Source organism: Streptococcus parasanguinis, assembly GCF_015556095.1.
In the GTDB taxonomy this organism is placed as follows: Bacteria; Bacillota; Bacilli; order Lactobacillales; family Streptococcaceae; genus Streptococcus; species Streptococcus parasanguinis_Q.
The window spans coordinates 1-49,778 of sequence record NZ_JADNLT010000009.1 but is presented as its reverse complement, the minus strand read 5'-3'; the positions used below and the strand labels follow the sequence as shown (position 1 = coordinate 49,778).

Sequence of the window (49,778 nt, the reverse complement as noted above, 5' to 3'; positions counted from 1 at the left end):
AGTAGGGCTGTAAAAGCTGATGAAATCAGCGTAGTAGAGCCCACTCAACCACTGCGTCTTGCTCGACAATCCAAAAATAATCGAGAGGCTAGGACTTTTGTTCCAGCCTCTTCTCTATTTTCTATTAGTTCTGAGGAGATGAAGCATCTGGCGTGCTTTCTTCTGTTACAGCTGCGCTTGCAGGCTCTGTTTCTGTCTCAGTTGTAGCAGGCTTGCTTCCTTCTAAAGCTGCTGCTTCTTTTTCCACCGGAGTTTCTGTAGGGACAGGCGTTTCAGCTGTGGTAGCTGCTTTGCCCGCTTCGCTTGCAGATGGCGTTGCTGCCAACTCTGCCTGGAATGCTTGGATAGCCTGTAGTAAGGCTGCTTTATCACTCTTTGGATTAGCCAATTGGTCAAAGAGAGCTTCTAAGCGATCAAATACCGCATCACTAGCTCCCTTGTCCTGCAATTGTTGGTGCAAGGCCATCAACTGGTTATAGAGCTGTTGATAAAGAGCGACATCCCCAATTTGAGGCTCTTCCGTTTGCTTTTGTTTTTGCTTTTCAATGGTATCGCTGATTTCACGTAGAAGTGCTTCCCCACTTGGAATAGCCTTGTCTGGATCAGATTCTTTTCCAAGTTGAGCCAAGCCTGTTTCAAAAGCCGTTCGTTTACCTTGGTCTTCGACTTGTGGCAAGAGCGACTGGATTTGCTCTAAGAGGGCTGTCAAAATCTTGTTCTGTTGACGGGCTTCTGTTGCCTTATCCAACTCTCCATACAAGCCTTTGAGGAAATCATAAACCGCTACGTTGTAGGATGGGTTTTGACTTCCTTTTTGATCCAAAACTGTTTTTTCAATAGGATAGGTTTGGCCTTTTTCTTGGGAGAAGAGCTGGTCAATAGCTTGCTTAGTTTGGTAGAGCTCCATAAAGTGAGACTTGGAATCCCAAGCTTCTTCAAAGGCTTGAGCTCGGTAGAGCTTCAAGGCTAGATCTGCCGCCTTAGTGCGGAGTTCTGGTGTCAAGCGCGCATCGCTCAAGCTTTGGTAGAAATACTTGAGGTAGTCGACAGATGTCACACCCGTCCGATCTTGCATCTCCTGAACAGCTTCTAATAGCTTCCCTTCCTGCTCTATACGCTTGCTGTCCTTGGCAGTATAGGCTTCCTGCAATTGAGAGACCAACTCTTCCTTCTTCAATTGGAAGGCTTCTGTGTCTAGCAAGCGCACTTGTTCCAACAATTCTTGGTAACGACGATCCAAGGCTGTCTCTTCTTTTGGTTTGACCGCTTGGGTCGCATGAATGTACTGCGCATCAACCTGTTTGAGACTAGCTAGATAGCCCTCTGTTGAATTACTTGGGAAACTCTTGACATTTTCCAAGAAGTGGCCCAAGATCAGCTCAATCCGTCTTTGTTGCAATGGATCAGAAGCATAGAGAGTCCGGCTTTCTGCTAAGAGCTGGTTGACCTTGTCCTCTACGACTTTCTTGTCCAAGTCTCCTTTTTTGTAAGGAGATTGGATGGTTGGAAGACGGTGGGCTAAGTAGTCTGCTAGTCCTGCTGAACGTACCTTGATGTAGTGGTTGTGATCGCCATGCGGGATAACAAACTGACCATTTTCAATCTGGAGGCTATAAGGAGAAATCCCTGAACGAAGCGCTGTTGCATAGAGTTCATTGATAAAGTCTAGTTCAGGATTGCCAGTTTCAAGTGGGATGCGGACATGTTCCTTCCGAACGGCATAAGGATGGATGTGGGTCGGATCATATTCTTGGTCTGGATTGTTAAAGACAAAGAAACCATTGGAAATCTTAATGGCCTCGCGAGGGACACCGTAGGTCTTACTGATGTACTGGATCTTTTCCTCATCTGAGGCATCACGAGAATAGGTCGCAACGTCATCTGTCAGGGGCTGACCCTTGTCTTCTTCTTTCTTACCAGCTAGAGTTGCCTCCGCTGCTGCAATCTCTTGAGGAGAGAGGTCCTTTTTATAGAAATAATGGGCATGGTTGCCATGAGCGACCATATAGCCTTCCTCGTCCTTGCTGATGACCTTGTCTGCGTGGAAGCCGTGATCGTGCTCCTCTTCGCGCTCGTGACTGTCGCCATGCTCATGATCATGCTCATGTTCAACTGGTCTTGTGCTTGGATTTGAAGGTAAGCTTGGACTTCCTTCTGTTGAACTACCAGTTCCTTGAGCACGAAGCAATTGGAATTGCCGCGCCAACTCACGCTCTAAAGGCGATAGGGAGCTGTAAGGGATAAAGTGGAAATGATCCCCATGAGGGTAGACAATCCCTTGATCGGTCCACTTGGTAATCTTGCTTGGATCAAAGACAGAACCATCAGACTCCACATGACGAGAAGACAACGGGGCTTTCTGCAATTCTTCGATCAAGTTGGTCAAGGTTGGACTCGGTTTAGATGCAGCTGGTTTAGAAGTCGTTGGGGTTGTCTGTGTATTGGTTGGACTGGCTGATGGCTGGTTACTTGCTTGCTTCCCAAGGCTTGGAGAGGCTTGATCTGAAGTTCCATGCCCTTGTTCTGTGCTTGCTCCAGCTAGGTGTGAGTTCCCAGCCTGATGACCGGCTTGACCACCTAAGACGGAGAGGGCTGCTGCTAACTCGCCAGCAGATAGGGCACTCTTTGGAATATAATGGAAATGACCACCATGGGGCACAATAAAGCCGTCCCCTGTATCTGAAATGACATCTCCAGGACTAAAGACATAACCATCGTCCGTACGGTAGCCACCACCTGTATGGTTCTTAGCCGTCAGCATCTCAAGGGTCTTACCTTCCTTCAACGCTTGACTAGGTTGACGGAAGTCACGGGTCTTGCCTGCCTTGTGCGAGGAGCTCGCCTGTACCGATCCTGTTTCCCCTTCTTCTTTAGCGCCACCTTTTTGTTGCTGAGCGATCTCTTCGATCGAGCGCACATTGACCGTATGTTGGGCATCCTTTAAGTAGAGATAGTATTTCCCAGCGCGTTTGATAATATAGCCATCCTTGACCTTGCTCACGATATCCGCTTCTTGCAACTGATAAGTTGGATCCCGCAAAATCAACTCTTCACTAAAGATGGCATCAAATGGGACCTTCCCGCTGTAGTAATGAAAATGATCCCCATGAGAAGTGACAAAGCCTTCATCTGTAATCTTGATGACAATCTGCTCTGCCTGGGTCTTTTCCTTGGCATTGACCGCTTCGATGCTGTCTTCCTTTTTGCTGGAGGCAGACGATGACGATTTCTTGTCCGCTTGCAAATACTGAATCTGATTCTTTTTCTCTTCCTTGACTTGTGGCTGCTGACTGAGCGCATAGGCACAGAGTCCTAGCCCCAAGGTCGCTACCAATCCAATCGTTCCCTTTTTCTTCATTCTTGATTTACTCCTCTAATTCCTTGGCTAAAGTCGCCATATTTTCTTCTAAATTTTCTAGTAGATCCTTATCGTTTTGTGGATCGGCTTCCAGTGGATCCAAGACCTTGACACGCGCCCCTGTTGCCTTAGCGATACTATCTGCCACCTTTGACGACGTGTGCTTTTCCACAAAGATCGTTTTCACTTTGTAGTCTTTGACAAACTGCTGGATCTCGGCCAATTGCCGAGCGGTCGGTTCTTGCTCTGGGGAAATCCCTGCAATCCCTAACTGCTTGAGACCAAAGCGTTTGGCCAGATAAGAAAAGGCCGTATGCTGGGTCACAAAAGTCTTTTGCTTGGCCTTGTCAAAGAGAGGCTGGTAGTGAGCTACTAGTTCCTCACAGCGCTTTTCAAGCTTTTGAGCATTGACCTGATAGAGTTCCTTGTTCTTTGGATCGATCTCTCCCAAACGTTGGGCGATGATCTTTCCTTCCTCTGCGATTTTTACAGGATCCAACCAAGTATGCGGATCATACAAGTGCTTGGCTTCTTTTCCCTGACCAGCCTCGACATCCTCTAATCCAGCCACCTTATCAAGGGTCATTCCTTGGCTACCTTCGATCACTCGCAACTTGGAACCTTGAAGATTAGGATCTAAGCGACCGGCCCAAGATTCCAGGGTCTGAGAATGATAGACAAATACATCCGCATCATAGATCTGGGCTACTTCCTTGGTTGAGGGTTTATAATCATGGATCCCTGCACCTGACTGAACCATCCAGATGTCATTTTGATCGCCAGAGATTTCCTTGACCAGGGCATAGATAGGATAAAAACTCGTGACAATTTTAAGACCTTTTTTAGAAGGGGGCTTGCCTGCATTTCCTTGACTTCCACAAGCTGTCAGCAGAAAGAAACCGAGAAACAAGAGTCCCAGAACCTTCATTCTTCTCCTATTCATCCTTCACCTCTTTTTCATTTTCGTTAACTAGTTTATTAATCGGTTAATTAACTAGTTAATAATACTGCTAATCATTTGCTTTGTCAAGCCTTTTTTACATTTTTTTCCTTTTAATGTTAGAGACTAACCGTTTCCTAGACCACACGAGCCTTCCTTGCAGTAAAAAAAGAGAGTGGGACAGAAATCGGTAATTCGTTAGAATTCGATTTCATCGTCCCACCTCCGCACAATTGAGTAGGGCTGTAAAAGCTGATGAAATAAGCGTAGTAGAGCCCACTCAACCACTGCGTCTTGCTCGACAATCCAAAAATAATTGAGAGGCTAGGACTTTTGTCCCAGTCTCTTTTCCGACTCCTATTCTTCTTCTGGGTAAACCAAGCCCCAGTCTTTGCGGAGTTGAGTCATGAGGTCCATGACATCACGGCTGTAGTTTAGGTAGAGATGATTTTCCCTTCCTGCGACTGCTGCTTCCATATCAAGGACTTCATACTGGAGGGCTTTAGCGGTTTCTCCTGCTTCGATCACTTCTTGTGATCCATCTTCCGTATAGGTGATGACCGCTTTTTGCCCACGCGGGTATTCGTAGAGTTCGATATAGCCCTTGTCATAAGCGATCGTCCCACGTTTCGGTTGTTTGGCGTGAAGACTCAGCGTCACCGTTGCCATTTCCCCTTCACGATTCGTAAGAAGGATCCCCGCTTGCTCATCGACACCAGTCGGTGCCAGCTTGACCTGTGAAACCATCTCTGTCGGCTGTGACGTCATAAACCAACGTACGAAAGACAGGGCATAGACACCGATGTCCAGTAGAGCTCCACCTGCCAGATTGCGATTGAAAAAGCGGTTGGTCATGTCGTATTCCTTATAGGAACCGAAGTTCATCTGGATAACCTTAAGGGGTCCCAGCTTGCCACTTGCTACAATTTCAGAGAGTTTCCGATAAATAGGCATATGGAAAATGGTCATGGCTTCTGCTAGTTTGACATGGTTTTCTTCAGCAAGCTTTATCGCTTCTGCCAATTCCTCACTGTTGAGGGTGATGGACTTTTCGCAGAGCACGTGCTTGCCAGCTGCGAGGGCCTTACGAAGATACTGGATATGAGTATTGTGAGGCGTTGAGATATAGATGATATCCACTTCAGGGTCTTCAAAGACTTCATCAATCTCTTTATAAACCTTTTCGATCCCGTATTTCTCAGCGAAGGCTACCCCCTTGTCATAGGTACGATTGGCAACGGAATAGAGTTTCCCACCAAGCGCTTCAAGGGCTTGCGCCAATTCATTGGCAATAACGCCTGTTCCAAGACTCGCCCACTTATAGTTGATGTGATAGCCCATGGTTTAATCTCCTTTTTTATTGACGGTAGAAATATTGATCAGCTGGGTAGTTACCTGCAGATTGAGTGAGCACCAGACGTGGCTTGCTGGTGTCAGACTGGTCTCCATCTGGATTTTGGAAGCCAATTTTCAGCAGTCCAATCGCCGCACCGGTCTCACCCATCTTTATTTCAACATAAGGGATCTTGCTCTTCTTATCTGAGTCCGCAACGGCCTTGAGGCTACCTTGGCCCTTGACTTTCCCATCTGCTTGGATGACGATCTCAGCCCCCTTGCCATTGCGCCAGGTTCCAGCTAAGCTTGAGAAGTCTCCTCCGTTAATAGCCGCAATATCCAAGTCTTTCTCTTTTTTCGGTTGTGGGTAAGCTTTCCACCACTCTAGATGGTAATCACGGTAGGCCACGTCACCAAAGAGAATCCGACGTTCTTGGGAAGCTACTCCGTCAGGACCTGTCACACCCGCTGGGATCAAGTACAAGGTTTGCTCCTGCCCTTGGATCGCAGTCGCATTTGCCCCTGTGAAATAAACTTCATAATAGCCTTTTCGCTTCTTGGGCTCTTTTTCTTTATTGAACAAGTAACTTGCCCGAGTGCCTCCACTCCAGAAAGTCCAGCCAGTCTCCCCATTTACAATACTTGGAAAGGCATTGGTCTTGTTTTGGTAGTATTCTTCTGGAGTATAGCCATAAAGTTTAAAACCGGAATCTGCGATTTCCTTTTCATAGGTATCATTGGAATAAGCACCTTCAAACGGTGAGAGATTGCCATCAAGGACGACATCATTTGGATCTGTCGATTTGAAAAAATCCTCCCGATTGGCAAAGACCATCTCGTGGTCGGGATTTTTGTCAGACATGGTCACCGTGATCAAAGGCTTCTTATCTGTCTTGTATTTGAAGACACGAACAGTGACTGTAAAGTCTGTATTGCCATCGGATTTTTTCATCTTGCCTGTTGAAATTTTGTTAGATCCTTCGACCTTCCAATTCGTGCTAAATTCAGCAGATACCTTGCCGTCAGCCGTTTGGTAATCGATCTTCCAGGCCTTGCCTTTTTTCTCGATTTTGGCTTCATCCCGTTCATTAGAGACGTAGTCACCACTCAAGTCAATAGCTTTTTCCTTTGGCTTAGTGGCCTTCTTACTGGTCTGGTTAAATTCCTTTTGATGGTCTGGTTGGATGTTGGAGCTAGAGTAGAGATAGACTCCACCGATCAGAACAGCTGCTCCGACCAGCCCCAGAATCGGCCCCAGGTATTTTTTCTTCCACTTAAGATTCATTTTACTACCTCCATGGAATAAGATCTTTACACTAGTATACCCTAAATCGAAAGTATAGTAAAATTCCCCTCTATGTAGTGGTTTCTCCGGCTTAAACCGACTAGTTTTAGCAGAGAATACCTGTTTTTCAAAAATAATATTTTGTTTATCGTTATTTTTTTATCGTTTTTCGATACTTTTTTATTGACTAATTTTTTATAAGGAGTATACTATAAGTGAAAAATAAATAAACTTCAAGGAGGCTTGCGATGAAAAACTCAAAAACCTTAAAAAATGTCATTGAAGTCTTGACGACTTTCATTTACTTCTGTGGCTTTATGACTGTGGCTGCACTGGTCGTCCACCTGCTTTCACGGATGGGAGTGTTTAAAGATCTCATTCAAACTGGACGCTTGTCCTTTGATGTGAATGGCATCCAGCTCTTCCCCAAACATCTGCAACCTCTCTGGCAGTTGCTCTTCCCACTAGCCTCAAGCGCTATCTATATTTACCTTCTCATCACCATTCGCAGCTTCCTCCAAAATCTCTACCAAGAAAAGATCTTTTCTCACTCCAACATTGATCTTTGCAACCGAGCTTGGAAGATTCTCTTGGTATTGTCCTTTATGTCTGGCACACTTGAAACCAGTGGAAATGCTTATCTCCTTCCCTTCACTTTCAAATTCACCTTTAACACAGGGCTTCTCCTTGCCGTTCCAATCGTCTGGGTCTCTGGCAAGATTTTAGAGAGAGGTATTGAGATTGCTGAAGAAAATGAGCTAACCATTTAAGGAGGTTGCCATGATTATCGTCAATCTAGATGTCATGCTAGCCAAGCGAAAGATGAAATCCAACGAGCTAGCCGACAAAATCGGCATCACGACTGCTAACCTCTCCATCCTCAAAACCGGCAAGGCCAAAGCCATCCGCTTCACCACCCTTGAAGCCATCTGCAAAGAACTCGACTGCCAGCCCGGAGATATCCTGGAATATCGACCAGATGAATAGGAACTATATTCGGAGACTTTCCTTAGGTGAGGACGGACAGTAGCGAATCCCTTTGGGATTCCATACCTAAGATTTGAGCCCACTGTCTCAAATCTTCCGAGAGTCTGAAACGAAAATGTTTCAGACTCTTTTCTCACTGCGGAAGTCTCCGTTAACACCCATTACTAATAGGACTCATCTACCATCCTTGTAAAATTCAATGATGGGAACCTTATCGACACAAGAAAAGCACTCCTGCGGGAGTGCTTGAGAGTGTAGACAATCTGTTCTTTCTTACAAATCAAATTAATTCTATAAAAATCAAAAAATTTATTCGTTAGAATTATTCAATCATCTACTGAAACTTTCCGCCGTGAGAAAAGTGCTAGAAACAATTGTATTTCTAGCACTCGGGAGTTTTGGAACCTAGGGTCCAAAACTAAGTCATGGAACTTCTTCGAAGTTCGCTGACGTCCGTACTCACCTAAGGAAAGTTTTTTAGATGATTTTTTCTTTGTCTATCGTTTAGCCAATGATGCTTCCATTTGGTACAGATGGATCAACAGTTAAGACTGTTAATTGATCTCCGTGTTCTGCGGAAAGAATCATACCTTGGCTGACATATTTCTTCATCATCTTACGTGGTTTGAGGTTGGCCACGATTTGGAGTTTCTTACCGACTAATTCTTGTTCATTTGGATAGAATTTCGCAATACCAGAGAGGATTTGACGGTCTTCGCCATCTCCTGCATCTAGGCGGAAGCGAAGCAATTTGTCTGATCCTTCGACGCGTTCCACTTCTTTGACTTCTGCTACACGGATTTCAACCTTGTCAAAGTCTTCAAATTTGATCTCGTCTTTTTCAGACTTGAGCTCCACTTCTTCTGGAATCCATTCTTTTTCTTGTGGTTTTCCAGCAGTCATTTGAGATTGGATGTAGGCAATTTCTTCTTCCATGTCCAGACGTGGGAAGATTGGAGTTCCTTTGGCAACCACTGTGACATTTTCAGGGAAGCCTGCTAAGGTCAAGTTTTCAAGATCGAAGTCCAAGCCCAAGCCAAGTTGTTCCATGATGGCGTTTGAGGTGTTCATCATGAATGGTTGGATCAAGTGAGCCACGACACGAAGGCTAGCTGCCAAGTGAGCCATGACCGCTGCCAATTGTTCCTTGTCACCATCTTCTTTAGCGAGGACCCAAGGCGCTGTCTCATCGATGTACTTGTTGGTACGAGAGATGATGTTCCATACAGCTTCCAAAGCGCGTGGGTAATCCACCGCGTTCATTTGCTTGTGGTATTCAGCGATGTTTTCTTCAACCACCTTTGCCAAATCAGCATCAAATGCAGTAACATTTTCGATATAAGCTGGAACTTGGCCACCAAAGTATTTATTGATCATGGCTACCGTCCGGTTAAGGAGGTTTCCAAGGTCATTAGCCAATTCATAGTTGATGCGGGCTACGTAGTCTTCTGGGGTAAAGGTACCATCTGAACCAACTGGCAAACTGCGCATAAGGTAGTAACGAAGCGGATCCAAGCCGAAGCGTTCCACCAACATTTCTGGGTAGATGACATTCCCTTTAGACTTCGACATCTTGCCGTCTTTCATGACAAACCAACCATGGGCAATCAAACGTTCTGGCAATTTAACATCCAACATCATGAGAAGGATTGGCCAGTAGATGGAGTGGAAACGAAGGATGTCTTTTCCGACCATGTGGAAGACGGTTCCGTTCCAGAATTTGTCAAAGTTTTCATGATCTTCTTGACCGTAACCAAGAGCGGTCACATAGTTAAGAAGGGCATCGATCCATACATAGACCACGTGTTTTGGATTAGATGGGACTGGCACACCCCAGGTAAAGGTGGTCCGAGATACCGCCAAGTCTTCCAAACCTGGCTCGATGAAGTTTTTCAACATTTCATTGAGACGGCCATCTGGCGTGATGAAATCAGGTTGGGATTTGAAAAATTCAACCAAGCGGTCTTGGTATTTGCTGAGACGAAGGAAATAAGATTCTTCAGAAACCCATTCTACTTCGTGGCCTGATGGGGCTACCCCACCGATAACCTTGCCATTCTCATCACGGTAGACCTCAGCCAATTGGCTTTCTGTAAAGAACTCTTCATCAGAGACTGAATACCAGCCAGAGTATTCACCCAGGTAGATGTCGTCTTGCGCAAGCAAGCGTTCAAAGACTTGGGCCACCACTTTTTCATGGTAATCGTCTGTCGTACGGATGAATTTATCATATGAGATATCGAGTAATTGCCAGAGTTCTTTCACTCCAACGGCCATCCCATCTACATAAGCTTGCGGCGTGATCCCAGCTTCTTCTGCCTTCTGCTGGATCTTTTGACCGTGCTCATCAAGACCAGTCAGGTAGAAAACATCGTAGTTCATCATACGTTTGTAACGCGCCAAGACGTCACAGGCGATCGTTGTGTAAGCTGAACCAATATGCAATTTACCAGATGGGTAATAGATAGGGGTTGTGATGTAGAATGATTTTGTCATTTTCTTTTCCTTTCAGGGCTAATGGAACCCAATTTAGTAACACTCTATTATAACATTTTTAGGGGACCCTGAAAACCCAAAACCAGCTCGGATCTAAGGAAGACAAGCAAAAAAGCTGACCGAAGTCAGCTTTTTTTTATGGATAACAAATTATGTTATCTTACTTACCAAGATAATATTCTTTTACAACGTTCAATTTTTCGTCAAATTCGAATACCAATGGTGGGAAGTTAGGGATTTCCACATCCATGATTTCGTCGTCTGACAATTGTTTGATGTGTTTTACAAGGGCACGGATTGAGTTACCATGTGCTCCTACGAATACGTTTTTACCGTCTTTAAGAGCTGGAGCGATTTTATCTTCCCAGAATGGAAGGGCACGTTCCAAAGTAACTTTCAAGTTTTCAGCATCTGGAATCACTGAATCGTCAAGTGAAGCATAACGACGGTCAGTGTGTGCTGAGTGTTCATCATCACGGTCCATTGCAGGAGGCAATACATCGTAAGAACGACGCCAGATGTGAACTTGTTCATCACCAAATTGTTCAGCAGCTTCTGCTTTGTTTTTACCAGTCAAACCACCGTAGTGACGTTCGTTCAAGCGCCATGATTTTTCAACTGGAACCCACAATTGGTCAGAAGCTTCAAGAGCCAAGTTAGTAGTTTTGATCGCACGTTTCAATACTGAAGTATAAGCTTGGTCAAATTCGATACCAGCTTCTTTGATCAATTTACCAGCGTCGATCGCTTGTTGTGTACCTTTTTCAGACAAATCAACATCAGCCCAACCAGTGAAAAGGTTAGCTTTGTTCCATTCAGACTCACCGTGGCGAGCAAAAACCAATTTTACCATTAGATGGATCTCCTTTTTATTCTCCGAGGTTTCCCCCGTTTATCTATTTTATTCTACTAGATTTTCAGTAAAAAATCTAGTGGCGACCATAGAAAAGTGCAATTTCTCACAAAAAAGAGCCTGACGGCTCTGCTTTCTCTCACATTAATTTTTCTGACAGTCGGGACAAATGCCATAGACCGTCATCTGGGTCTTGGTGATCTGGTAGCCACTTTGACTGGCTGCTTCTTCGCGAAGATCTGGGACTTCAATGTCCACATCTGCGATACGGCCACATTTTTCACACACCACATTCAAATGGTCATGCCCCATGAAATCAAAATAGGTCGTGGTATCATTGCGAACCTTGATCTCAGAGACAACCCCCTCATCAATTAAAACCTTGATATTGTTGTAGACAGTTGCTAGACTCATGCTTGGAAACTGAGGCAATAAATCACGATAGATCTTCTCAGCGCTTGGATGTTCATGACTCGCCACTAAATAGGAAAGAACTGCTCTACGGGTATCAGTAATCCGAATACCCTTGGCACGCAAATTTTGCAAGACTTCTTCCACGCGCTCTTCTTCATGACGATGCAATGCGTTCACTATGATTCCCCCTTTCCAATATGATTTAATCGATTCGTTACCCTTATTATATCATGTTTCAAAATAAATCACTATTTAGAATGCTTTTAATTAAAAAAAATGTCCGGGGGACATTTTTTTCACGAGCCTGAAAATGGAAGAGCGAGTCTAATCTACTCTCAGCCGATCCAACTGGTCATCCAGCGCACGGTTCCTAGGATCATTTTGACCACGAGGATCATAAAGCAAAATTCCAGTACGAACCACAGCCCTTTCAGTAGATACAAAATAGGTCGGATAAACAACAGGGCAAAGAGTCCTAAAATGAATCGCATGTTCTTTTCTCTCTCTTTCTTTTTTCCTATTATACCCTTATCCTATAGAGCTGTCCAACAAAAAAACCACCCTAGAAATCTAGGATGGCTTTTCAAAATGCAATTATTTAACTGCTTCTTTAAGAGCTTTACCAGCTTTGAATGCTGGAACTTTAGAAGCTGCGATTTTGATTTCTTTACCAGTTTGTGGGTTGCGACCTTTACGAGCTGCACGTTCACGAACTTCGAAGTTACCGAAACCGATCAATTGAACTTTTTCACCTTTTGAAAGGTATTCTGAAACAGCTGCAAATACAGCGTCAACTGCTGCTGCTGAGTCTTTTTTAGTCAATTCTGTAGCTTCTGCCACTTTTGCGATCAAATCTTGTTTGTTAGCCATTTAACAAATCCTCCAAATTTTTTTAGGCTTTACGCCTTAACAGTACTATAATATCTAAAAAAAGCCTTTAGGTCAAGTACTAAACCTGTTTTTTCAAACATTTATTCAGCTTATTCGTAGCGCACCAAAACTGCAAATGCATTCTCACCTGTATGGGTTTGAATAATCGATCCAGTTTCGAGAACAGGGATCGCTTTTTCAACGAGCGATTGCAACTGAGCCTTCATTTCATTGGCCCACTCTGGTGTCCCTGCATAAGAAATCCCGATCTCAGCCACCTTACTATGGGAAAGTTTCTCTACCAATTCATCCAACCATTTCTTAAAGGTCTTGTTTCCACGTCCCTTGACGATTGGTTCCAACTGATGGTCCTTCATTTGCATCACCACACGGATGTTAAGAAGCGAGCTCAAAAGTCCGGTAACACGGCCAATCCGACCACCTTTAACTAGATTTTCCAAGGTAGATACGCCGATATACAACTCTGTCTTTTCTTTGACTTCTTCAATACGAGCTAAAACGGTGTCTAGATCTGCTCCTTCTTTAGCCAACTTAGCTGCCTCAACCACTTGAAACTTCATGGCTTGGTCTGTAAAGCCACTATCAATCACAGTTACTTCTGCCCCTGATAAGGTTGCCCCTTGGCGAGCTGCCTCTACGGTTCCTGACAAGGCATGAGACATATGAATCGAAACGATATGAGCTCCGTCTGCTGCTAACTTTTCATACACCTCCGCAAAGACTCCAACGGGTGGTTGGCTGGTCTTTGGAAGATTTTTGCTAGATTGCATTAAGCGCAAGAAGTCCCCTTCGCCCAACTCACTGTCGGAATAAAGGACTCCATCCACCATAACAGAAAGTGGCACAATGGTGATGCCATATTCTTCAACCACTTCAGGCTCAATTGTAATAGATGAGTCTGTAACTATTTTAATATTTGCCATATATTTCTATACTCTTCCTAAGAATGTTCTGCTTTCATTATATCAAAAAACACGGGGTTTTGCAGTGAAAGATATCTATTCCTGCTTCCTCAGTCGTCTGCAGCAGAAAAACCTGTATTATGAAGGACATGGTCATGGACAATGCCTTGATCATCCAAGAGCAATCCATGGAGGACTCCACCAAAGACAGCGCCCCCATCGACGCCCATTTTCTGATCTGAAATCCAAAGATTTTCGGTACCGACTGGCTCATTGAGCAGTCCATAGACCGGTGTATGGCCAAAGACGATCCATTTGCCTGTATGATTCTCCGCTTCATGGAATGGTTTTCGGATCCAGACCTTTTGATAATCACTGGTTTCTCGCCAATTTTCAAGGGTTAGATCCACACCAGCGTGGACAAAATAATAGGTCTCTGTCTCGTAGTCAAAAGGCAAACTACGGATGAAGGCCACCAAGTCAGGAACGGCATTTTCTACTGCTTGCGCATCCGCAATGCCATCTACAGGAGCATCGAGCGGCCGGCCTAACAGAGAGTTGATAGTCGTATCGCCACCATTTCTTCGGTAGTGGTCATAACGCTCTTCTGGATTGTCCAACCAGGCTAAAAACATGTACTCGTGATTCCCGGAAAGGCAAACAGCTCCGTGATGGTCTACGTAGTCCTTTACGATTTCAATTGATCGTTTGCTGTTTTCGCCTCGATCTATCAAATCCCCTAAAAAGACCAATTGAGCTTTTCCATCCCATTCTGTCATGAGCTCTTCTAGCATTTGTGCTTTTCCGTGAATATCTCCGACTACAAAGTATGTTGACATTGTTTCAAACCTTCTTTCTCTTAACGCTTGAGAAGTTGCTCTGCTTGTTGACGGGCAGCTTCCGTTAGATCCTCTCCTGCCAGCATCTTGGCAATTTCTTCAATTCGTTCTTCTCTATTGAGCAAACGCACAGTAGATACAGTTGAGTGTTCATCACTGATTTTCTCAATATAGAATTGATAATCTGCTGCAGCGATGACTTGAGGCAGGTGAGAAATGGCAAGCACTTGGCCATTTTGACCAATCTTATGAATTTTCGCTGCAATGGCTTGAGCCACGCGCCCAGAGACCCCTGTATCCACCTCGTCAAAGACGATACTGGTTTTTCCTTCTTTTCGAGAAAAAGCCGACTTAATGGCCAACATCAAGCGTGACAATTCTCCGCCGGATGCTACCTTGACAAGAGGTTTAAAGTCCTCTCCTGGGTTGGTCGAAATGTAAAATTCGACAGCTTCATTTCCCTCACGATTAAACTTAGCTTTGCTAAAGCGCACTTGAAAGCGCGCCTTGTCCATGTAAAGGTCCGCTAATTCTTGCTGGATTTCATTTTCTAAAGCTTGGGCCAGGGCATGCCGCTGATCACTCAAATCTTGAGCCAAGGATACCAAACTCTTTTCCAAACGTTTGAGTTCTTTTTCTAATTTCTCAGATGAGAGGTCACTTCCGGTGAGGAGACTATATTCTTTAGTAATTTGCGCCAGGTATTCCAAGACATCCTTGACTTGGCCACCATACTTTCGCGTGATGGAGTGGATCAAATCCAAACGCGATTCCACCTGCATGAGGCGATTGCCATCAAACTCCAGACCATCGACCACATCTTCTAAGCGCTTGGTAATATCCTCAAGGGCATAGAAGGTTTCCGATAACTGGCTTGAGAGCTCTTTGTAGCTGGGATCATATTCTTCAATACTTTCCAGATCATTCATAGCTGAGCGAACATTGGAGAGGCTCGAAAATTCTTCTGCATCCAGCATGGTATAGGCATTGGTTAGGGTATCTGCAATCATCTTGTGATTGAGCAGGCGTTGGCGTTCTTGCTCCAGACGCAGGTCCTCATCCACTTCCAAGGCAGCTGCCTCAATCTCTGCAATTTGAAACTCCAACATCTCAATACGGGCCTTGTTTTCCTGCTGGTTGCGCTGAAGTTCCACTACTTGTTTGCGCAGACGTTTGTAATCTTCAAAGGTTTGACGATAAGCGTCTTTGGTTTGGAAAAAGGCTGCATCCCCAAATTCATCCAGCATAGCGATATGCAATTGGGGGCGCATAAGTTCTTCCTGATCATGCTGGCCATGGATGTCCACCAAATGTTGACCGACTGCCTTTAAGACAGATAAATTCACCATCTGACCATTGATCCGGCTGACACTTCGTCCATTTTGCAGGATCTCTCGGCGAATGATCAATTCATCGGTCCACTCTAGTCCTTGCTCTTCAAAGAGAGCCGTCAGATGGCGATTGCTCTCAACAGTGAAGAGACCTTCGATTTCCGCTTTTGGGGCTCCGTGTCGAATGACATCCGTCGTTGCGCGGCTTCCCAGCATCATGTTCATGGCATCGATAATGATGGATTTCCCTGCACCTGTTTCCCCTGTCAGTACCGTCATTCCCTTTTCAAAATTTAAGGAAATCTCTTCGATAATGGCAAAGTTCTTAATCGACATTTCTAATAGCATAGGCTCTTACCACCCAAAGATTGATTTGAGGATATTCTCTGCTTCTGGAGCTGAATAGGCGATCAGCAAGATCGTATCATCATCTGCAACAATACTAAAGATATGCTCCTTATAAATCTCCCGCAAGCGACGTTTGACTAAAGGAGCCGTCCCTGGAACCATGGTGAAATTGACATATTCTCCCATGCGGCGATGAGACAAGATATTGCTTTCGATCATCCCGATCCCCTGGTGGTGCTTACGTGGCAATTCATAGACATAGGTCATGTCTTTTAGAGGGCGTTTTACGATGCCCAATTCTTTGATATCCCGTGACACTGTAGCTTGGGTTGCTGAGATGCCTTCTTCTTTCAAATGTTCGACGATCTCTTCTTGCGTCCCCACTTCATGATCGCGAATGAAGCGACGAATTTTTTCTAATCTGATATTCTTACTCTTCATGTTTAAATTCCTTGTGTGCCAGCTCCACAACAGCCTCCAGCTGCTCTGTCGTTGGCTTTGTTTTCTCTTCTTTTTTTTCTAGATACATCAAAAATTCGATGTTGCCATGGCCTCCTTGAATAGGGGAATAATCCACTCCCATTACCGCAAAGCCATGTGTCCCTGCAAAAGCAGCGACCTTTTCAAGAACGGCTAAATGAATCTTAGGATCCTTAATAATCCCATTTTTCCCGATCTGTTCGCGTCCTGCCTCAAACTGAGGTTTCACCAGCGCCACGACTTGTCCATTTTCTGCCAAAATCCGGTGAAGGGCTGGCAGAATCAAGTCTAAGGAAATAAAGCTGACATCGATGCTCGCAAAGCTCGGTGTCGCTTCAAAATCATCTGGCTCGGCATAGCGGAAATTGAACTGTTCCATCGAGACCACTCGAGGATCATTGCGCAATTTCCAGGCCAACTGATTGGTCCCGACATCCACCGAAAAGACCTGGCTAGCTCCGTTTTGCAGCATGACATCCGTAAAGCCACCTGTAGAAGCTCCAATATCGATGGCAATCTTGTCCTCTACAGACAAACCAAATTGGTTCAGGGCTTTTTCTAATTTAAGACCGCCCCGGCTGACATATTTGAGCTTTTCACCCTTTAATTTCAACTCGGTTGCTTCATCAATTTTTTCACCCGGTTTATCGAAGCGCTCACCATTGATGACGGCAACGACAAGACCTGCCATCACCCCTCTTTTGGCTTGTTCGCGGGTATCAAATAGGCCTTGTTTATAGGCTAATACATCCACTCTTTCCTTAGCCATCTATTCGTAATCCTTCTATTAATTTCTTGATCGCTCGCGGATCAAAGTCGCAAGCAGTTGTAATCTGATCCAACAAGTCCACGCAAGCGTCTAATTCACTTGTCAGCAAAGCTTTTGATTCTTCCAATCCCAACAGGGCTGGATAGGTCGATTTTTCAGCTACTAAGTCTTTTTGAGGGGTCTTACCCAAAGCTTCAAAATCAGCGACCAAATCCAAAATGTCATCCCGCACTTGAAAAGCCAGGCCTAATTTTTTCCCGATTTGTTCTAAGAGCTGACCAATGTCCGCTTGCAACTCTAAAATCAAACCTGCTGCGATGAAAGGATAGGCAAGGAGGCATCCTGTCTTATTGGCATGGATGGTCTGCAACTCTGCTAGCGTGAGCTGTTTGTGCTCCCCTTCCATGTCAAGGACTTGGCCAGCTACCATTCCACGACTACCGGAAGCATCTGACAATTCAAGAATCAAAAAGACCTTGACCGCATCAGGAAGGGCACTCGCAGCAATCATTCCAAAGGGATCGAGGAAAAGTGCATCTCCTGCTAAAATCGCCAAGTCTTCTCCAAATTTCTTGTGGTTGGTCAATTGCCCCCGACGGTAATCGTCATTGTCCATGGCCGGTAGATCATCATGGATAAGGCTTCCTGTGTGGATCATCTCCAAAGCCCCTGCCACTTGAAAATGAGCCTCTGTCAACTCCTGTCCGAAGGCTTCTAACAATTCTAGAAGAAGCATTGGGCGTAGGCGTTTTCCACCTGCTTGGATCGAATAAAGGACCGACTCCACTAAATGGGGGGCGATGGATGTTTCCTCATAAAAAGAGCGAATCGCTTGCTCTACTCTATTTCGTTTTTCTTCTTGTCTCATGCTAGATCCGCTTCAGTACCATCTGCTTGCATGACCTTGACCAAGGTTTTCTCTGCTTGATCCAAGGTATCTTGCAATTCTTTTGACAACTTCATTCCTTTTTGGAATTCTGTAATCGCTTCTTCAAGAGCCACATCACCACTCTCCAATTTTTGGACGATGGCTTCCAAATCTGCTAAATTTTCTTCAAATTTCTTTTCTTTCGACATGTTTTACCTCTACTTCTAACTGGCCATCTCTCATGATGAGGGACAGCGGGTCTCCTTCTTTTACTTTCGCAACCGAATCTAGGACCTGATCGTCTTGCTTGACCATGGCATAGCCACGCGCAATAATCCGACTGGTATCGAGCATCAAGAGGGCTTCTGATAAGCCTTGGACCTTGATCTTTTGCTCTTTTAGGACTTGTTCCATTCGGTTGGTTAAGAGTCTCTTATCTTGGAGCAGGCGGTCCTGGTAGCGCTCGATACGATGCAAAGGAGACGTGGCTTCTAAGCGATGACGCAGACCTTGCAGCTGATTGGCCCCTTGTCCATAAGCATCGCGCATTCCTTGTTTCAAGCGCAATTGCAACTGGTCAATCTTTTGTAGGTAGCCATCATAGAGTCTTTCAGGCTGTCTAAAAATAACCGATTGACTTAATTTGGCCAAGCGTTCACGATTATAGGCCAAGCGATTGGACATAGCTGTTGCCATGCGATTTTCCTGCTTTTGTAAATGGGACAAGAGATCCAACTTCGTTACTGGAGTGGCCAATTCAGCAGCGGCTGTCGGAGTAGCGGCTCGTCGGTCTGCTACAAAATCGGCTAGAGTCGTGTCTGTCTCATGCCCAACACTGGAGATAATCGGAATCCGCGATTCAAAAATGGCGCGCACCACTACTTCTTCATTAAAGGCCCAGAGATCTTCAATTGAACCACCCCCACGACCGATAATCAAGACATCCAAATCATCCCGTTGGTTAGCCCTTTGAATATTAGCAACCACCTCACTAGATGCACCTTCACCCTGAACCTTGGTCGGGTAGAGCACAATCTCAACACCAGGGAAGCGTCGGCTCACCGTTGTGATAATATCGCGAATCACGGCCCCACTTTGACTGGTGATGACCCCGATCTTTCTTGGAAATTGTGGCAGAGCTTGCTTCCACCGATCCTGAAAGAGCCCTTCTTCGGTCAACTTTTTCTTGAGTTGCTCAAATTGGATGGCCAAGGCCCCTACTCCATCTGGCTCAGCCTTTTCAATGACAATGGAATAACTCCCACTTGGCTCATAGAGCTGAATGCGACCGATGACGTTGATCTTCATGCCTTCTTCTAGCTCAAAACCAAAGCTTCGATAAACCCCAGCCCAGACCGTCGCCTGAATAACCGCTTTTTCATCCTTTAATGAAAAATACTGGTGGTTGGGGCGTTTTCGGAAATTGGAGACCTGCCCTGTCAGATAAACCCTTTCCAAATAGGGATCCTTATCAAATTTTAATTTCAAATATTTGGTCAAACTTGATACGGATAAATAGTTGGACATAGGAACTCCTTTCTGCAGAATATGATCAAGTTTAATTATACCAAAAATCACCAAAAAAGGTTGGCAGACAAAGCGAAATCATGAATTTCCTTTCTCTACAAGCCTCATTTTATTCAAGTTGCTCTCTACTTGTCTGTTTGACACCAGCTTCCTTAAAACTCAAGACCAAGTTGGAATACACAAAAAAGACAAGTCACAGGACTTGTCTTTTATTCTTTAGGAGGCTTTTGTGTCCCTATTTTTGATAGGTTTTCACGACCAATTCGACCCCTTCATCTGCCGTAAGGGTATAGACGGGATTCTGACTCGTTTCATAAAAGGTCATCGAGAGAGTTTTGCCATCCACGAATACTTCGATGGAGTTGGTATCGCGAATGATCGAAAAATGATGATCCTTTTCAGCATCCAACTGAATCCATCTCGATTGAAATGCTGGATTTTCTTTTCCAGAAATGGGGTGCCCAAATTGGTCTCGACTTAAGCTAAAGCGTTTTTGAGAGGCGTCGTAAATCAATTGCAAGACACTATCAGGATCAGTTTCATCACCATAACCTAGGATAAAGGAGCGACCCGGTTTGGCATTTAGTTCAAACAAGGTTTGTTTCCCTTTCGCTGGGATCGTGATCTGATTGCCCTTAACAATGGTTTCTGACGCATGCTCTACAAGAAAGTGTTCTTTCACTGACTCAGGTAACTCCTGAACCAATCGTCCGTCTTTCAAGGACAATTTTCTTGGAAGAGTCATACTACCTGCCCACCCATGAGCTAAATCATGACTGGGGATAGACCGGTGCCACATTTGCATCCAGGCAACCATGTATCGTTCGCCATTTGGTCCTTGACAAGTTTGAGGGGCATAGAAATCCAAACCACCATCCATTTCATCATAGGAATCGACACGAAAGTGCCCCGTTTCCCAATTCATGTCACCGATAAAGGCAACCGTCGAATTTAAATTCCAGTATTTTTCTTGCTGCCTTTCCATTTCAATGGGAGACAGGATCAAGACCCATTTGCCATCTAAAGGGAAGAAATCAGGACACTCCCACATAATCCCTTGCCCTTTTTCACCTTCTAGAAGGACTGATGTAAAGGCCCAATCTACTAGATTACTTGATGCAAATAGGAGAATTTGACCTCTATCATCTGGCGTCTTAGAAGCAACGACAGCGTAATAGCTTCCTTGGTATTCAAATACTTTAGGATCACGAAAATCTGCAATATCTGCGATCCCCTCAATATGTTGAGCATGGATCACTGGATTAGTAGGCAACTTTTCAAAGGTAATGCCATCTGTTGACACCGCAAGACACTGAGTCTCTTCCCGCTTTTCCTCATCGTCTACATGACCAGTATAAAGCAAATAGAGCTTGTCATCTTTCACAATAGCACTACCCGAGAAACAACCATCCTTATCATAGCTTTCACTTGGCGCTAATGCTACTGGCAGTTCTTCCCAATGGAGAAGATCTTTTGATTTGGCATGCCCCCAATGCATGGGCCCCCAAACACTATCATAGGGATAGAATTGGTAAAACAAATGGTATTCCCCACGGAAATAAACAAAGCCATTTGGATCGTTCATCCAGCCGATTGGAGGTAGCAAATGAAATGCTCCTCTATATTGCTGGTTAACCCTCTCCCTGTTTTCATCGATATACTGATTTGCTTTCCGAATGCTTTCCTTCATCTTTTTTACCTATTTTCTATTTTCAGTGCTGATAACCTGATCTTTGTCACTCCTCTTCTTCATCCATTTGGGGATTTCTTGGCTGATGGTTGTCGGTAGAACCACATAAGCCTCCTTGCTCAAGTCTTCAGCAATGGCTGAATGAAGATAGGTCGCAACCACCACGCGCTCATAGAGAATGACCTGTGGGAATTGACCCGCAAATCCTGCGATCATCCCTGCCAAGGTATCTCCCATACCCCCTGTTGCCTGATAGGGACCACCAACATCTAGCTGATAGCCCTCATCTTGCCCACTTGTCCAAATGCGGGTGTGAGGCCCTTTTTCTACAATGACAGTCCCTTTAGGAAAGTTCTGTACTGCTCTTCGACTCTTGTCTTCAGTCTGGCTTGCTAGATCAAGCCCTGACAATTTTTCCCATTCTTTTTGATGAGGGGTAAAGACCAACTGAGCCTTTGGCAATTCAAAGTGAGAGCTTGCAAGAAGACTAATAGCCCCTCCATCTAAAATCAAAATTTGCTGGCTAGAGACCTGCTCAAAAATCATTTGCAAGATTGCTTGGCTTTCTCTTGCTTCCTTTAAGCCCGGTCCTACGAGAATCACGCTAGCTTTTTGGAGTTGCTCACAAAGGAGTTGGTGATCGGCTAGATCAAAGCCCATGGCTTCAGGAAGATGGCTATGAAGGGCTGTCAGATTATCAGGATCTGTTGCGACAGTAACCAGCCCCGCACCACTATGAACCGCAGCAAGGGCTGCCATAATAATAGCTCCTCCATAGGGGTAAGTTCCTCCAATCAGGAGCAGGCGACCAAAATCGCCCTTATAAGAATTCTCCTCTCGCTTCACAATAACACGCTGGATCTCTTCTTTCTGAACTGTTCTCATACCTTCCTCATTTCTAGCGAAAAAGAAGAAGCCACGACTCCCCCTCCATCTTTTATTTTCCTCTGAATTCTGCAAAGACTTGCAAGATCTTAGCAGCCACAGCTTGTGGTTGATTTTGTTTGGCTACCAATTGATCATCCGCATAAGGCTGAAGGGCTGGAAAATCACCAATCTGAACTGCATAAAGAGCTTTTTCAAAGAGCTCGATATCATTTTGATCATTGCCAAAAGCCACGAAATTCTCTCCACAGAGTTCTTCTACGGTTGTCGCTTTATGAGTGTCTGCTGGATTGAGATAGATGCATTTTTCATGCGCATGATAGCGGATATGGGCCTTATCTGTCTTTTCGATCCGCTCGATGATCTCATCCACGAGCTCCTCATGGCCACCCATATAGATCACGACCTTAATCGGATCTGTCAGCTCCTCTAATGAACGATACTGGGCTTTCTTGAGGGGATCTACATTAGCAACAAAAGGAATCTTTTCCAAAATCTGTCCACTATAATCAAAGGTATCATCCACAAAAAATGGTAGATTGTAATGGCGGCAAAAGCCAAGGATTTCCCGATACACGTCCTTGTCCAATTGTTCCTCATATACCAATTGCCCCTGACGATAGGCCAATCCACCATTTAAACCAATCACGAGTTGCTGACTCAATGGGTCCCCTAAAAGGCCCAAGCAGTCTCGGTAAGAACGTGCAGAAGCAAAGGCGACTTCATGGCCAAATTCTTCTGCTCTCAATAAGACCTGTTTGATTTCATCATCGATTGTGACACCATCGAATGACAGGGTTCCATCTAAATCAAATACAAACTTCATCTTGTTCACACTTTCATTTTTTTAAGGCACGAACAGCTGCTTCGTAGGTCTGCTCCATCAGCATGGTGACGGTCATAGGCCCAACCCCTCCTGGTACCGGGGTAATATGACTGGCCAAAGGTGCAACGGATTCAAAATCGACATCCCCACACAATTTGCCATTCTCATCGCGATTCATTCCGACGTCAATAACGACGGCGCCTTCTTTCACGAAGTCTGCTGTTACAAATTTCGCACGACCGATCGCAACAACCAAGATATCTGCTCTTCTAGCAATTTTAGGCAGATGATGGGTCCGAGAATGGGTCAAGGTTACCGTCGCATTTTTGGCGAGGAGCAACTGCGCCATGGGTTTTCCAACGATATTGGAACGACCAATCACGACTGCTCGCTTCCCTTCTAGATCAATCCCATACTCTTTGAACATCTCCATGATCCCAGCGGGAGTTGAAGGCACCATGAGAGGATTTCCAGCCCATAAGCGTCCCATATTCAATGGATGAAAACCATCCACATCTTTTGTCGGATCAATCGCTAAAAGGACTGCATCCGCATCGATATGCTTAGGCAGTGGCAACTGTACCAAAATCCCATGCCAAAGGGGATCTTGATTGTAGTGTTCGATCACTTCTAATAATTCAGCTTGGCTGATGCTTTCAGGAAGTCGTCTCACTTCACTCCGAAAGCCTGCCGCAATAGCAGAACGCTCTTTATTTCTTACATAGATTTTGCTAGCTGGATTATCTCCTACCACGATGACAACGAGGCCAGGCACAACTCCTGTCTCTTCTTTTAATCGTGCTGTTTTCTTCGCAATCTCACCCTGTAATTTTGTAGCGAGCGCCTTCCCATCAATGAGTGTCGTCATATCAATTCTCTTTCTAGTCAAGTAATGAAAATAGTCCTCTCTATTATAGCAGATTTCAACTCTCAAACCTAACTGTTCCTAATTAGAATTTCCTATAGACGAAAACTATAGCCAGATGGACAAAAAATGAGCTTGAGACCACCCCAAACTCATCCACACAGCTGCTTAGTAAAGCAATTCATAAATTTCCATTGCAATTAAATCAATGCTATCAAATGTATAGGTTTCACGCGCTTCAACATCACGAAGTGTAAAGGTTGAACCTTCTTCTTCATTGTGGTTGTAGGCTACTTCAGCGACAACAACACCGTCACGTTCAAAATTACGTTTCAAGTTTCCACCGTCTTTTGTCATTGTCTCCAAACGGTTGATAATCCGTACTAAATGTGATTCCATTTTATTTCTCCTCTTTACTTTCTACTCTCCTATTTTATCATAAAAGAGAAAGCTCTTCCAATAAAAATTCACATTTTTCCATTGATTTGCTCTTTCTTCAATCCTTAGCGACATTCCGTAGCAAATTCTTGCAAACTTCTAGAATACTGATATAATGAAACTATAAATCTTTGACTATTTTTGACCTTTTGAAAATAGGCTCGTCTCTTGATGGAAAACCATCAAAAACCTACTGTGAGGTATGTATATGCTTTGTCAAAATTGTAAAATAAATGAATCAACCATCCATTTATATACAAATGTAAATGGACGTCAGCAGCAAGTAGACCTCTGTCAAAATTGCTATAAAATTATGAAAACAGACCCTAATAACAGCTTCTTGAAAGGCATGACCCAACGTAGCCAACTCACTGGAGATCCTTTTGAAGATTTCTTCAATAACCTTGGAAACTTCCAAAGTCCGCAAGAACCTCAAACCCCTCCAACTCAATCCGGAGGCAGTTATGGAGGTGGCGGCTACGGCCAAAACAATAACCGTGGTGGTCAAGACCCTCGTCAAGCCCGTCCTCAAAAGCCAAAAGGTCTTTTAGAAGAGTTCGGCATCAATGTCACAGAAATTGCCCGCAAAGGGGATATTGACCCTGTCATTGGCCGTGATGAGGAGATTATCCGTATCATCGAAATTCTCAACCGTCGAACCAAGAACAACCCGGTTCTGATCGGGGAACCTGGGGTCGGAAAGACTGCCGTTGTGGAAGGCCTGGCTCAAAAAATCGTCGATGGCGACGTTCCACATAAATTGCAAGGAAAAGAAGTCATCCGCTTAGACGTCGTGAGCCTCGTTCAGGGCACAGGCATCCGTGGTCAATTCGAAGAACGCATGCAAAAATTAATGGATGAAATTCGTCAACGAGAAGATGTTATTCTGTTCATCGACGAAATCCATGAAATTGTTGGTGCAGGATCAGCTGGCGAAGGCAATATGGACGCTGGAAATATCCTCAAACCAGCCTTAGCGCGTGGAGAACTTCAATTAGTCGGTGCTACTACCCTCAATGAATACCGTATCATTGAAAAAGATGCGGCCTTGGAACGTCGGATGCAGCCCGTTAAGGTCGATGAACCAACGGTTGAAGAAACCATCACCATCCTCAAGGGTATCCAGAAAAAATACGAAGACTACCACCACGTCCACTATACAGACGGAGCTATCGAAGCGGCAGCTATTCTTTCAAACCGCTACATCCAAGATCGCTTCCTGCCAGACAAGGCCATTGATTTGTTGGATGAAGCGGGCTCTAAGATGAACCTGACCCTAAACTTTGTGGATCCAAAAGTGATCGACCAGCGCTTGATTGAAGCGGAAAACCTCAAAGCCCAAGCGACGCGCGAAGAAGATTTTGAAAAAGCAGCCTACTTCCGCGACCAAATCGCGAAATACAAGGAAATGCAAGGTCAACATGTCACCGATCAGGAAACCCCTGTCATCAGTGAAAAAACGATTGAACACATCGTTGAACAAAAGACCAATATTCCTGTTGGTGATTTGAAAGAAAAAGAACAGTCTCAATTGATCAATCTGGCTTCTGATTTGAAAGCTCATGTGATTGGTCAAGACGATGCCGTAGATAAAATCGCGAAAGCCATTCGACGCAATCGTGTTGGCCTAGGATCACCTAACCGTCCGATCGGAAGCTTCCTCTTTGTCGGACCTACCGGTGTCGGAAAGACCGAATTGTCTAAACAATTGGCGATCGAGCTCTTTGGCTCTGCAGACAATATGATCCGCTTTGATATGAGCGAATACATGGAAAAACATAGCGTAGCGAAACTAGTCGGAGCTCCTCCGGGCTATGTTGGCTACGATGAAGCTGGACAACTAACGGAAAAGGTTCGTCGCAATCCATACTCCCTCGTGTTGTTGGATGAAGTGGAAAAAGCCCATCCAGATGTCATGCACATGTTCTTGCAAGTTTTAGATGATGGCCGTTTGACAGATGGTCAAGGCCGTACCGTCAGCTTTAAAGATACAATTATCATCATGACCTCTAATGCTGGAACCGGCAAGGCTGAGGCAAATGTTGGTTTTGGAGCTGCTCGCGAAGGTCGAACCAACTCTGTACTGGGAGAACTCGGGAATTTCTTTAGCCCTGAATTCATGAACCGTTTTGATGGCATCATTGAATTCCAACCTCTATCAAAAGAAAACCTTCTCCAAATCGTTACCCTTATGCTCGATGAGGTCAATCAACGTCTCGCACAAAATGAGATTCATCTGGATGTGACAGAGAAGGTCAAAGAAAAATTGGTCGATCTGGGATACGATCCAAAAATGGGGGCCCGCCCACTCCGTCGTACCATCCAAGACCATATCGAAGATGCCATTACAGATTATTACCTGGAACATCCAAGTGAGAAACAACTCAAAGCCGTCATGACCAGCAATGGGAATATTAGTATCAAAGCTGTTCACAAGACGGCAGAAAAGAAGTCAGAAGCATAATCAGTAAATGTACATTTAGAGACTGGGACAAAAGTCCTAGCCTCTCAATTATTTTTGGGTTGTCGAGCAAGACGCAGTGGTTGAGTGGGCTCTACTACGCTGATTTCATCAGCTTTTACAGCCCTACTCAACTGTGCGGAGGTGGGACGACGAAATCGAATTCTAACGAATTACCGATTTCTGTCCCACTCTCTTTCTTTTTTCCCTCCAGATTTTTGCTAAAAAATATGATATAATGATGAAAAAATAAGAAAAGAGAAAACCATGACCATTCCAAGTTTTGGTGAAAAAAAACATGATGTGACCTACGTCAATCGCTATGGTGTCTACGCTGTTATTCCCAATAAGGACAAGGATCAGATCATCCTCGTTCAAGCTCCTAATGGAGCCTGGTTCTTGCCTGGCGGGGAAATCGAGGCAGGTGAAGATCACTTGCAAGCTCTGAAACGGGAACTGATCGAAGAATTAGGCTTTACCGCTGTCTTAGGTCAATACTATGGCCAAGCAGATGAGTATTTCTATTCCAGTCATCGTGACACCTACTACTACAATCCTGCCTATATTTATGAAGTGGTAGACTATAAAGAGGCTCAAAAACCACTGGAAGATTTTAACAATCTTGCTTGGTTTCCTGTAGATGAAGCTATTGAAAAACTCAAACGTGGCAGTCACAAATGGGGCATTGAACAGTGGAAAAATACCCACAAAAAATAAAGGAATTCTTTCACAAAAAATAAAAAAGTGCTATAATAAATGAAGATAGAGGTTAGGAGGAACTCATATGAAGCTCATTAATACCACAAATAGTCATGCTACCTTGGTTAAAAATCAACTTGCTAGTACTGACGCCTTGCTTGTCGAGGTTTATTCCGCGGGCAATACTGATGTTATTTTTACACAAGCCCCAACCCACTACGAATTGTTGATCAGCAACAAACACCGAGCTATTCGTGAAACTGAAGTAGAATTAATTCGTGAGTTCTTTTTAAAACGTAAGATTGATCTTCAAAACATTGACCAATCCGCTATTAAAACCCTCTACTCTGATAAACTAATTGAAATTTCCTTTCCAATTACTAAGTAAGGCCAATTTGCCTTACTTTTTTTTTGGTATCTTTTTCCAAAAAAAATCCTTTCACCTCGATTATGAGATGAAAGGATTCTTTATTTCTGAAAGATCATTTTTACGTGAGGGGAAGAAGCCAAGATAAAGGGCTCGCTCACCGTTTGAAAACCTAATTTTTCATACAAGCCGACCACCTGTTCTTGAGCCTCAATTTCAATGGTCCGTCCAGGAAATCTCTGTTCACACAGGTCCAAAATTTGCTCTACCATAGCTTTTCCTAGTCCTTGACCACGGCTACCTTTGGAAACAGCCACTCTGCCAAAATGAATCGTCAGTCCCGTTGCGAATATGCGAGCATAAGCATCCACACGTCCTTCCCTATTTTGATGAAAAAGATGGATAGATCGATAATCAATATCATCGAGATCATTGTAGGTCCTAGTTTGTTCCACGACAAAGGTCTCTAATCGCAGCTGAACGATCTCGTAAAACTCTTTCAGTTCTAGTTCCTTAAATTCTTTCTGGTACCACATAACTTCCTCTTTATTGAAAAGTCGCAAGGAGACTCTCTCCCTGCGATTTTTCACTTCTTATTATTTTGCTTCAAATCCTTCTGCGACTGCGTCCGCAAAGTTCTCTTCGACAATGCTTGCACAGTGATCACAGATGGTTGCGTGGTAGTGGCGTTCTGCAGTTGTTGGATCGATACGACGGCAACGGTCACAAACTTCACCAGCTGCACGTTCAACCGTGAAGGCTACATCTTCAAAGGTCACTGCACCTTCTGGTGCTGGGCCTTCTGCAATGGTCAACTCAGAAACAATCAAGAGTTGAGCGACATTGTTATCAACAGCTCCAAGAAGTGTTTTCACCACTTCATTTGGATAAACTGTCAAGTGAGCTTCTAGTGATTTACCAATCACTTTTTCATTACGTGCTTCTTCCAAGGCTTTTTGAGCTTGACCACGGAAGTCCATGAAGGCTGACCAAGTATCCAAGATTTCTTCTTGGTTGGCAAACGTTTCTGCTTCTGGCAATTCTGATAATTGAACAAAATCCTCTGCTTCAAACTCAAGGTATGACCAGATTTCTTCAGCAGTGTGAGGAAGAATTGGCGTCAAGAGTTTAGTGATTTTCACCAAAATATCATAGAAGACAGTTTGCATTTGACGGCGTTCAAGAGATTTCGCTCCTTCGATGTAGACAACATCTTTGGCAAAATCAAGGTAGAAGGCTGACAGATCAACATTGATAAAGTTAACCAAAGTCTTATAAATCCTCAAGAATTCGAAGTTTGCATAAGCGTCACGAATCGTCTTAACAAGTTGGTTAAAGCGGATGGTCATGTACTTATCAACAGAACGAAGTTCTTCATAAGCGACTGCATCCTCAGCTGGGTTAAAGTCAGATGTGTTAGCAATCAAGAAACGAAGGGTATTACGGATCTTACGGTAAGTCTCAGAGACTTGGCTCAAGATATCCATAGAGATCCGCACGTCGTTGCTTGAGTCTACACTTGTTACCCAGAGACGCAAGATTTCAGCACCAAATTGCTTTTCAACATCGCTTGGAGCAATGGTATTCCCAAGAGATTTAGACATCTTCTCACCTTTACCATCCAAGGCGAAACCTTGGGACAAGATTTGTTTATAAGGCGCTACACCATGGTTCGCCACAGATGTGATGAGTGATGAGTTGAACCAACCACGGTATTGGTCTGAACCTTCTAGGTAAAGATCTGCTGGGTATTTGAGTTCTGGACGGTTAACCACGACCCCATTCCATGATGAACCTGAGTCAAACCAGACATCCATGATATCTGTTTCTTTTTTGAACTCACCATTTGGTGAACCTGGATGGGTAAATCCTTCTGGCAAGAGGTCTTTGGCATCACGTTGCCACCAAACGATTGATCCGTGCTCTTCAAAGAGTTGAGCTACATGTTCGATGGTTTCAGCTGTCATGATTGGTGTGCCATCTTCAGCGTAGAAGATTGGAAGTGGAACTCCCCATGCACGTTGACGAGAGATCACCCAGTCACCACGGTCACGAATCATGTTGTAAAGACGGACTTTCCCCCATTCTGAGTGGAATTTTACTTTTTCAATTTCATCCAAGATTTCTTGGCGGAATTTTGAAACAGAAGCAAACCATTGTGGCACGGCACGCCAGATGATTGGTTTTTTCGTCCGCCAGTCAAATGGGTAGGAGTGAGAGATTTCTTCTTGAGCAAGAAGTAAATCGCCAAGTTTCTCAATAACCGTTGGTACAACCTTGTCGTAGAACTGACCTGCAAAATCAGGACCAGCATTCTCCATCATAATACCGCGTTCGTTAACCGTAACGGCTACTTCGAGGCCATTTGCAATCCCTACATTGTAGTCATCCTCACCAAAACCAGGAGCCGTATGGACAATACCAGTACCTGAATCAAGGGTTACATGCTCACCAAGGATCACCAATTCATCAACTTCCGTATCCCATGGGTGTTCTGTAACGATATGGTTCAATTCTTTCCCTTGGTAAGTAGCAAGGACTTCAACATTCTCCCAACCGAATTTTTCAGAAAGGCTTGGCAAAAGCTCAGACGCTACGACATACTTACGATCAGATCCAGCAGGTTTCACTACGACATAATCAAAGTCTGCACCTACTGTCAATCCACGAGAAGCTGTAACCGTAAATGGAGTTGTTGTCCAAACAACGATGTAGGTATCTGTATCTAGGACACCCTTACCATCTTTAACTTTGTTAGCATAGTAAAGAGAAGTTGATACCAAATCATGGTATTCAATCTCTGCTTCAGCAAGGGCTGATTCAGAAGACCAAGACCAGTAAACTGGTTTAGCTCCGCGGTAGATATAGCCTTTATTAGCCATTTCACCAAAGACGCGGATTTGCGCTGCTTCATAGTCAGGCGTCAAGGTGACATATGGATTTTCCCAGTCCCCAGAAACACCCAAGCGTTTGAAGTCTTCACGTTGTTTATCTACTTGAGAAAGAGCATATTCACGGCAGAGTTTCAAGTACTCAACCAAGTCCATTTCCTTACGTTTCACGCCTTGTTTAGCCAAGACTTGCTCAATTGGCAAACCATGGGTATCCCAACCTGGGATATAAGGGGCATAAAAGCCTGACATAGACTTAGAACGAACAATGATATCTTTTGAAATCTTGTTCATAGCATGTCCTACGTGAATGTTTCCATTGGCATACGGAGGTCCATCATGAAGTGTAAAATGCGGTTTTCCTTCATTCAACTCTTGACGGCGTTGATACAATTTTGCATCTTCCCATTCTTTTTGCCAAACTGGTTCTTTCGTTGGAAGACCAGCCCGCATTGGAAAGGCTGTTTTCCCAAGGTTCAATGTTTCTTTAAGTTTCATTGTGTCTCCTTATTGATTTAAAAAGCTATAAAAAAACACGAGCATCCTAAAAAGGACGATTGCTCGTGGTACCACCTTTGTTCGAGAAGTCGCAAGAGACTTTCTCCTCTCATCCCGTAACGAGGGAAACGTCCGTTCTTACTCAATAATTCAGAACGAATACTGTAAAAGGATCATCCATTAAGAGGGAGTGCAGATCTTCCACCATCATCTGCTCGCTAGACCTATCATTAATGGATCTGTTTTTACAAAAATTATAAAATATTGACAGATTCACGATTTGCATCATCTTCAGGTTGAACAGCTTCTTCAACCGCAACAACCTCCTCATTTTCATGACGAGCGTGCTCTGCTTCTTCTAAAGCGGATTGAACTTTTTCATTCAAACCTTCAAACGCTTGTGTCGCACCCAATTCTAAGTTAGCTGCTTCAATGCGTTTTTGCAATTCTTCGATTTCAGCTGGAGAGAATTGACGAGTCAAATCAATGTTCTCATCTTCTGCATGATGATGGTGAACAGATTCACCCAAAGCTTTCTCAACAATTTCACGGAAAGCTTCATCACTTGTTTGAATATACATAGCTGTTGGGCGAAGAATTTCATCCCATTCAGGCGTATCGATAATGCTCAATTGGCTTTCGATTGTTGATTTCAAACGTTGATGGAAGACGCGTGTCTTGTTCTTCAACTCCTCTGTTTCAACGGCAACCTTCTTGGCGTTATCCGTTGCATGACGAAGGATTTCATTTGCTTTTTGTTTTGCTTCATCTACTAAATGTTGTGCATCTTGTTCAGCTTGACGAACAATATTTTCAGAACGTTCGTTAGCTGCTTGTTTTACACGTTCAGCAGTATCTTGTGCAATCAAAACAGATTGACTCAATGAATCTTTCATTTCATCAAAATAGTTTAAGCGTTCTTCAAGAGCTTGAATTTTTGCTTCTTGATCATGATTTAAACGAACAAGATCTTCATAATCGCGAACAACGATATCTAGAAATTCTTCTACTTCGTTCGCATCATATCCTCTAAATTTAACGCCAAAAGTTTTATCTTTAATTTCTAAAGCAGTAAGAGCCATAACTCCTCCTCATTTTTTACTTAAGAGTACTTCAACAGTTACTTTATATTTTCCACTCTTTGAAATACCATTTTCAGAAACAATTTTAAGACGCCCAAAGCGTCGGACACTGACTAAATCATTCAAACTTACAGCATAGCTAACATTGGAAGTCGTCGCATAATTAACTTTCACCAAGCCAGAGCTAATCAACTGACTGGCTTGTGAGCGCGAAAGCCTGAAGGTCCCAGCAATCACCTTGTCTAACCGGAAACTCGACACGAGAATATCTCGCTGCTGGCTTTCTTCTTCTACAACAATCTGTTCAGATAGAGGAACTTCCCTAAGCTTAACAGGCACACAAGAAATTTTCTGGATGTGATCCATGAAATAGGGAACAAAACGCTGTTCAATAAAAACTTGGATCTTTCCTTCACTCGTTAGAATATCTCCAAAAGACTTGCGCTCCACTCCTAATTGGTGAACAATGGTCCCCAGAACCTGGGAATGGGTCAAGTGATGAAATTTGGAAGCATAGACCATCTCTATTAAGGCCAGATCAAAGTCACTTGGATCCAATTGATAATAATCCGGAGCCACAATGACCTTGGCATACTCCATTTTCTGCTCATCACTGGAAGCAAAGACCTGTAATTGATAGCTTGCCGCAACATTTCGTAAAATAGCGACCTGATGAGGGTTTAAAAAACCCGTCACTTCAACAGAATAGCGTTCAATTACTCTTTCTGACAATTCAATACAACGATCAATAAATTCGTGATCTTCGCGATTGAAATGTTGATAAATCTCTTTCTGTCCCATCGTATTCTAACCAATCAAAAATAGAAACAACCGAGCTAATAGCTGATTCATTAGGTTCAAGACCAAAAGTGCTACAAGAACCGTAAAATCCAAGCTTCCAACCTGCAAGGGTAACTTTCTAAAAAGGCTCAAAAATGGTTCAACTAGGCGGTGAACCATTTGTCCAAGAGTACTCTGAGGTGCCCCAGGGAACCAAGAAAGTAAGGCATAGATGACAAGAATGATGGAATAGATTTGAATGATATTTGAAAGATATTGAAAGATAATCATCTTAGCGATTACGTTTCATATCATAGTCGAATTCTGTCACTTCCACATCATTTGGAAGGCGAATATCTTCCACATTAACGACAACATTAATTGGAGTCAACAAGTACATGGTGCTTGCAACACGGCGAAGATTTCCTGCCAAAACATAACGAGCCCCATCCAAATAATCCAAACAACGACGGGCTTGTACCTCTGTCATATATTGGAAATCAATCAAGATACTCTCATTAGATAGTAATAGATCGACAATTTCAGTCGCTTCCTCGTATTTACGGGGATAGCGTACATCAATGGTAATCTTTTCATCTGTATTTGCACGATTAGCAGCCAATTCACGTTGACGTTCATGCAAGCGAGTGATATTTTCAGATGTATTTTTCGTTGTAGACATAGATTCCTTCACAGCTGCTGTAGATACAGGAGTTGTAACAGGTGCGACAGGAGTCGATTTTGGTTTTGGTTTTACCGGTTCTTTTTGACTAATCTGTGGACGTGGAGAAGTCACTTGAGGAGTTGGCTGTGGCTGTGGAACTGGCTGTGTTTCCGCACCAGCTGCTTTTGCCTCGCTAACTTCTACTTCTTCACCGTCTTCTGTGAAGTAGTCAATAAAGTTGTTAAATTTATCTTTTAATGACATAGTTCTTTCCTATTTAAAAAATGATGTCCCAATTCTAACATAAGTCGCTCCGTTCGCAATGGCTACTTCAAAGTCACGACTCATACCCATACTTAGTTCTGAAAAAGGCATATTTTTTAATTGTTTCTTTTCTAGTTGTTTCTGAAGTTGGTGAGTTTTTGAAAAAATATCCTGCAACTCTTCTTGACTAGCCTCAAAAGGAGCCATCGTCATTAAACCAACAATTTCAATTTTGTCCAGCTGTGCGATTTCCGCTAAAACATCATCCAGTTCATCGGGTGCAAATCCATGCTTACTTTCTTCCCCAGAAATGTTCACTTGGAGGAAACACTTGATCGGGTGTTCTGCTCGCTTTTGAATTTCTTGAGCTAGTTTTACCGAATCCAAGGCATGAAAGTAATCAACGAGATTGATCACGTCTTTTACTTTTCGCCGTTGGAGGCTCCCAATCAAGTGCCAAGTGAGATCATAGTCTTTTAGAGCTTGATACTTTTCTAGGAATTTATCAACACGATTTTCACCGATATGTTGGATACCTGTTTTTACCAGTGCTTCTGTTGTTGCAACATCTACATACTTGGTGACAGCTATCACATTAACTTGATCTTGGCGGTTAGCTTTGTTTCTTGCTGTTTCTACTTGTTGCCGTACAAGATCAGCATTCTCTACCAGATTCATGATTAACGATTCCGGAAGAATGGTGGTGTTTCCAATTCATCATCATCTGAAGATGAATCTACATAACGATCAACTTGATGTGTTGATGTTGGTTCAGTTTGGCGAACGATATTCTCACGGCGAATATCCCAATCACCAAAAGCTGAGCCACGGTTTGGTTCTACCGCTGGACGACTTGGAGTTGTTGGCAATTCAACATCTTGTTTCAAATCAAATTCACGGTCAAATGGTGCCGTTTGTGGGCGTTGTTCACGTGGTCCTGTTTTATAAGGACGTTGTGAGGAAGCAATCCCGCTGACGCGTTCTACCTTGTCTTGACGGACACCGGTTGCAACAACCGTCACGCGGATTTCATCTTTAAGAGATTCATCAATAGATGTACCCAACCAGATGTTCACTCCGTGACCTGCAGCTTGGTTCACAATTTCTGAAGCTTCTTCAGCTTCGATCAATGTCATATCCAAACCACCTGTTACGTTGACGATCACGTCTTCAGCACCGTCAATGGTTGTTTCAAGAAGTGGAGAGTAAATTGCTTTACGAGCTGCTTCGATCACACGTTCTTCACCACTACCAACACCAATACCCATGAGGGCATTCCCTTTGTTTTCCATAACAGTCTTCACGTCTGCAAAGTCAAGGTTGATCAATCCAGGACTTGTGATCAAGTCAGTGATCCCTTGAACACCTTGACGAAGAACGTTGTCAGCTTCACTCAACGCTTCAAGAAGCGGTGTCTTCTTGTCCACAATTTCAAGCAAGTTGTTATTAGAAATAATCAACAATGTATCTACATGTTCGCGAAGTTCATTAATCCCTTCAATAGCGAAGTTCCCACGTTTTGAACCTTCAAACCCGAATGGACGAGTAACAACTGCTACTGTCAAAGCACCAACTGCTTTAGCAATACGAGCGATGACTGGTGCAGCACCTGTACCAGATCCTCCACCCATCCCTGCAGTGATGAAGACCATGTCTGCACCTTGCAAAGCTTCTGTTAACACTTCTTCGCTTTCTTCAGCTGCCTTGCGACCAACTTCAGGTTGACCTCCAGCACCCAATCCACGAGTCAATTTTGGACCCAATTGGATAACTGTTTCAGCTTTTGCACTTGAAAGTGCTTGAACATCTGTATTAGCTGCGATGAATTCTACACCGGCAACGCCTTCGTCAATCATACGATTGATGGCGTTACCGCCACCGCCACCGACACCGATTACTTTAATTACTGCACCTTGTGCCGCTGCTGTGTCAAATGAAAATGTCATAAATACTTACACTCCTTAATCAAACATATTACCGATCAAATTTTTCATTCGGTCTGTGAATGTAGTTTTTGGTTCTTGTTTGCTATCATTACTTGCTGCTGGAATTTCTTGAGCATCCACTGGAGATTCAATCTTCTCAGCATTGTACGCAGGTACTACCGGTTGTGCTGGAGCAGCAGGTTGTGGTTGTACTTGTGGTTGCACAGGTCGATCAAATTGAATCGGTTGTTGACGCAAGACTTCGTCTCCACGAACCGCAGCTTGAGCAATAATATCCACATCTGTCAAATTGCCTGCATATTCAGACAAACTAATCACATGGGCAAAAGCTGGATTGCGAATTCCAATTTGATTTGGAACAAACAATTTCACATTTACACCAAAGACTTCTTGAGCCAATTCTTCAACACCAGGAAGGATTGCGCCTCCACCGATAATCACAACACCACCAGGAAGATCCAACAAATGTCTTCTCTCAAGGTCTTGCTTAATTTGCTCAAAGATGTGTTTGATACGTGCCGAAATGATTTCAGCCAAATACTTCTCAGTCACTTCAACTGGCTCAACTTCACCAATAACTTCTACATGGAATACTTCGTTTCCAGCAGATGGCACATAGGCTTCACCGTAGTTGAACTTCAAACCTTCTGCCAATTTTTGAGAAGTCTTCAAAACTTTAGAAATATCTTTGGTCACGTAATCGCCACCTTCTTGGTAGATATTTGTAAATTGAAGTTCTTGGCTACGAACAGATGCCACTGTGGTTTGGCCACCACCCATATCAATCACTGTTGCTCCGAATTCACGTTCGCCTTCGTTCAAGACTGTTTTGATCATCGCAAGTGGGGAAATGATGATGTTTTCTACTTGTAAGCCTGCACGTTCAACTGTTTTACGCAAATTGTGCAAGATTGTACGAGGTCCTGTATAAAGAAGACCACGCATTTCAAGTCGGATCCCCATCATTCCGCGTGGATCACGGATTCCTTGGAAACCATCTACTGTGAATTCTTCAGGAATGAAGGTGATCACTTCACGATCCGGTGTCATACTTTTTGTGAGTGCAGATTTGACAACATTTTCAACATCTGCATCTGTGATTTCTTTTGAATCACTTGTGACTGGAATCATTCCTTGAGTCGCTTCGATTTGTAGTAAGTTTGCAGGCAACCCAACATTGACTAGATTGATTGAAATCCCTGCTTTTTCTTCAGCTTGGCTGATTGCAGTTTTAATTGCATTTGAAGCAGCTTCGATATCTACTATAATTCCATCTTTGACGCCAGCACTTTTTGCATTGCTGACTCCAATTACATTCATTTCTCCATTGACATGTTCTGCCACCAATACTTTTATTGAACTAGTACCGATATCTAAACCTGTAAAAAAGCCGTCTCTAGCCATTACACCAGTCCTCTCTCTTTATTTGTTTTCACTTTACATCTATTTATAGCCCTTTTAGTTGGAACTATCCAAACTTCATTATATCACAAAGAAGCCTAAAATGGACATTTTTTCTTCAATTATTTGAGATAATTTATGGGCTTTGCTCATTACCAGAAGAATTTTCGCCTTCTGGATTCTGTTCTTGGCTGGCTTCCTCAGAATGTTCTTCTTGCTTTTCTGTACTTTCAGCCTTTTCTTTTTCAGCTTGCTCTTTGGCATCTGCGATGGATTGTTCGCTATAGCTGAAGACTCCAGCCTCCATATCAATGGTGGAATCATCGTCTAATTGCTTACTAATGGCCTTATAATAAGGAAGCTTGCGGGTAATTTGGGAAACAGGGACCAAGATTTTATTATCATTTTTCATGGTAATGGTCACTAGATCCTTCGTAACCTTGCTTGGTGTCAGATCAACCGAAACAATTTTATCCGTAATGGAAGGCGAAATGGATTTCATTTCTTGGACGAATTGTCTGACTAATTCCCTATCTGAGAATTTCAAGCTAATATAGGAGGATGGTAAGTCCGAAGCAGGCGTTACTGTCTCAACTACTTCTCCGTTTTCCAATACTGGATAGTGGTCTTCTCCCGTCACATAATAAGCAACCACTTTGTGTTCCACTACATTAACTTTAAAGGTCACTGGAAATTGATAATGCATGTGCACTTCTTTGATCCATGGACTAGCTGTTTTTATGTTTTGTTCATAGACCGACTTATGAAGGAAGGTCGTCAGAGTATAATCTTCTTCTTTAATACGGCTTTTTTCATACAATTTTTGCTGGTCAACCGCTTTATTCCCTGAAAATTCAATCACTTTCTGTGTAGACAAGGGACTTAAAAAATAGATCGAGAGAAGGGCGACAATCGAGCTGATTCCGATAACCGGAAGGGCACGATAGATATGGCGTTTTGCCACTGTCGGTTCCTTCTTTGTTTTTTTCGTCTTTAAGCGTTCAAAAAACGAAGGCTTTTTCTCTTGCTTCTCTGAAGGATCTAGCTCCTCTACAGCCGGACCGTTCTCTTCTCTTTCTGAACTTTCTCCATCCGCATCTGGATCCTCTTCGACCTCAGATTCATTTTCCTCTTCAGAATCTTCTATTTCTTCTTCAGATTCTTCCTCTGAGATAGAAGCCGATTCATTTTCTGAAAGATCTTCGTCTTCTTGTGCTTCTTTGCTTTCAGTTTCCTCTGTTTCAGCTTCTTCCGCTTTTTCAAGCGCCTTTTTTTCTAAATATTCTTTGTTTCTTTTTTGCCAGGCTGACAATTCTGTAATTTTGTCATCCGTTGGTGTTTTTTTATTGTCGTCCGTCATCTTTTCCCTTACTGATATCTTTTTGAAGCAGGCCATAAAAATCGTCTAGTGAAAGGAGTTCTGTCGATTTTTCCATTGCTTGGTGGTAAACTTGGCTTTGCTTCAACATTTCTTGAATGGTTTCATTAAAGGTTTCGAGGGTCAATTGATCTTCCTGCAATTGCTCTGCATAACCTTTATCCACAAAATATTGGGCATTTTCAATCTGATCGCCACGACTGGCTTCTTTTCCAAGCGGCACAATCAAATGGAGTTTGTTCATAGCCAAGAGTTCAAATAAGGTATTGGCTCCACCCCTAGTCACCACTAAATCAGCCTTCTGGAGCATAGGCAAATACTGATCGGTTACATAATCCACTCGATACAAGCCCCCCTCAGCCTGATTCAATGTTGAATCGCCCGTCAAATTGATGATATTGTAGTGCTGCAAGAGCTCTGCTTGATACTCTGTCACAAATTCATTAAAGACACGCGCACCGGCTGATCCTCCGACAAAGAGAAGGGTCGGCAACTCTTTTCGGAAACCTTTTGTTTTTTCTTCTAAAACTTCTGAAGTCGGCGGAATATGATCTGTGACTTTGGTTACCGCACCGATATGTTCACTCTTTGTCAAACCATGTGCTTGCTCAAAAGTCGTGTACATCTTGGTAGCAAATTTATAAGCAATTTTATTGGCCAATCCCATCGAGAGATCCGACTCATGGATATAGACAGGAACACGAGTGAGACGAGCCGCGATCACTGGTGGCACCGAGACAAATCCCCCTTTTGAGAAGAGAACTTGTGGACGCACACGGAGCAGAATCGCTATGGATTGGAGTGTTCCCCAAGCTACCTTGAAAACATCCATCATATTTTGGAAAGAGAAATAGCGTCGCAATTTCCCTGTTGCAATCGAATGGAATCGTACCTCTAATCCAGACTTTTTGATCTCTTGGTATTCGATTCCTTTTTTGTCCCCAATATAATGAACTTCCCATCCATCTTCGATAAATTTTGGAATCAAGAGGAGATTAAGGGTCACATGTCCCACGGTTCCCCCACCAGTAAACATTATTTTTTTCATTTTATTTCAACCCTTTTACTGTAGCAAGGAATTCATCCCCACGCACTTCAAAATTTGGATACATATCCCAGCTAGCATTGGCAGGACTTAGTAGCACAACATCTCCAGGGCTAGCCAAGTCAAAGGCTTTCTTTGTAGCATCTGCTACATCTGCCGCATCGACATAAGGGACGCCTGCATTATCGGCTGCGCGTTTCACTCGAGGAGCTGATTCCCCTAGAATCACCATTTCCTTTAGGCCAGTAATGTGTGGCACCAATTCATCAAATTCATTGCCACGATCGAGCCCTCCTGCAATCAAGATCACCTTGCTGTTATCAAAACCAGAAAGAGCTTTTTGCGTCGCTAAAATATTAGTCGATTTGCTATCATTATAGAATTTGACACCTTGAATTTCATCCACATATTGAAGACGGTGTTTCACTCCTCCAAAAGCTGACAAGGTTTCTTTAATGACCTCATTCTCCACACCACGGACTTTTGCAACAGCAATCGTTGCCAAGGCATTCTCTATATTGTGACTACCTGGAACACCCAGTTCATCTGCTCGCATAACAACTTCTCCCTTAAACTTGAGAAGTTCATCTTCCAAATAAGCCCCATCCACTTTTTCGACCGTTGAAAATGGAAGGACCCTTGCCTTGGTTTTTGTAGCGAGTTCCTTGGCCAGGTCTTGGTTGAAGTTCAAGACAATGACATCTTTTTCTGTCATATTCTTTTGAAGATTCCATTTGGCAGCTACATAATTTTCAAAAGAACCATGATAGTCGATATGGGTTGGCATGAGGTTGGTAATCACTGCAATCTCTGGATGGAAGGCTTCAATTCCCATCAATTGGAAAGAAGACAATTCCATGACCAGAACATCCTTTTCTGTTGCTGTTTGTGCAACTTGGCTAGCTGGAAAACCGATATTTCCAGACAATAGACCACCTTGACCAGCAGCAGTTAAGACTTCCCCGATCATGGTTGTTGTCGTCGTTTTTCCGTTTGATCCTGTAATCCCAATAATTGGCGCATCCGAAATCAGATAGGCCAATTCTACTTCAGTGAGGACTGGAATACCCTTTTCAAGCGCTTTTTCGACCATTGGGTTAGAATAAGGGATTCCTGGATTTTTGACCATGACTGCAAAGTCTTCATCCAACAATTCCAAAGGGTGACCTCCTGTCACAACTTTAATCCCTTCTTCCAGTAAACTTTGTGCTGCTGGATTTTCTTCAAAAGGTTTACCATCATTGACGGTCACAATCGCTCCTAAGCGATCCAACAAACGGGCAGCTGACTCGCCTGACTTAGCCAAACCTAATACAAGAACCTTTTTATTTTCAAATTGTTTCACAAATTTCATGTTTTCTTCGCTCCATTTTTATCACTCTCTATTTTACCTTTTTTTAGCAAAATTAAAAAGCCCAAAGGGCTTTAAAAATCACGTCAGCGTTTATTTTTTCTGTTTGGTCGTCATTTTGGAAATATCCACCAAAGCCAGGTAGCCAACAAAGGCGAGAAAGGCACCGACAAAAAACTCAGACGGTAGTTGGAATATCTGAAAAATGGCGAGACAAGTCAGTACGATAATGGAGACGATCAAGACCACCATTGTGACACTGTTTAAGGTACCACGAATACTCTTTGGGGTCATAAAAAGGTAAAAAAGGAGAATCAAAATCCCTAAGATAAAATAGACCATTTTGTTTCTCCTTTCTTTTCGTATTATTCAGCAGCTGCTGATTTTTTCTTTTTATTTGCTTTTTCGCGTTCTGCTTTATTCAAGATCTGTTTACGCAAACGGATAGATTCAGGTGTTACTTCCATGTACTCATCGTCGTTCAAGAACTCAAGAGATTCTTCCAAGGTCAAGATACGAGGAGTCTTGATAACCGCTGTTTGGTCCTTGGTAGCTGAACGGACGTTGGTCATTTGTTTTGCTTTCGTAATGTTGACAGTCAAGTCGTTCTCACGAGAGTTTTCCCCAATGATCATTCCTTCGTAAACTTCTGTACCTGGATTGACAAAGATCGTACCACGTTCTTCAATAGACATGATCGAGTATGTCGTTGCTTTTCCGTTATCGATGGAAACAAGAGCACCACGGTGACGTCCACCAATTTCTCCTGGAATCACTGGCAAGTATTGGTCAAAGGTGTGGTTCATGATTCCGTAACCACGTGTCATTGACAAGAACTCTGTTGAGTATCCAATCAACCCACGCGCTGGAACAAGGAAGACCAAACGAGTTTGACCGTTACCAGTTGCGACCATATCCAACATTTCACCTTTACGTTCAGAAAGGCTTTGGATAACAGATCCTTGGTATTCTTCTGGTGTGTCGATTTGTACGCGCTCAAATGGTTCACATTTGACACCATCAATTTCCTTGATGATAACTTCTGGACGAGATACTTGCAATTCGTATCCTTCACGACGCATGGTTTCAATCAAGATAGACAAGTGCAATTCCCCACGTCCTGAAACTGTCCATTTATCAGGTGAGTCCGTCGGGTCAACACGAAGAGAGACGTCTGTTTGCAATTCTGCTTGCAAGCGTTCTTCGACCTTACGAGAGGTCACCCATTTCCCTTCCCGACCTGCAAATGGTGAGTTGTTGACCAAGAAGGTCATTTGAAGGGTTGGCTCATCGATGTGAAGGATTGGAAGTGCTTCTACTGCGTCAGTTGGTGTGATGGTTTCTCCAACGAAGATATCTTCCATACCAGAAATAGCGATCAAGTCACCAGCTTTAGCTTCTTGAATCTCGCGACGTTCCAAACCAAAGAAACCAAAGAGTTTGGTCACACGGAAGTTTTTAGTTGTACCATCCAGTTTAGAAAGGGTAACTTGGTCCCCAACCTTAACTGTACCACGGAAGACACGTCCGATACCGATACGACCAACGAAGTCATTGTAGTCAAGAAGAGACACTTGGAATTGAAGGGGCTCATCTGAGTTATCAACTGGAGCTGGGATGTGATCAATAATGGTATCAAAGATCGGTGCCATAGTTTTTTCTTGATCTGCTGGATCATCTGACAAGGATGATGTTCCGTTGATCGCTGATGCATAAACAACTGGGAAGTCAAGCTGGTCATCATCCGCACCTAGCTCGATGAAGAGTTCCAAGACTTCGTCTACTACTTCTGCTGGACGAGCAGATGGCTTATCGATTTTATTAACTACAACGATCGGCACAAGGTCTTGTTCCAAGGCTTTTTTCAATACGAAACGAGTCTGAGGCATAGTTCCTTCGTAGGCATCTACGACCAATACAACCCCGTCAACCATTTTCATGATCCGTTCCACTTCTCCACCGAAGTCCGCGTGTCCTGGTGTGTCCATGATATTGATCCGAGTTCCGTTATAAGCAACGGCTGTATTTTTAGCAAGAATGGTAATCCCACGTTCTTTTTCAAGATCGTTTGAGTCCATTGCACGTTCTTGCAATTCTTTACGTTCATCCAAGGTGTGCGATTGTTTCAACAATTCGTCTACCAAGGTTGTTTTACCATGGTCAACGTGGGCAATGATCGCAACGTTACGAATATCTTCTCTTAATTTTGTCATGATTTCCTCTATATAATTTTAAATAATATTTCTAACTGAACAATTATACCACAGTCCCGTTTAAAAAACACAGTTCAGCTAGTTGTAAATGTTTTCATCCTCATTTCTTTTCTCCGACTCGATTTCCTTTTCATTTCATGATACACTGATGATAAGAATTTCAGAAAAAGAGGCTCCCATGAGATTAGATCAATTGATGGCAGACCATCATTACGCTCGCAAAGACATCAAACAACTTCTGGCCCGAAGGCAAATCTTGGTCGATCACCTACCAGCTAAAAAACTGTCACAAAACATCGACCCTGGACTCCAAGAGATTCAAATAGGGGAACGGCTCATTCAGGAACCGCGTCACCACTACTACATGCTCCATAAACCAATTGGAGCCGTGACTGCCAAAAGAGATGCCCAGCATCCAACAGTAATCGATCTGGTAGATCCCCAACAAGAATATCCAGATCTTTATCCGCTTGGTCGCCTCGATCGCGATACCAGTGGTCTGCTCCTCATCACAGATAATGGGCCCCTTGGTTTTCAACTTCTACATCCTCAATATCATGTGGATAAAACTTATCAAGTTGAAGTCAATGGACCGCTCTATGCAGCCCACATCGAGCAATTTCAGAATGGGATTTCATTCAAAGATGGCCCCATCTGTAAGCCTGCTTCCTTAACCATTCTAGAAAGTAGCCCTAGCTACAGCAAGGCCCAGGTCCGAATCTCAGAAGGAAAATACCACCAAGTGAAAAAGATGTTCTTAGCCATTGGCGTCAAAGTAATGACCTTAAAACGCTTGTCTTTTGGTCCCTTCACCTTGGATCCTCAGTTAGCCCCTGGCGAAAGCCGGCCTTTGAATGAAGTGGAGCTCACCTGGGTCAAAGATTCCCTTGAAAAAACGAGATAAAAAGAGGCTGGGACAAAAGTCCTAGCCTCTTAATTGTTTTTGGATTGTCGTGCATTGAGTGGGCCCTACTACGCTGATTTCATCAGTTTTTACAACCCTACTCAACTGTGCGGAGGTGGGACGACGAAATCGAATTCTAACGAATGACCGATTTCTGTCCCACTCTCTTTTATTAAGCGTCTTTTTTCACTTTCCCATTCCAAGAATCAAGACCATAAGACAAGACATAAATGTCTGTATAGCCCTGTTTCTTGAGATAGAGAGCCGCATTGGTGACACGCGAACTACGGCTATTCTCATAGAGCAAAATCGGTTTGTCTTTGCGCAAGGCCGCAAGGCTCAACTTCAACTGAGTAGAAGGAATGTTGCGCGCTCCTAAAATATGCTTTGCATGAAACTCAACTGGCTCTCGCAAGTCAATCAACTGCCCTTTACGAATCAACTCTTCAAAAGCAGCATTGTCCACAAATTTAGCAGCTTTACGGATGCGGAAATAATTAAACACCATCCATCCAACTATTCCTAAAACAACCAACCAAAAAATGATATTTCCCATCACTCTACCTCACTCTTTTTCAAAAATTCTAATTCTTGCTTGTGCTCTCTTCTTAAAACGGTATCGGCTTCTAAATAATCGAGCCGCTCCATCAAGCCTGCATCATAAAGACGTTGAAGCTCAATTTTCATCAATTCGATGTCATAGAGGCGCTTCCCCACATAAATGATGATTCCAAAACGTTTTAAAAATTGTTGAACATCATACAGGTTTTTCATGTTCATTATTGTATCAAATTTAGAAAGGCTTTACAAGATTTTCAAGTAAATGATGACATTTTTCGATTTGTTTACGAATAAATAAGTATGATCAACTTTTATTTTTTTACCATCGGTACTTGTTTCGCCTCTTTTTTGGGACTAGTGGTCGATCGCTTCCCAAACCAATCCATTCTCACTCCTCGCAGTCATTGCGATCACTGCCAGCACGTCCTTGGAGTTTGGGATCTCATCCCCATTATCTCGCAACTACTGCATCGTTTTCGCTGTCGCTATTGTCATCAGACCTACCCATTTTGGTACTGCCTTTTTGAGATCTGGAGTGGCCTGATCTTCTTAGCCTGTGCCAATGGTTTTCTTTCTCTGCCTCAACTTCTGACGTTACTCGGATCTGCTGTTTTAGCCATCTATGACCTACGCTTTATGGAATACCCCTTGGCCATCTGGTGTTGTCTCCATGCCTTAGTCCTCTTTTTATCCGCTAGTAATCTCCTCATGCTGGTCTTTTTACTCCTTGCGATCGGTGCCCACTTTTTCTTTATTGGAATGGGGGCGGGAGATTTTCTCTTACTCGCCACCTTCTCACTCAGCTTTTCTTCTACCAAGATCCTCATTCTCATCCAGATCGCATCCATCTTAGGCATTCTCTTCTTTGCCCTCAAAAAAGAAAGAGACCGGATTCCCTTTGTTCCCTGTCTCTTTCTCAGTTATCACGCTTTACTGCTTTATACGATGTTTTTTAGATAATTCTTCTTATTTTGCAGCTTTTGCTTCCAAATAATCGGCAATAGCAGCCACGTCCTTATCCCCACGTCCGGAAACGTTGATGATGATAATCTTGTCTTTATTCAATTGTGGAGCACGTTTGACCGCTTCTGCAATCGCGTGTGAGCTTTCAATGGCTGGAAGGATCCCTTCTGTCTTGCTGAGAAGAAGAAGAGCTTCTACTGCTTCATCATCTGTCGCCGCTACATATTCAACACGACCAGAATCTTTAAAGAAAGCATGCTCTGGACCAACCCCTGGGTAGTCCAAACCAGCAGAAATCGAGTAAACTGGAGCTACTTTTCCATCTTTGCCAAAGACAGCATAGGTCTTCATACCATCGACAACTCCTACAGTCCCTTTGGTCATGGTAGCGGCGTGCTGATCGGTATCCAAGCCATGACCAGCTGCTTCTACCCCAATCAAACCGACTTCCTCTTCTGCGACATATTCAGAAAAGGCACCGATGGCATTGGAGCCACCACCGACACAGGCAATCACATAGTCTGGCAAACGACCTTCTTTTTCCAAAATTTGGCGTTTAGACTCTTCGCTGATCACTTTTTGGAATTCATGCACAATGGTTGGGTAAGGGTGAGGTCCAACAGCAGAACCCAAAACGTAAAAGGCATCGAGGTCTGCCATCCATGCTCCAAACGCAGCATCAACGGCGTCTTTCAAGGTCTTGGTTCCTGTTTCAACCGCATGGACGGTTGCCCCCATCATTTCCATGCGGAAGACATTGAGACGTTGACGCTCCACGTCTTCTGCCCCCATGTAGACATCACAGGCCATACCAAATTTAGCTGCCGCAGCTGCTGTAGCTACACCGTGTTGACCTGCTCCTGTTTCAGCAATCACGCGTGTTTTGCCCATGCGCTTAGCCAAGAGGATTTGCCCCAAAACGTTATTCAATTTATGCGAACCTAGGTGGTTCAAGTCTTCGCGCTTCAAATAAATTTTCGCCCCACCTAAATGATCTGTCAAACTTTCCGCAAAGTAGAGCGGTGTTTCCCGTCCAGAATAATCTTTCAGATAATGTTTGTATTCTGCGATAAATTCTGGGTCATTTTTATACTGTTCAAAGGTTTCCTCTAATTGATTGAGCAAGTTTTGAATGGGTTCTGGTACGAAAGATCCACCAAATTGTCCGAAATAGCCTTTTGTTTCTGTCATGATTGTGTCCTCTTTTCTATATCTTCAATCCTGTTTATGATCTTTTTCTCTCGCTGGCCCTTTGAGCTGCAGTCTCACTGGGTTCCTTTGAGATAAAAAAACCTCACACAGAAAAATCTGTGTGAGGACGATTCGATACCGCGGTGCCACCTCAATTGTAGGAAGCTATTTTTCTCCTACATCTCTGACCTGTCTAACAACAGGGTGCACGATAAGGTGTGCTCACCGAATTTTTATTGTTTCAAATTCATCATCATAAACGCATCAGCCCATTTCAAGATTCACCACTGCTTGTTCGCAATCACCACAAGCTCCCTGGAAGTGAGAAAAATCTCTACTTTTCTGATGTCTTGAAGCTATTATAGCTCCCGCTTCTGACTTTGTCAACAAAAATTTCAAAAAGTGACTGAAATGTTCGGATTTTACATTTCCCCATTTTTGGCTAGCAATCGCGCTTGGAGATACTGAAAGCCTAGATAGGCCAGGTAAGCCCCTAAGGTATTGGTCCACAAATCATCTAGCTCAAAGACACGATTGGCATCAAACAAAAGATCTAAGAGCACTTGGCTAGATTCAATCCATAGACTTAGACCAAAGCCAAAGAGTAAGACCCGTTTGTGACTCCGCAACCAGGGCCATAGCCAGAGAAGTTGAAAGACCAGCGGGCTTAACAAAAAGACATTGGCTACGTTTTGGAGAATCACCTTGATGAGTTGGATGACACTGGTGATCTGGCCAAAATTCATCAACGAATTAAGTGGAACCAGTAGGACGACGATGCGACCAAAATGTTGAATTCCCGGTGTTTCCATACCTGGCTCTGGCTGTTGAGGCAAAAAGCACATCAGGCACAAGAGGATAAAATAGAAGAAGCTGCCACTCTGTAACAGCCTTCTTCCTCTCTTTGTTAGTTCTGTTTGATCCATCAGCCCTTGTTTAAGGTTGCGCATGTTCAACAATCGCTTTCTCCCGATCCCGTTTCATCGTATTGGAACGCAATTGGCCACAGGCAGCATCAATATCTGTACCGTGCTCTTGACGCACCACACAGTTGACACCTTGTTTTTTCAAGGTATCATAGAAGGCCATAACCCGTTCTTTTGGACTCCGGCTATATTGGTCATGCTCACTGACAGGATTATAAGGAATCAAGTTAACATAAGACAATTTCTTAATATTCTTGAGCAATTCTGCCAACTCTAAGGCTTGCTCAACCCCATCATTGACTTCATTCAACATGATGTACTCAAAGGTCACCCGACGGTTCGTGGTTTCGATATAGTATTCAATCGCTGCAAACAATTTTTCAATTGGGAAAGCCCGGTTGATCTTCATGATGCTAGAGCGCAAGTCGTTGTTTGGAGCATGTAGAGACACCGCCAAATTGACCTGCACCCCTTCATTTGCAAAGTCGCGAATTTTATGGGCCAAACCAGAAGTTGATACGGTAATATGACGAGCCCCAATCGCTAGACCTTTATCATCGTTGACGGTCCGGATAAATTTCAAGACGTTGTTATAGTTGTCAAATGGTTCTCCGATCCCCATGACAACGATATGGCTGACCCGTTCATCTTGACCCCGTTCGTCAAAGTATTTTTGGACCAACATGATTTGAGACACGATTTCCCCATTGTTCAAATCGCGTTGTTTTTTGATCAAACCTGAAGCACAGAAGGTACAACCGATATTGCATCCTACCTGAGTCGTTACACAAACAGATAAACCATAGTGCTGACGCATCAAGACGGTTTCAATCAACATGCCATCTGGCAATTCAAAAAGATACTTGACCGTTCCATCTGCTGACTCTTGCACGATCCGTTGCTTGAGTGGGTTGACAACGAATTGATCGTTTAACTTCGCAATTAAGTCCTTAGAAAGGTTGGTCATTTCTTCGAAAGACTGGACACGTTTACGATAGAGCCATTCCCAGATTTGTGCTGCACGGAATTTCTTTTCGCCATTTTCTTCCGCCCAATCAATCATCTCTTGGCGTGTTAAACTATAAATCGATGGTTTCATTCTTTCTTACTCCTCTTTTTGACGAATCACAAAATGACGTTTGTTGTTCGTCTTTGTTGTTTTTTTAGTTTCAGCAGACGGTCTTGTTTTTTTCGAGTTATTCGTTGACTGTCCCTTGTCGCGTTCTCGTTTTTGGAAACGATCTTTTTGTTTGCGATTGCGCGAACGCTTCTTAGGCTCTCTTTCTTCTGATTGAGCTTTTTTGACCGGTGATTTCTTATCAAAGGAAGCACGATGAGGCTCCTTATTTTCAAGGACAAAATAAGCACAACCATAGCTACAATATTCTAACAAATAATCGTCTAAGCGACTTAGTTTATCCATCGTTGCAACATCGCGTTCTTCCTTATAGAAGCCACGCAAGCGCAACTGCTCATTGCTCCAATCACCAACAATGTAATCAAATTTGGTTAAAATCTCAGAAAATCGTTGACCAAAAACGGTCGCATCAAATGCTTCCTTTTCATTTTTTAACAACTCAAAGGAGAGGTTTTCTGAAAGGATCTGGTCTCCTACCTGACGAAACACAGGTCCAGGAAATTTATTGTAATTATATAATTCAGGGTCAATCTCTTTTCGCATAGTGTTCCTTCATCAAAATCTATTTACTGTAACACTTTATTCTATCATAAATTTGATAACTTGCGTCAGATTTGACTAGAAAAGAGTTGAAATTCCTTTGACAGCAAAAAGAGAGTGGGACAGAAATCGGTAATTCGTTAGAATTCGATTTCGTCGTCCCACCTCCGCACAGTTGAGTAGGGCTG

General features: G+C 43.5%; 48 protein-coding genes and 1 other annotated feature. Of the genes, 7 read left to right on the top strand and 41 right to left on the bottom strand.

Going from position 1 to position 49,778, the window contains the following annotated elements; genetic code table 11:
* Nucleotides 1–124: 124 nt before the first annotated feature.
* The 4 genes from I2E70_RS08795 to I2E70_RS08780 all read right to left on the bottom strand — a co-directional run bounded on the left by I2E70_RS08795 (nt 125) and on the right by I2E70_RS08780 (nt 6,918).
* The gene (locus I2E70_RS08795; RefSeq protein ID WP_195424465.1) at nt 125–3,358 is read right to left on the bottom strand and encodes a pneumococcal-type histidine triad protein; all 3,234 of its coding nucleotides are present in this window, start codon (nt 3,356–3,358) and stop codon (nt 125–127) included.
* A gap of 7 nt (nt 3,359–3,365) precedes the next feature.
* The gene (locus I2E70_RS08790; RefSeq protein ID WP_195424463.1) at nt 3,366–4,301 is read right to left on the bottom strand and encodes a metal ABC transporter solute-binding protein, Zn/Mn family; all 936 of its coding nucleotides are present in this window, start codon (nt 4,299–4,301) and stop codon (nt 3,366–3,368) included.
* A gap of 354 nt (nt 4,302–4,655) precedes the next feature.
* Nucleotides 4,656–5,639, bottom strand: coding sequence for a Gfo/Idh/MocA family protein (locus I2E70_RS08785; protein ID WP_023917493.1), 984 nt, complete (start codon nt 5,637–5,639; stop codon nt 4,656–4,658).
* 16 nt (nt 5,640–5,655) lie between these two features.
* A complete protein-coding gene (locus I2E70_RS08780; protein ID WP_195424462.1) occupies nt 5,656–6,918 on the bottom strand; it encodes a DUF6287 domain-containing protein in 1,263 nt (420 codons plus the stop codon).
* Between the two features lie 248 nt (nt 6,919–7,166).
* Here I2E70_RS08780 and I2E70_RS08775 point away from each other — a divergent pair, with 248 nt between their 5' ends.
* Together I2E70_RS08775 and I2E70_RS08770 are read left to right on the top strand one after the other, a co-directional pair.
* The gene (locus tag I2E70_RS08775; protein WP_195424460.1) at nt 7,167–7,688 is read left to right on the top strand and encodes a DUF2975 domain-containing protein; all 522 of its coding nucleotides are present in this window, start codon (nt 7,167–7,169) and stop codon (nt 7,686–7,688) included.
* A gap of 10 nt (nt 7,689–7,698) precedes the next feature.
* Nucleotides 7,699–7,905: a helix-turn-helix domain-containing protein gene (locus I2E70_RS08770; protein ID WP_003006064.1), complete on the top strand. Its 207-nt coding sequence runs from the start codon at nt 7,699–7,701 to the stop codon at nt 7,903–7,905.
* Nucleotides 7,906–8,409: 504 nt separating this feature from the next.
* Here the strand turns inward: I2E70_RS08770 and metG are convergent.
* The 17 genes from metG to I2E70_RS08685 form a co-directional block, all read right to left on the bottom strand.
* Complete coding sequence (gene metG, locus I2E70_RS08765; protein ID WP_195424458.1) at nt 8,410–10,401, bottom strand: methionine--tRNA ligase; 1,992 nt, start codon at nt 10,399–10,401, stop codon at nt 8,410–8,412.
* Between the two features lie 160 nt (nt 10,402–10,561).
* Nucleotides 10,562–11,254 carry a phosphoglycerate mutase gene (locus tag I2E70_RS08760; protein WP_003012031.1) on the bottom strand — a complete coding sequence of 231 codons (693 nt, stop codon included), beginning with the start codon at nt 11,252–11,254 and terminating at the stop codon, nt 10,562–10,564.
* 144 nt (nt 11,255–11,398) lie between these two features.
* Nucleotides 11,399–11,845: a Fur family transcriptional regulator gene (locus tag I2E70_RS08755; protein WP_003006041.1), complete on the bottom strand. Its 447-nt coding sequence runs from the start codon at nt 11,843–11,845 to the stop codon at nt 11,399–11,401.
* A gap of 417 nt (nt 11,846–12,262) precedes the next feature.
* Nucleotides 12,263–12,538, bottom strand: coding sequence for an HU family DNA-binding protein (locus I2E70_RS08750; protein ID WP_003006038.1), 276 nt, complete (start codon nt 12,536–12,538; stop codon nt 12,263–12,265).
* A gap of 110 nt (nt 12,539–12,648) precedes the next feature.
* Complete coding sequence (locus I2E70_RS08745) at nt 12,649–13,482, bottom strand: DegV family protein (RefSeq protein ID WP_049472934.1); 834 nt, start codon at nt 13,480–13,482, stop codon at nt 12,649–12,651.
* Nucleotides 13,483–13,571: 89 nt separating this feature from the next.
* Entirely contained in the window at nt 13,572–14,300 is a 729-nt protein-coding gene (locus tag I2E70_RS08740) for a metallophosphoesterase (protein ID WP_021152788.1), read from the bottom strand.
* Nucleotides 14,301–14,320: 20 nt separating this feature from the next.
* Nucleotides 14,321–15,979 carry a DNA repair protein RecN gene (recN, locus tag I2E70_RS08735; RefSeq protein ID WP_195424456.1) on the bottom strand — a complete coding sequence of 553 codons (1,659 nt, stop codon included), beginning with the start codon at nt 15,977–15,979 and terminating at the stop codon, nt 14,321–14,323.
* A 6-nt stretch (nt 15,980–15,985) separates the two neighbouring features.
* Complete coding sequence (locus I2E70_RS08730; RefSeq protein ID WP_003006022.1) at nt 15,986–16,420, bottom strand: arginine repressor; 435 nt, start codon at nt 16,418–16,420, stop codon at nt 15,986–15,988.
* Nucleotides 16,410–17,228, bottom strand: a complete 819-nt coding sequence (locus I2E70_RS08725; protein WP_195424454.1) for a TlyA family RNA methyltransferase — start codon at nt 17,226–17,228, stop codon at nt 16,410–16,412. The genes I2E70_RS08730 and I2E70_RS08725 overlap by 11 nt, the downstream gene beginning before the upstream one ends.
* Nucleotides 17,221–18,096 carry a polyprenyl synthetase family protein gene (locus tag I2E70_RS08720; RefSeq protein WP_195424452.1) on the bottom strand — a complete coding sequence of 292 codons (876 nt, stop codon included), beginning with the start codon at nt 18,094–18,096 and terminating at the stop codon, nt 17,221–17,223. The genes I2E70_RS08725 and I2E70_RS08720 overlap by 8 nt, the downstream gene beginning before the upstream one ends.
* Nucleotides 18,093–18,305 (bottom strand): exodeoxyribonuclease VII small subunit, encoded by a 213-nt coding sequence (locus I2E70_RS08715; RefSeq protein WP_003006013.1) that lies wholly within the window; start codon nt 18,303–18,305, stop codon nt 18,093–18,095. The genes I2E70_RS08720 and I2E70_RS08715 overlap by 4 nt, the downstream gene beginning before the upstream one ends.
* Entirely contained in the window at nt 18,283–19,623 is a 1,341-nt protein-coding gene (xseA, locus tag I2E70_RS08710; RefSeq protein ID WP_195424450.1) for an exodeoxyribonuclease VII large subunit, read from the bottom strand. The genes I2E70_RS08715 and xseA overlap by 23 nt, the downstream gene beginning before the upstream one ends.
* Nucleotides 19,624–19,858: 235 nt before the next feature.
* Nucleotides 19,859–21,313 carry a glycoside hydrolase family 32 protein gene (locus I2E70_RS08705; protein WP_195424448.1) on the bottom strand — a complete coding sequence of 485 codons (1,455 nt, stop codon included), beginning with the start codon at nt 21,311–21,313 and terminating at the stop codon, nt 19,859–19,861.
* 9 nt (nt 21,314–21,322) lie between these two features.
* Nucleotides 21,323–22,198, bottom strand: coding sequence for an NAD(P)H-hydrate dehydratase (locus I2E70_RS08700; RefSeq protein ID WP_125826179.1), 876 nt, complete (start codon nt 22,196–22,198; stop codon nt 21,323–21,325).
* 52 nt (nt 22,199–22,250) lie between these two features.
* The gene (locus I2E70_RS08695) at nt 22,251–23,024 is read right to left on the bottom strand and encodes an HAD-IIB family hydrolase (protein ID WP_125826178.1); all 774 of its coding nucleotides are present in this window, start codon (nt 23,022–23,024) and stop codon (nt 22,251–22,253) included.
* Between the two features lie 13 nt (nt 23,025–23,037).
* Entirely contained in the window at nt 23,038–23,892 is an 855-nt protein-coding gene (locus I2E70_RS08690) for a bifunctional methylenetetrahydrofolate dehydrogenase/methenyltetrahydrofolate cyclohydrolase (RefSeq protein ID WP_037599252.1), read from the bottom strand.
* A 165-nt stretch (nt 23,893–24,057) separates the two neighbouring features.
* A complete protein-coding gene (locus I2E70_RS08685; RefSeq protein ID WP_003005989.1) occupies nt 24,058–24,288 on the bottom strand; it encodes a DUF1797 family protein in 231 nt (76 codons plus the stop codon).
* Between the two features lie 247 nt (nt 24,289–24,535).
* On the opposite strand from I2E70_RS08685, the gene I2E70_RS08680 reads away from it, so the two are divergent.
* The 3 genes from I2E70_RS08680 to I2E70_RS08670 all read left to right on the top strand — a co-directional run bounded on the left by I2E70_RS08680 (nt 24,536) and on the right by I2E70_RS08670 (nt 27,875).
* Nucleotides 24,536–26,791, top strand: coding sequence for an ATP-dependent Clp protease ATP-binding subunit (locus tag I2E70_RS08680; RefSeq protein WP_195424446.1), 2,256 nt, complete (start codon nt 24,536–24,538; stop codon nt 26,789–26,791).
* A gap of 264 nt (nt 26,792–27,055) precedes the next feature.
* Nucleotides 27,056–27,505 (top strand): NUDIX hydrolase, encoded by a 450-nt coding sequence (locus tag I2E70_RS08675; RefSeq protein ID WP_195424443.1) that lies wholly within the window; start codon nt 27,056–27,058, stop codon nt 27,503–27,505.
* Nucleotides 27,506–27,572: 67 nt separating this feature from the next.
* The gene (locus tag I2E70_RS08670; protein ID WP_155168825.1) at nt 27,573–27,875 is read left to right on the top strand and encodes a DUF1827 family protein; all 303 of its coding nucleotides are present in this window, start codon (nt 27,573–27,575) and stop codon (nt 27,873–27,875) included.
* Nucleotides 27,876–27,955: 80 nt separating this feature from the next.
* Here I2E70_RS08670 and I2E70_RS08665 read toward each other — a convergent pair whose 3' ends face one another.
* The 14 genes from I2E70_RS08665 to typA form a co-directional block, all read right to left on the bottom strand.
* Nucleotides 27,956–28,390, bottom strand: a complete 435-nt coding sequence (locus I2E70_RS08665) for a GNAT family N-acetyltransferase (RefSeq protein ID WP_155168823.1) — start codon at nt 28,388–28,390, stop codon at nt 27,956–27,958.
* A gap of 60 nt (nt 28,391–28,450) precedes the next feature.
* The gene (gene ileS, locus I2E70_RS08660) at nt 28,451–31,243 is read right to left on the bottom strand and encodes an isoleucine--tRNA ligase (protein WP_195424441.1); all 2,793 of its coding nucleotides are present in this window, start codon (nt 31,241–31,243) and stop codon (nt 28,451–28,453) included.
* A 254-nt stretch (nt 31,244–31,497) separates the two neighbouring features.
* Nucleotides 31,498–32,325, bottom strand: a complete 828-nt coding sequence (locus tag I2E70_RS08655) for a DivIVA domain-containing protein (protein ID WP_070589611.1) — start codon at nt 32,323–32,325, stop codon at nt 31,498–31,500.
* A 9-nt stretch (nt 32,326–32,334) separates the two neighbouring features.
* Nucleotides 32,335–33,126, bottom strand: coding sequence for an RNA-binding protein (locus I2E70_RS08650; protein WP_070589613.1), 792 nt, complete (start codon nt 33,124–33,126; stop codon nt 32,335–32,337).
* Between the two features lie 6 nt (nt 33,127–33,132).
* A complete protein-coding gene (locus I2E70_RS08645) occupies nt 33,133–33,396 on the bottom strand; it encodes a YggT family protein (RefSeq protein WP_070589614.1) in 264 nt (87 codons plus the stop codon).
* 1 nt (nt 33,397) lies between these two features.
* On the bottom strand, nt 33,398–34,033 hold the full coding sequence (locus I2E70_RS08640) for a cell division protein SepF (protein WP_070589616.1): 636 nt from the start codon (nt 34,031–34,033) through the stop codon (nt 33,398–33,400).
* A 9-nt stretch (nt 34,034–34,042) separates the two neighbouring features.
* Nucleotides 34,043–34,711: a YggS family pyridoxal phosphate-dependent enzyme gene (locus I2E70_RS08635; protein WP_070589618.1), complete on the bottom strand. Its 669-nt coding sequence runs from the start codon at nt 34,709–34,711 to the stop codon at nt 34,043–34,045.
* A gap of 2 nt (nt 34,712–34,713) precedes the next feature.
* Nucleotides 34,714–35,979 (bottom strand): cell division protein FtsZ, encoded by a 1,266-nt coding sequence (gene ftsZ / locus I2E70_RS08630; protein ID WP_049474213.1) that lies wholly within the window; start codon nt 35,977–35,979, stop codon nt 34,714–34,716.
* A gap of 15 nt (nt 35,980–35,994) precedes the next feature.
* The gene (ftsA, locus tag I2E70_RS08625) at nt 35,995–37,383 is read right to left on the bottom strand and encodes a cell division protein FtsA (protein ID WP_070589620.1); all 1,389 of its coding nucleotides are present in this window, start codon (nt 37,381–37,383) and stop codon (nt 35,995–35,997) included.
* 133 nt (nt 37,384–37,516) lie between these two features.
* A complete protein-coding gene (locus tag I2E70_RS08620; RefSeq protein WP_070589622.1) occupies nt 37,517–38,740 on the bottom strand; it encodes a cell division protein FtsQ/DivIB in 1,224 nt (407 codons plus the stop codon).
* Entirely contained in the window at nt 38,724–39,806 is a 1,083-nt protein-coding gene (locus I2E70_RS08615) for a UDP-N-acetylglucosamine--N-acetylmuramyl-(pentapeptide) pyrophosphoryl-undecaprenol N-acetylglucosamine transferase (RefSeq protein ID WP_070589624.1), read from the bottom strand. The genes I2E70_RS08620 and I2E70_RS08615 overlap by 17 nt, the downstream gene beginning before the upstream one ends.
* A gap of 1 nt (nt 39,807) precedes the next feature.
* Nucleotides 39,808–41,157: a UDP-N-acetylmuramoyl-L-alanine--D-glutamate ligase gene (gene murD, locus I2E70_RS08610; RefSeq protein ID WP_195424439.1), complete on the bottom strand. Its 1,350-nt coding sequence runs from the start codon at nt 41,155–41,157 to the stop codon at nt 39,808–39,810.
* 90 nt (nt 41,158–41,247) lie between these two features.
* Nucleotides 41,248–41,496, bottom strand: coding sequence for a DUF3165 family protein (locus I2E70_RS08605; protein ID WP_004219693.1), 249 nt, complete (start codon nt 41,494–41,496; stop codon nt 41,248–41,250).
* Between the two features lie 23 nt (nt 41,497–41,519).
* A complete protein-coding gene (gene typA, locus I2E70_RS08600) occupies nt 41,520–43,367 on the bottom strand; it encodes a translational GTPase TypA (RefSeq protein WP_070589628.1) in 1,848 nt (615 codons plus the stop codon).
* Between the two features lie 178 nt (nt 43,368–43,545).
* On the opposite strand from typA, the gene I2E70_RS08595 reads away from it, so the two are divergent.
* Complete coding sequence (locus I2E70_RS08595) at nt 43,546–44,271, top strand: 16S rRNA pseudouridine(516) synthase (RefSeq protein ID WP_070589630.1); 726 nt, start codon at nt 43,546–43,548, stop codon at nt 44,269–44,271.
* Between the two features lie 172 nt (nt 44,272–44,443).
* Here I2E70_RS08595 and I2E70_RS08590 read toward each other — a convergent pair whose 3' ends face one another.
* Both I2E70_RS08590 and I2E70_RS08585 read right to left on the bottom strand, forming a co-directional pair.
* Nucleotides 44,444–44,827: a rhodanese-like domain-containing protein gene (locus I2E70_RS08590; RefSeq protein WP_070589632.1), complete on the bottom strand. Its 384-nt coding sequence runs from the start codon at nt 44,825–44,827 to the stop codon at nt 44,444–44,446.
* Nucleotides 44,827–45,045, bottom strand: a complete 219-nt coding sequence (locus I2E70_RS08585; RefSeq protein ID WP_003017930.1) for a YqgQ family protein — start codon at nt 45,043–45,045, stop codon at nt 44,827–44,829. Before I2E70_RS08585 ends, I2E70_RS08590 begins: the two co-directional genes overlap by 1 nt.
* Nucleotides 45,046–45,132: 87 nt before the next feature.
* Between I2E70_RS08585 and I2E70_RS08580 the strand changes: the two genes are divergently transcribed.
* Nucleotides 45,133–45,792 carry a prepilin peptidase gene (locus I2E70_RS08580; RefSeq protein ID WP_070589634.1) on the top strand — a complete coding sequence of 220 codons (660 nt, stop codon included), beginning with the start codon at nt 45,133–45,135 and terminating at the stop codon, nt 45,790–45,792.
* Between the two features lie 6 nt (nt 45,793–45,798).
* On the opposite strand, the gene trpB is transcribed toward I2E70_RS08580, so the two are convergent.
* The 4 genes from trpB to I2E70_RS08560 form a co-directional block, all read right to left on the bottom strand.
* Nucleotides 45,799–46,986: a tryptophan synthase subunit beta gene (gene trpB, locus I2E70_RS08575; protein ID WP_195424437.1), complete on the bottom strand. Its 1,188-nt coding sequence runs from the start codon at nt 46,984–46,986 to the stop codon at nt 45,799–45,801.
* Nucleotides 46,987–47,106: 120 nt separating this feature from the next.
* Nucleotides 47,107–47,341, bottom strand: a binding site (T-box leader).
* Between the two features lie 67 nt (nt 47,342–47,408).
* A complete protein-coding gene (locus I2E70_RS08570) occupies nt 47,409–47,936 on the bottom strand; it encodes a VanZ family protein (protein ID WP_070589638.1) in 528 nt (175 codons plus the stop codon).
* Nucleotides 47,923–49,011, bottom strand: a complete 1,089-nt coding sequence (gene rlmN, locus I2E70_RS08565) for a 23S rRNA (adenine(2503)-C(2))-methyltransferase RlmN (protein WP_049514207.1) — start codon at nt 49,009–49,011, stop codon at nt 47,923–47,925. The genes I2E70_RS08570 and rlmN overlap by 14 nt, the downstream gene beginning before the upstream one ends.
* Nucleotides 49,012–49,017: 6 nt before the next feature.
* Nucleotides 49,018–49,593 (bottom strand): YutD family protein, encoded by a 576-nt coding sequence (locus I2E70_RS08560; RefSeq protein ID WP_003005915.1) that lies wholly within the window; start codon nt 49,591–49,593, stop codon nt 49,018–49,020.
* Between the last annotated feature and the right edge of the window lie 185 nt (nt 49,594–49,778).

Coding starts and splice junctions, on each gene's coding strand:
- I2E70_RS08635 (WP_070589618.1), bottom strand. CDS start 34,711: ATGAATCTGGTAGAGAATGCTGATCTTGTACGGCAACAAGTAGAAACA.
- I2E70_RS08640 (WP_070589616.1), bottom strand. CDS start 34,033: ATGTCATTAAAAGATAAATTTAACAACTTTATTGACTACTTCACAGAA.
- I2E70_RS08715 (WP_003006013.1), bottom strand. CDS start 18,305: ATGTCGAAAGAAAAGAAATTTGAAGAAAATTTAGCAGATTTGGAAGCC.
- I2E70_RS08775 (WP_195424460.1), top strand. CDS start 7,167: ATGAAAAACTCAAAAACCTTAAAAAATGTCATTGAAGTCTTGACGACT.
- I2E70_RS08785 (WP_023917493.1), bottom strand. CDS start 5,639: ATGGGCTATCACATCAACTATAAGTGGGCGAGTCTTGGAACAGGCGTT.
- ileS (WP_195424441.1), bottom strand. CDS start 31,243: ATGAAACTTAAAGAAACATTGAACCTTGGGAAAACAGCCTTTCCAATG.
- I2E70_RS08790 (WP_195424463.1), bottom strand. CDS start 4,301: ATGAATAGGAGAAGAATGAAGGTTCTGGGACTCTTGTTTCTCGGTTTC.
- rlmN (WP_049514207.1), bottom strand. CDS start 49,011: ATGAAACCATCGATTTATAGTTTAACACGCCAAGAGATGATTGATTGG.
- metG (WP_195424458.1), bottom strand. CDS start 10,401: ATGACAAAATCATTCTACATCACAACCCCTATCTATTACCCATCTGGT.
- I2E70_RS08795 (WP_195424465.1), bottom strand. CDS start 3,358: ATGAAGAAAAAGGGAACGATTGGATTGGTAGCGACCTTGGGGCTAGGA.
- I2E70_RS08650 (WP_070589613.1), bottom strand. CDS start 33,126: ATGGGACAGAAAGAGATTTATCAACATTTCAATCGCGAAGATCACGAA.
- typA (WP_070589628.1), bottom strand. CDS start 43,367: ATGACAAAATTAAGAGAAGATATTCGTAACGTTGCGATCATTGCCCAC.
- I2E70_RS08770 (WP_003006064.1), top strand. CDS start 7,699: ATGATTATCGTCAATCTAGATGTCATGCTAGCCAAGCGAAAGATGAAA.
- trpB (WP_195424437.1), bottom strand. CDS start 46,986: ATGACAGAAACAAAAGGCTATTTCGGACAATTTGGTGGATCTTTCGTA.
- I2E70_RS08750 (WP_003006038.1), bottom strand. CDS start 12,538: ATGGCTAACAAACAAGATTTGATCGCAAAAGTGGCAGAAGCTACAGAA.
- I2E70_RS08675 (WP_195424443.1), top strand. CDS start 27,056: ATGACCATTCCAAGTTTTGGTGAAAAAAAACATGATGTGACCTACGTC.
- I2E70_RS08760 (WP_003012031.1), bottom strand. CDS start 11,254: ATGGTAAAATTGGTTTTTGCTCGCCACGGTGAGTCTGAATGGAACAAA.
- I2E70_RS08560 (WP_003005915.1), bottom strand. CDS start 49,593: ATGCGAAAAGAGATTGACCCTGAATTATATAATTACAATAAATTTCCT.
- I2E70_RS08685 (WP_003005989.1), bottom strand. CDS start 24,288: ATGGAATCACATTTAGTACGGATTATCAACCGTTTGGAGACAATGACA.
- I2E70_RS08740 (WP_021152788.1), bottom strand. CDS start 14,300: ATGTCAACATACTTTGTAGTCGGAGATATTCACGGAAAAGCACAAATG.
- I2E70_RS08645 (WP_070589614.1), bottom strand. CDS start 33,396: ATGATTATCTTTCAATATCTTTCAAATATCATTCAAATCTATTCCATC.
- ftsA (WP_070589620.1), bottom strand. CDS start 37,383: ATGGCTAGAGACGGCTTTTTTACAGGTTTAGATATCGGTACTAGTTCA.
- I2E70_RS08580 (WP_070589634.1), top strand. CDS start 45,133: ATGATCAACTTTTATTTTTTTACCATCGGTACTTGTTTCGCCTCTTTT.
- I2E70_RS08605 (WP_004219693.1), bottom strand. CDS start 41,496: ATGGTCTATTTTATCTTAGGGATTTTGATTCTCCTTTTTTACCTTTTT.
- I2E70_RS08615 (WP_070589624.1), bottom strand. CDS start 39,806: ATGAAAAAAATAATGTTTACTGGTGGGGGAACCGTGGGACATGTGACC.
- I2E70_RS08590 (WP_070589632.1), bottom strand. CDS start 44,827: ATGGGAAATATCATTTTTTGGTTGGTTGTTTTAGGAATAGTTGGATGG.
- I2E70_RS08730 (WP_003006022.1), bottom strand. CDS start 16,420: ATGAAGAGTAAGAATATCAGATTAGAAAAAATTCGTCGCTTCATTCGC.
- I2E70_RS08695 (WP_125826178.1), bottom strand. CDS start 23,024: ATGAAGTTTGTATTTGATTTAGATGGAACCCTGTCATTCGATGGTGTC.
- I2E70_RS08700 (WP_125826179.1), bottom strand. CDS start 22,198: ATGAGAACAGTTCAGAAAGAAGAGATCCAGCGTGTTATTGTGAAGCGA.
- I2E70_RS08595 (WP_070589630.1), top strand. CDS start 43,546: ATGAGATTAGATCAATTGATGGCAGACCATCATTACGCTCGCAAAGAC.
- ftsZ (WP_049474213.1), bottom strand. CDS start 35,979: ATGACATTTTCATTTGACACAGCAGCGGCACAAGGTGCAGTAATTAAA.
- I2E70_RS08570 (WP_070589638.1), bottom strand. CDS start 47,936: ATGCGCAACCTTAAACAAGGGCTGATGGATCAAACAGAACTAACAAAG.
- I2E70_RS08620 (WP_070589622.1), bottom strand. CDS start 38,740: ATGACGGACGACAATAAAAAAACACCAACGGATGACAAAATTACAGAA.
- I2E70_RS08670 (WP_155168825.1), top strand. CDS start 27,573: ATGAAGCTCATTAATACCACAAATAGTCATGCTACCTTGGTTAAAAAT.
- I2E70_RS08585 (WP_003017930.1), bottom strand. CDS start 45,045: ATGAAAAACCTGTATGATGTTCAACAATTTTTAAAACGTTTTGGAATC.
- I2E70_RS08665 (WP_155168823.1), bottom strand. CDS start 28,390: ATGTGGTACCAGAAAGAATTTAAGGAACTAGAACTGAAAGAGTTTTAC.
- I2E70_RS08745 (WP_049472934.1), bottom strand. CDS start 13,482: ATGGCAAATATTAAAATAGTTACAGACTCATCTATTACAATTGAGCCT.
- I2E70_RS08720 (WP_195424452.1), bottom strand. CDS start 18,096: ATGAGACAAGAAGAAAAACGAAATAGAGTAGAGCAAGCGATTCGCTCT.
- I2E70_RS08680 (WP_195424446.1), top strand. CDS start 24,536: ATGCTTTGTCAAAATTGTAAAATAAATGAATCAACCATCCATTTATAT.
- I2E70_RS08725 (WP_195424454.1), bottom strand. CDS start 17,228: ATGGCTAAGGAAAGAGTGGATGTATTAGCCTATAAACAAGGCCTATTT.
- I2E70_RS08705 (WP_195424448.1), bottom strand. CDS start 21,313: ATGAAGGAAAGCATTCGGAAAGCAAATCAGTATATCGATGAAAACAGG.
- murD (WP_195424439.1), bottom strand. CDS start 41,157: ATGAAATTTGTGAAACAATTTGAAAATAAAAAGGTTCTTGTATTAGGT.
- recN (WP_195424456.1), bottom strand. CDS start 15,979: ATGCTATTAGAAATGTCGATTAAGAACTTTGCCATTATCGAAGAGATT.
- I2E70_RS08780 (WP_195424462.1), bottom strand. CDS start 6,918: ATGAATCTTAAGTGGAAGAAAAAATACCTGGGGCCGATTCTGGGGCTG.
- I2E70_RS08655 (WP_070589611.1), bottom strand. CDS start 32,325: ATGGCTCTTACTGCTTTAGAAATTAAAGATAAAACTTTTGGCGTTAAA.
- xseA (WP_195424450.1), bottom strand. CDS start 19,623: ATGTCCAACTATTTATCCGTATCAAGTTTGACCAAATATTTGAAATTA.
- I2E70_RS08690 (WP_037599252.1), bottom strand. CDS start 23,892: ATGACGACACTCATTGATGGGAAGGCGCTCGCTACAAAATTACAGGGT.